Here is a 56,694-nt window from a genome sequence, read left to right on the forward strand (position 1 = left end):
AAAATGCCTTCCGAACTGTCCGACGGCGTCGACGGCGTCTTGTGACGCCAAAACTCGCCCGTCACCTCGTTAAACAACAACAGGTCGGTGAAAGTCCCGCCTACATCCACTCCAAGACGATATGTCATGGTTTCGTCCTTATGCCTTCGTGTTCGGAAATGGGCCGGCGCGACTGACAACGGCAGGCAACGGCCCATCCATCTCACCCGCCAGCCAGTGCGCAGCCTCGATCGTGCGCTCGAGATCGTATCCGGTCGCGATACCGGAGCGACCGAGCATGTAGAGGAGGTCTTCTGTCGCGATGTTGCCGGTGGCGCTGGGCGCGAAGGGACATCCCCCGATTCCGCCGAGTGAGGCGTCGAGCGTCGTCGCACCCGCTTCCACCGCGGCCCACGCGTTGGCGATGCCGGTGTTGCGCGTGTTGTGGAGATGGACACGAACCGGCAGCGGCGTGACGGCCGCGCAAACCGCTGCGACCAGCGCGTGAACCTGCGCGGGCACGGCCACGCCGATGGTGTCGGCTAGCGCGATCTCGATCGGATCGGCCGCCGCGATCCGCGTGGCGATCGCCACCACGTGCTCGGGATCGACCTCCCCTTCGAAGGGACAGCCGAACGCGGCGCCGATCGTGACCTGTGCGGCCCGCCCCGCCGCGCGTGCGAAGCGGACGACGTCGGCCGCCATCTCGGCGGACTCGAGCGAAGTCTGCCCTTGGTTGCGCCCGGCGAAGCTATCGGTCGCGACGCAGACCGCACCGATTTCCTTCACCGAAGTGGCGAGCGCACGCAGCGCTCCCTTCTTATTCATGACGAGGCCAATCGTCGTGACTTCATCGGGGACCTGCAGCCCTTCGATCACCGCCTCGGCATCCGCCATTTGAGGCACCCGGTCGGCGCGCACGAAGCTCGCGACCTCGATGCGTCGCGCACCAGCCGCAATCATGCGCTGAATCAGCTCGATCTTCTGCGCTGTGGTGAAGGGCTGCTTCTCGTTCTGCAGTCCGTCACGCGGCGCAACCTCGACGATCTCGACGCTTCCAACCGTCACGTTCGTGGGCCCAGAGTGGAAAGGAACTCGACCACCTCCGTCTCGTTCACCACGTCGGCATACTTCGCCTCCATGTCGAACAGGTTCGCGCGGTGGGGCCCGGGATGGCGGTCGCCGCAGGCGTCGGCGATCACGGCGGTACGGAAACCATGCGACATCGCATCCACGCACGTCGCCCGCACACAGCCGCTGGTGGAAACGCCCGTCAGCAGCACGCTGTCGATGCCCAGCGCCGTGAGCGTAGAGGCAAGCGACGTGCCGAAGAAGGCGCTGGGATACTGCTTCGAGATGACCAGTTCCTCGGAACGCGGTTCCAGCCCCTTTGCCCAGTCGCCCATCGGTTCGCCCTGGAGGAAGTAGCGCAGCGGCTTCGATTTCTCGAAGAACCGCCCGCCGTCGATGGCCGAAGGATGGTAGACGACATTGGTGAGGATGACCGGAACACCGGCGGCACTCGCCGCCTCCCGCACGCGAAGCGCCGATTCCAGCGAAGCACTGGAGCCCATGTAAAGATCGCACTCAGGATCGTAATATGCACGGACGAGATCGATCAGGATCAACGCCGGGCGAGCGCCGAAGCCGACCCGCCGGCCGAAGGCACGCTTGTAGTTCTCGGTGAGATCGTCACTCATGCGTCGGCTCCGTACAACCAGGGTTGAACTTGGCGCTGCTGCGCCTCGAAGACCGCGATGCGCGCGCCTTCGTGTTCCATGATCAGGTCGATGTCGTCCCAGCCCTTGAGCAGCCGTTCGCGGTGGCTCGGGGCGATGTCGAACGGTATGCTTTCCCCGTCGGCACCGATCGTCTGCGCTTCGAGGTCGATCTCGAGCGGGCTCTCCAGGATGGCAAGCCGTTCGACGACTGCGCGCGGCTGCACGATCGCGAGCACGCCATTTCGCAGGCAGTTGGCGGCAAAGATCTCTCCGAAGCTCTCCGCGATCACACACCGGATACCGAATCCCGTAAGCGCCCACACCGCCTGCTCGCGGCTCGACCCGCTGCCGAAATCGGCGCCCGCCAGCATGATCTGCGCGCCCGCGTGGCGCGGATCGTCAAATGGATTGCCGTCGATTGCGCCTCCATCGGGATCGATCCGCCGATCGTGAAAGAAATAGCGACCCATGTCGCCACGCTGCATCAGCAGCAGGAATCGGGCTGGAAAGATGACGTCGGTGTCTACGCGATCTTCGAGGAACGGCAGGGCATGCGAGCGCAAGCGGCAGAAGGGGGTCACGACGCCATCTCCCGCACGTCGACGAGATGGCCGGCGATTGCGGCCGCAGCGGCCATCGCAGGGCTCATCAGATGCGTTCGGCCACCTCGTCCCTGCCGGCCTTCGAAGTTGCGGTTGGAGGTTGAGGCACAGCGCTCGCCTGCTTCGAGCCGATCCGCGTTCATCGCGACGCACATCGAACATCCCGAATGGCGCCATTCGAAGCCGGCATCGAGGAAGATGCGGTCCAGCCCCTCCGCTTCGGCCTGGCGTTTGACCCCGGTAGACCCGGGCACGACGATGGCACGGACGCGAGAAGAGACCCGACGTCCTTGTGCGACGTCCGCCGCCGCGCGCAAGTCCTCGATCCGACCGTTGGTGCACGAGCCGATGAAGGCGCGGTCGATCACGATGTCCTGCAGCGCCATGCCAGCGGCAAGACCCATGTAGTCGAGGGCGCGCCGCCGCCGCTCCGCTTCGCCCCGGTCCGGCGCGTCGTCCGGATGAGGCACGCGCCCTTCGATCGACAGCGCGTCCTGGGGACTCGTGCCCCATGTCACCTGCGGCGCGAGGCCTTCGACATCCAGCTCGATCGTGCGGTCGTATGATGCGTCGCCGTCGCTCGGCAGCGTGCGCCAGTAATCGAGCGCATGCTCCCACATCTTGCCGCGAGGCGCATGGGGTCGTCCTTCCAGCCATGCGAACGTCGTCTCGTCCGGCGCGATCATTCCGACGCGGGCGCCGGCTTCGATCGACATGTTGCAAAGCGTCATACGCGCAGCCATCGTCATCGCGTCGACCGCCCTGCCCCGATATTCGATAGCATGGCCCGTCGCGAAGCCTGTGCCATGACGACCGATCAGTGCGAGCGCATAATCTTTCGCCCCGACCCATTGGCCGGGGCGTCCTTCCAGCCGGACTTCCAGCGTCTTCGCGCGCTGCTGGACCAGGCACTGCGTCGCGACCACCGTTGCGCAATCGCTCGCGCCGATGCCGAACGCCAGCGCACCGAACGCGCCGTGAGTCGAGGTATGGCTATCTCCGCAGGCAAGCGTGATCCCGGGCAATGTGAAGCCCCGTTCGGGCCCGATAACATGGACGATGCCCTGCCGCGCGTCGTCCAGATCGATGTGAGCGATGCCGAAATCCCGGGCATTGACTTTCAGTGCCTCGACCTGTGCCGCGGCGAGGCCGTCGGCGATGGGCGCGGAACGATCGGTGGTGGGCACGCCATGGTCGGGAACGGCCAGATGCGTTTCCGTACGACGGGCGACGCGCCCTGCTTCGCGGAGCCCGACGAACGACTGGTGCGTGCTGGTTTCCTGCAGGAGATGCCGGTCGACGTAAAGCAGCGCCGAACCGTCGCCGTAATCGCGAACGACGTGGGTGTCCCACAGCTTCCGATAGAGGGTTCGCCCGCTCATCGTGCACCGCCGACGTCGATGATGAAGCGCCCGATGTCCTTTGCCCCCTCGCCCGCCAACTGGGCGAAGGCATCTGCGACCCGTTCGAGGGGGAACCGGCCGCTGATCGTCGATCGCAGGCTAAGCTTGCCGCTGGCGATCAGGTCCAGCGCCTGGGCCTGATGATGGCCGGCACGCACCCCGACAATCCGCAACTCGCGATCGACGACGTCCCAGCTCGTCAGCGGCAGTTGTCCCCCGCCGGTCAACGCGACGATGCCGCCGGGCGCCGCGATCGCGAACGCCTGCGCGATGCCCCAGTCGGAGGCAGTCGTCTCGATGATTGCCGGGAATCCGCCCGGGCGGCTGGCATGGGCGCGCTCGGTCAAGTCCTCGCCGTGCTGTGCGATGGAAAGAACCGCGGCACCCAATCCTTCCGCGAGCTCGCACCGCCGTCCGGTTCCGCCCAGCGCGGTGACGGCCAGGCCGAGCGCTGTCGCAGTGGCGATCGCGCCCAAGCCCATCGCGCCTACGCCGATCACCGCCACGGTATCGCCCTCGCGCAATCCCATCTGCTCGTAGGCGTTGAGCGCATCGACGACGCCGGCCAGCATCGCGGCATCGTCGAACGTCACGGCGTCGGGCAGCACCGCGAGCTTTCGCGCGGACACGAGCGTGTATTCCTCGCAGCACGTCTGACGGACCAGCTTCGCGAAGTTCGGATCGAGGCACAGATTGGTGCGCCCCTGGCTACAGTTCGCACAGTCACCGCAATGGTCGAGCGCCAACGCAGCCACCCGGTCGCCGGGCTGATACCCCTCGACGCCCGGCCCACATTCCTCGACCACGCCGGAGAAGTCGGCGCCGATCCCCACCGGATAGGCCGAGACGTAGCGGCCGTGCCGGTTAAGGTACGTGCCGACGTCAGTCCCGTAGGGCGCATAGCTCATGACGCGCACGAGCACCTCTCCCCGTGCCGGTCGCGGCACGGGGGCATCGACGACCCGCAGGTCACCGGGGCCGAAGAGGCGCGCGGCGCGCATCAGGCGACAGGCTCCGGCGCGAAGAGCCAGAGAATGAAGCGGCAGCCGTTCTCGCTCGAGAGCGCGCCGAAAACCTCCGTTCCCGCCGGTCCCGCGCTATAATCGCCGACTTCGAACTCGGCCTTCTCGCCCTTCAGATTGCCTTCGAGCACACAAGCTTCCCAGGCCGCCAGACGAACCGAGCCCCAGGTGGTCCAGCCCGCAGGGATCTCCACCATGACCGTCCGCGCCCCCGTGCGTTCATCCGCCGAGAGCGGTCGGATACGCCATTCGGCCGGGAACGCGGCATCGCTGCGCCATTCGACGTCCTCGACCTTGAGGCTGTAGAGATGGCCGCGGCCGTCGTCGTAACTGGGGAGCGGGTACTCGTCGGGCTCCGCGGGATCGTGAACGAGCAAGAGGGCGAGCGGCCCGTCGCTGCGGATCAGCGCCGTGGCGCCTTCCTCGGCCCGTTCGTCATGGCCATGTACGATGTGCGCGGGACGGAAGAAATAGTCCCCCGCGCGCCAGTAGTGCGTGCCTCCGACCGTCACCGAGCCGGAGAGCATGAAAACTTCCTCGAAGGCGTGGTGATAGTGGGCGACCCCGCCCCCGTGCCAGCCGACGGGAATGTTCACCAGTGCGGTGACATACCCGGTCTCTTCGTCATACCCGAGGCGCTTGCGGGTGATACCGTGGGTACCGAGGGGCTCCCAGTCGATTTCCGAGGGACGAATGCGCGTGAGCGGTTCGGCGATCATCTGCGGCGCGGGCATCGTCAGAACTCGCTCATCAGACGGCCGAAGCCGTGCACGCGCTCGGTGATCCCGTTGGCGCGGAGCGCATGCCAGTAGGTGGCCGTGTTGATCGCGATCACGGGCTTGCCGAGCCAGAGTTCGGCGGCGGCGGCCGCGCGCATGGCCGAGATATTCGTGCCGCACTGGATGATCGCGTCGACGTCGTCGCCATCGAGCGCCTTGAACGTGTCGATGATCCGCCGCTCCGTGACCTCCGCGATCGAAGTCCACGATGGGCACTGCAGCGGAATGTCGCGCACGGTCTCGTATCCATGGTCGGACAGGAAGTTGCGGACTTCGGCATTGGCGGTCGGGTAATAGGGGGAGAAAAAGGCGACCTTCTTGATCCCGCCATAGGCAGCGAGCGCAGCCGCCGTCGCTTCGGAACCGGTAGACACGCCGAGACCCGAGACCTGCTCCACATTCTCGCGCCACTTCACCGCGCCCTCAGCGCCGCCGAAGAAGGTCACCGCCGACATGCCCATGACGAGGTAGTTCGGCTTGCAGGTGAGCACGCCCTTCACCGCCTCGATCGTATTGTCGCTGATCTCCCAGGCGCCCGCCATGAAAGTCTCGTTCGAAACGGCCTTCGTGTCGTTGACCACGATGCGGCTGTAATGGTTGGTCACCCCGTGAACGCGCAGATCGTCGAAATCGGGCTGCACCACCGTGTTGGTGGAAGGTCCAAGCACGCCGAACTTCATCCGGTAGCCGAGCTGATCGGCATTACGGGGGGTGGCACCGCCAGGTTCCGTCATTGGACTTTCTCCGCATCTTCGAGGCTTTCGAACATGGCCTGGCGCAGAAGGTACTGACGCCGCCGTACGGGGTCGGCATGGATGGCGGCCATGCGATCCAGGCGGCTCCGATGGGATTCACCGGGGCCCTGCTCGATGAACGCCTTGTTCGCGATCGTCTGTGCCTGGATGAATTCGCGGGTGGCATGGCGCCGCTGGCGATCGAACAGATCGATCAACGAGGCATCGCCGCCCTTGCGCAGGATCTTCCAGAGCTTGTCGGCGAGGTTCCACGCATCGTGAATGCCGCTGTTCATCCCGAACCCGCCCAGCGGGTTGTTGAGGTGCGCCGCGTCGCCGATCAGCATGACGCGGCCGCGCGCGAAGCTTTCCGCCACACGCTGGTGCACGCGGTAGATCGTCCGGTGCGACGTCTCGACGTGATGACCGGGAACGATGCGCTCGAACACCTCGGCTGCGCGGGTATCGGACGTGAGGAGCTCATCGCTGTCGTCGACGTCGGCGGGGACGAGGATTCGCCAGAGCGCCGGGACGCGCAGCAGAACCAGCCACTCGTCCGGGTCGGAGATGTAGTTGACATGCGCCAGATCGGTGATGACCGTCTCGATGGGAAACGATGTCGACAGGCTCAGAAACTTCTCGTCGTAGGTAAATCCGTCGAACCCGACCCCGATCTGTTTGCGAACCGTCGAGTGCGCGCCGTCGGCCCCGATCAGGAACTTGGTCCGCAATTGGCGGCGCTCGCCGCCGGTTTCCACGGTCACGGTCACGCCATCGGCATCCTGCTCTACGGCGACCACGCGCGTGTTGAACTGGACGTCGGCATTGGGCATGTCCGGCAACCGCTCGGTGAGCAGCGTGGACATATGGTGCTGTTCGCACTGAAGACGGAAGGGGAAGCGGGTGCGATCGGCGAGTTCGACCAGATCGAACTCCAGATACTCTCCGGTGCGCCGGTCGCGCATCTGGTAGACGGATGCCTTCAGACCCCGTTCGATAAGCGGCTGGGCCGCGTCGATCTCATCCAGCATTTCGAGCGTGGCGGCGTGGAACGTCGAAGCGCGCAGGTCGTGGGCGCAAGTCGCCTCGGCCTCGCAGACGATCACGTCGATTCCCATCGCCGCCAACCGCGCGGCGCCCACCGAACCGACCGGCCCTGCCCCGGCGACAATTACTTCCGTCTCTTGCACTAACCACCCTCTTGCGATGCGACGAGTTCGCCAGTGGCATGCGGTCGTTGTTCGCTGGGTGCTACTGCGCGGTGGTCACTTGTTCGCCTGTCGAATATAGCGGTTGTGCACCTACGCGGCACCCGCAGGTTCCGGTAGGAGCGGTATTGGAGGACCGATGGATCAGGATAGGAGTATCCGGTCGATCTCGCGCGCACTGGCAATTCTGCGTGCGATCAACCGCACGGGGTCGCTGACCCTGACCGAGATCGCCCGCGCCGTAGACGTGCCCTACCCGACCGCGCTGCGTATCGTGCGCGCCCTGGTCGACGAAGGGGTCGTGGAGCGTGAGCCGGACCGGAAGCGGTACCGGCCGACCGCGCTCGTGCAGGGCCTCTCCTACGGCTTTCAGAATCACGACCAGCTCGTCGTTACCGCGCGGCCTCATATCGTCGCGCTCACTCAGGAGCTCTACTGGCCGATCAGCATCGTCACGCGCGTAGGCAATGCCATGGTGGTGCGCGATTCCACGAGCACCCAGACTCCGCTGACGTTCAACCATTACTACCCAGGCTGGCAGGTGCCGCTGACCGTATCCGCATCAGGCCGCGTGTTTCTCGCCCATTCGGCGCCCGAAGTCCGCCGCGAGCTGATCGCCTATTACCAGGCCGACGGGACCAGCGCGGACATGGTGACGCTGAAGGCATTCGAAGAGCACGGTGAGGCCGAACGGATCGTGGCGCAAGGTTACGCCGCCGTGGCGCGTACGGGCTATTCGGCCAATCCCGGCAAGACCTCGTCCATCGCGGTTCCGCTCTTCATCGGCGATGAACTGTCGGGCACGTTGACGCTGGTCTTCTTCGCAGCTGCGATGGCGCTCGACGAAGCGATCGAGCGTTTCGTGCCGCCATTGCAGGAGACCGCCAGACGGATTGGCGAGGATATGCTGAAAACGCAGGAACGCTGATCAGGCGGTGGCCTCGGGGGCAGGTACGATCGCAAGTCGCCGGAACAGCAAGGTCGCGATGATCGAAACGACCAGCAGGCCGCAGCACAGGATGAACGCGTTCTGGTAGCTGCCGAAGCGATCGGCGGCCGATGCAGCAATCCACACACCGCTGCCGGACGAGATCGCTTCGAATACGATAAAGCCGCCCGCGATGCGACCAAGGTTAGGGCCTGCGAATACGTCCGAAATCACGACCTGTGTCAGGACGTAGCAGCCCGCCCACCCGAGGCCGAGCAACGCAAGACCGAGGAAGGCGACAGACGGCATGGCAAGGCTGAGGATGGCCGCGCCCGCCAGCAGAATGCATTGCTGGCTCGTCCACACCTGATGCACGCCCCAACGCTCTGCGGCCATGCCAACGAGGACCTTGCCGAACAATCCCACGATGAAGACGGTGCTGACGCCGGTCGCCGTCAGATGCGCCGACATGCCGATGTCCTGCAGGTAGAGGAAGAGGTTGAGCAGGAAGGCCGTCGACGAGAAAAACGTGGCGAATATCGTCACGAGCAGCAGCCCTATTACCAACGGCGAGCGGCGGTAGTGCGTCTTCGCCGGCGCCGGCGTCGCTGACGGAGGGCTCAGGGTTTCTCCCACGCGAAGGCGCGGCAGGAGCAGGGCGACGATAGGCAAAAGGACGATCGGCAGGATCGCCAGCCCGGCCAACACGTCACGCCAGTGATAATGGTCCAGCGCCAGAACGATCAGATTCGGGAAGATCGCCGATCCGATGCTCGTGCCCGACAGCGCGACCGATATCGCAAGCGCCCGCCGCTCCTCGAAGCATTGGCGTACCATCAACACGACGATCACCACGTGCGCGCTCGCGTAGCACATGCCCAGCAGCGCATAGAGAACATAGATCTGCCCGAGCGATTGTGCATGCCCGTAAATGGCCAGCGCCGCAGCCAGCAGGAAGAGCCCGGCCAGCACGATCGTCCTCGGCGCGATACGGACCGTCAGGAAGCCTATGCCGAGCCCCGAAAGGCCGGAGGCCATCAGAAAGATGCTCTCCCGCAGCTTGAGATCGGCACGGGAGACGTTCAGACTTTCCAGCAACGTCCGGTCGAGCGCAGGAAGGCCGGACGTGATGATGCCGTGACAGATCGTCATCACCAGCAGCAATGCGAACACGACTACCCAGCCGCTGCGCTTGCGCTCCGTCGTCACTGCCAAACTCGCCAAATGCCTGCACCTTCTTTGCAGCGGATACGGGAGAGATGAGCGCAATGGCGGCGACGCGCCATTGCCTCCTCACCCATGTTCGCCTGCCGAACATTTCTGCCCGAGTCGATTGTCGATAGCTCGGTCCGCCATAGAACGGCGGCCGTCGCCACGAGCGTGACGGGCCCGCCCATGCCGTCACGCCGGATCGGGACGCAGGAGCTTACTTAATGGCAAATCGCACGCTGCGCAGCCGGCTTGACGCAGGCGACTTCATCGTCGCGCCCGGCATTCAGGACATGATCACCGCGGTCATCGCCAACGACGTCGGCTTCGATGCCGTATACGGTTCTGGATACTGGCTCACGGCGTCCGCCCACGGCCTGCCCGATGCCGGGATAGCCTCGGTGACGCAGATGGTCGACCGGATGGCGACGCTGGTGGAGATCTCGCAGGCGCCGGTGATTGCCGATGCCGACACCGGCTACGGCGGCCTTCTGAACGTGCATCATACGGTTCGCGGGTATGAGAAGGCCGGGGTCGCGGCACTCCAGCTCGAGGACCAGGAGTTTCCCAAGAAGTGCGGCCACACGCCGGGCAAGCGGATCGTATCGACCGAAGACATGGTCGAACGCATCAAGGTCGCGTGTGACGCGCGCGGTAGCGACGAGCTCATCATCATCGCCCGCACCGACGCCCGCCAGATCGAAGGCATGGACGGCGTGATGCGCCGGCTGGAAGCCTATGCGGTGGCAGGGGCGGACGTGCTGTTTCCCGAAGCGCTGGTTTCGGAAGATGAAATGGCAGCGGTGTGCAAGGCGTTCGACCAGCCGCTGCTCGCCAACATGGCTTCCGGGGGGGTCACGCCGATCCTTCCAGTAGACAGGCTGAAGGCGCTCGGCTTCTCGATCGCGATCTTCCCCGCGCTCGCCAGCCTGGCTTCGGCCGCCGCGGCGCATGCGGCGCTGACGGCGCTTCGGGACAAGGGCACCGGCACCGATCCCGCCGTTCCGCTCTACGACTTTCGCCGTTTCTGCGAGCAGATCGGCTTCAAGGAAGTGTGGGATTTCGAGAAGCGCTGGGCGCGCGATTGACGCCGGCGGCAGGTTCAACGGACACGATCAGGAGAAACACATGGCCATTTGGCTGAAGCGCGGAGCGCCCCAGCAACAGCGGGCGGACATTCAGAAGAGCGTGGCGGAAACGGTCGATCGTATCCTCACCGACATCGCCGAGCGCGGCGATGCCGCGGTGCGCGAGCTGTCCCAGAGGTTCGACAACTGGAACCCCGAATCGCTGGCCCTGAGCGACCGCGAGAAGCAGGACTGCCTAGACCAGCTTTCGAGCCAGGACCTCAAGGACATCGAGTTCGCGCAGACCCAGGTCCGCAACTTCGCCCAGATCCAGCGCGACAGCATGCAGGACGTCGAGGTCGAGACGCTGCCCGGCGTGGTGCTGGGGCATAAACACATTCCGGTGAACGCGGCGGGCTGTTACGTCCCTGGCGGCAAGTACCCGCTGCTTGCCTCCGCGCACATGTCGGTCATCACCGCCAAAGTCGCGGGCGTCCCGCGTGTGATCTCCTGCGCCCCGCCCTTCCAGGGCAAGCCCGCTCCCGCGATCGTCGCAGCCCAGGTGCTTGCCGGCGCCGATGAGATCTACGTGCTCGGCGGTGTGCAGGCGATCGGAGCGATGGCGATCGGCACCGAGACGATCAAGCCGGTCGACATGCTCGTCGGCCCGGGCAACGCCTTCGTCGCGGAAGCGAAGCGGAAGCTGTTCGGCCGTGTCGGCATCGACCTCTTCGCAGGCCCGACCGAGACTCTGGTCATTGCGGACGAAATCGGCGCCGACGGCGAACTCTGCGCAACCGACCTGCTCGGCCAGGCTGAACATGGCCCCGACAGCCCAGCGGTTCTACTGACCACCTCGGAAAAGCTCGCCCGAGAAACAATGGCGGAAGTCGAGCGGCTGCTGCAGATCCTCCCGACCGCCGATCATGCCCGCAAGGCGTGGGAAACATACGGCGAGGTGATCGTCGCCGAGAGCGATGAGGAAATGGTCGCGATCGCAGACGAGATTGCCTCCGAACATGTTCAAGTGATGACGGCGGCCCCGGATTACTTCCTGAAGAACATGACGAATTACGGTGCGCTGTTCCTCGGCGCCCGCACCAACGTCAGCTATGGCGATAAGGTCATCGGTACCAATCACACCCTGCCTACTGGCAAAGCAGCGCGTTATACGGGCGGTCTGTGGGTCGGCAAGTTCCTCAAGACCTGCACCTATCAACGCGTCACAACCGATCAGGCGTCGGCGATGATTGGTGAGTATTGCAGTCGCCTGTGCGCACTCGAGGGATTCGCGGGGCATGGCGAGCAAGCCAACATTCGCGTTCGCCGTTACGGCGGGCGCGAGGTGCCCTACGCCGGACGTGTCGAGCCGCTTCTGGTGTGATCGGGGCGGCGGATCGGTCCCGCGTCCACCAGGCGCGGGACCTCTTCGGCATAAAGCACGTGGAGGATTGCGCCGACAAGCAGCGCGTGGGCGGTCTTCTCCCAGTGGCTGCGCGTTCGAGAGCGCCTTCGGGATCGACGAGGATATCGGCAATGTTCTGGACGTCGCGCGCTTCGCTCGCGCATAGCGTCAACCACCGGCTAGAGTACTCCGCAGTCGCCCCGCCCGGCCAGCGGAGAGCGTCCCAGGCCGCCCGTCAAGGCAAAAGCCGGTCCTCAAGCGCGCGCCGCGCGACATAGAGCGGATCGTCCCCTCCCGGAACATCGGGTTGAACCCCCGAACCTTCCCAGTTCACGCCCGTCGTCAGGTTGACGGGCCGCGCGTCGGGTATCGAGATGGCGTAGCTCTCGCCGAGCTCGACCGGCTCACCGACCAGATTGGCGACCCCGCCGCTGCGGGAACCCACAATCAGGGCGCGCCCGAGCGCCTGAAGCGAGTAAGCGACGAACTCGGAAGCCGAGCCGGATCTCCTGTCGATGAGAATGGCAACGGGCCGCGCAGTCCCGCCAAGGTGGAGCTCGATCGCCGGCAGACTTTCGCTTGACGTTCCGCGGCGCCGCTCGATCGTCTGCACCGCCTCTACTGCCGGCGCCAGGGCGCGGACCAGATGCTGCGCGGTGCGGGCGTCGCCCCCGCCGTTCCCTCTCAGATCGATGATCAGGCCTCTCGTGTCCGAGAGCAGCCCGGCAGCGGCCTCCAGTTTCGGCTTGGCGAGGTCCCAGGGATAGAAACTCGAGATGCGCAGATATCCAACATTCCCTTCAAGCACGCTCGCCTCGCGAACGCCGGCGTTGACGTTCCGACTTTCCGAACGCCAGGCCATCAGCCAGTCTTGTGCTCCAGCGTCGCTATCCGGCCGTTCGAACATGAAGTGCGGATCGTAGCTGTCGAGGATTACGTTGGTTTCCGCGACGAAGGCAGCCTCGTCCAGACATGCGCGCTGCCGAGCTTCTGCAGCCTCCTCCCGCAGGCGGCGCGCGATCCTGCTCGCCGCGCCCTCGTCGAAGTACTGCGTTTCGATAGCGCTGGCTGCAGCCTCCAACGCGCTTGCCTGCTGGGGGCAGGCACCTGCGGCCGCGAGCGCCAAAATGGGAACAAGCATCCAACCGTCCTTGTGTTACATAAGCGCTTATATATAAGCACGCATATGCAGAGACATCAAGCTACCTTGGGCACACTGCTGCGCCGCCTCATCGATGCGCTCGATGGTGCGGTGGAGAACGCCTATCGTGAGGCCGGCCTGGATTTCCGACCGCGCTACACGCCCGTTATCAGGCTGCTCCTGGACGCGGGCCCGATGCCGATCAGGGACATCGCCCGGCAGGCCGGCGTCAGCCATTCGGCCTTGAGCCAGACGGTGTCGCAGCTCCAGCGGGAAGGCTGGGTTGAGCTAAGACCGGGCCATGACCGCCGAGAGCGCGTGGTCCATCCATCCGACAAAACCCACAAGCTGGAACCCGCTCTCCGGAAGCGGTGGGCGATTACCGCAGCAGCGGCAGCATCGCTCGACGCCGAGTTGCCATGCGCTCTAGAGCCTCTCTTGCGGCAGGCGCTCGAAGCGTTGGAGGCGAGGCCATTCACACAGCGGCTCGCAGACGCGGCATTGGACACCACAGGAGATGCATCGAGAGGAAGTTGAACCGCTGGTTTGACTTAAAATCAGAATAGCGTCCCAGCGTCACCCAGGCCATCGTCCTGCCATCTGAGAATGACTTCGCCCTGTCCGCTGCTTGCTCCTTAACCGCTTCGCCGATGGCCTTTGAAGCTCCGATAGCCTACGATGCCGGGAAAGCTCTTCACGCTGCAGCCAAGACAAAAGGCGAGCATGGATTTGGTGCCCAGTGGGCCGGACAAGGTGCGCCGTTAGCTCGCGCCATGCCGGCTGCTCGATTGGTCCAGACGTTGCAAGACGAGCTCGAGCGTTGTCGAGCCGACGGGCGGCTCTCGGCGACCAATCAGCGGGCTGCTTCCGGTCGACGCTAGATCGTGCCCGGCATCAGTCTCCGCCGACATCGCCGACGCGTGGCTGATCCTCAAAGCCGGCGTTGATTCACCAAGCTGGCGCGCGAACGTCGGCTTGCCTGGCCATCAACAGCGGCTAAGCGGTGGGTATGACTGCCTCCGATCTTGAACAGCTGCTTATCACACGCCTTATCCGGGAGAGAGGCGGGACCTCGCAGGCATGGCGTCGGGCGCTTGGTAAGGCGATCGTGCGCGACACGACGACGCATCCCCATTGCAATTGGGATTTCAGACTGAGTGGCACCATTTCGCAGCGCGCCGCGATCGAGCGGCTGCTCGACGACGTGCGGCTTGAGCATTCGATCGTAGCGGACGGCTGAGCGTCGTGAGGCCTGCGGCCGCCGCCGACAAAACGGTCGTTGCCGGCCCCAGATCGAGCCGTCGAAACTTGCCCTACCTTCATAAGCTACCAAAAGGCTGACAGTGAGCCGGTCAGGGTGTTGAATTAATTAGCATGCGCTTTGTCGCACAATGATGGGACCGTTCGCTCATTCCGCATCCGCCGATAGCGGCCTTCCTGTCTCTCAATGCCGTGTGCGGCACCCCGACGCGAGCACAAAGCGGCGACGAGGCGGATCGCTCCGGCAACTCGTCGAGATCGCGCAGGATTCGCGTCCGGTCGATGCCCCTTTGACTCCGGGAACACTTTCAGAAGCCTTGTCATGCCGATCCCGCGACCCGCATATGGCGTTCGCCACCGCCCTCTTTCTTGCTGAGAAGCAGCCTGATTGGATGCGCAGATACGAGGGGAAGGAAGCCGAAGGGATGACAATCTCTGAAACGCTTTTCGTCGGCTGCAATTATACGCCGGTTTCGCGTGAGAAATTTCGCCAAGGGAACCGCAGACCGAGCAGACATCGGGCCAGGATGGAAGGTAGCGTCGCAAGAAGACCCGCGGACGCGCCGGCGAACGGTTGACACCATGCAGATGCCTGCCCGACAAACATCAATGAAGGGAGTGAACGAATGGCATCGATCATCATGGCCCTCATCATGGGGCTTCTAGGCGGACCAGCCGTCGCGATGGCATTTCGTATGCCGAATCCGCAGGCAGGACACCAGAAGCGCAAGGAGGCATTCCTCGCCGGCAAGGGCAGCGATCCCGATGCCGCACCTTTCGGTCCGCACAAGTCGTTCAAACATAATGCGATCGTCTTCGGCCTGATATTCGCGGCGATTGGATTCTTCATCGGAATGCTGGGTTGAGCGTCAGCGCCTGGCGCTGCGCATGCCGGTCCGCGACACTCTGATCCTCGCCGTCTTCCCCCACTCGCCTGTCAAGGAGGCCAATTTGCCGAAACTATTACTGACTGGTCCGCTTCTCCTATCCGCAGTGCTGCTGGCCGGATGCGGGAACGAACAGGGCGAAGGGCCGATGAAGCCCGGCATTTACGCCTATGAAGCCGCGGACGGTTCCAGCCATCGCATGATTTTCAGCGAGGACGGCACCTATTCGGATATGCAGGACAACGTGCCGAAGCCCGTCGAGCAGGGGCAATGGCTGCGGCGTGACGGGCAGCTCTGCATGAAATCGGGCAATAGCGGGGCGGAACTGTGTCTCGACGAGAAGGCAGAGGCGAATGGAGGCTTTTCCCTGTCCAAGGGCGGCACCACCACTCAGTTCACGCTCGAGGCCGGCGTGCAGTGATATGAGCCTGGTCGATCATGAATTCGCCGGCGATCGACCATGAGGGCCCGTCGCATTCCATCTGTGCAGCGCTGCGCAGTCGCCGCCGCCTTTGCCTGCGCAATCCTGTTCCCTCCGGCGGCTTCCGTGGCCGGTGACACGGACGAGATAACGATTGAGGAAGCATCGGGTCGTGAACTGATCGCTCTGCTGAACGGCAATACGCTTATTGTGAGCGCGCCCGGCGAGACGGGCGGGGCCTACGGCTATCTGCACCTGAAAGAAGATGGAACAGCGATCTTTCGCGAAATGCTGCCGGACGCCAGCCCCGGGCGCATCAGATGGTCTGTCGACGAACGCCAGAGGCTATGCATCACCGAAACCCTCGATCCCGGCGCGCGCAAGGACTGCGGCCTTTTCCGAATGAAGGGGGATGACCTCTATATATACGGCGATAATGGAAAGGTCGAACATGCGAAGGCTCGGTTGGTGCGCGGAGAGCCACGCGAATGAATGCCGCCACGACATTCCACATTCTGTGCCTGGTCGCTCTTGCGGCGACAGCGCCGGCACTGGCCAATCCGGATAGCGGGCCACTGTTGTGCGCAGGACCGGAATTGATCCAGCACGCCAATATCGCGGGGGACGAACCACCCTTGCCCGGCACCTACCGATGCAGCGAAGAAGGTATCGCGATCACGCTCCGCCTCGATGCGGACGGACGCTTTGAACAACACATGCGCGCGAACGAACGGCTTTTCGAACGCGAAGATGGAACCAGGACGACCGAAACCAGCCTGTCAGGCCGGTGGCGCGTCGAGAACGGAACCGTGCATCTGTTCGAACAGCCAGCCAGAGCCCCCCGTATCAATCTGATCGAGGCGCGGCGCGATCCCTCGGTGGGACTGCGTGTGGATATCCGCACGCCGGAGGGAGACGCAGCGCGTGGCCTCTTCATCGGGGAAGGTGAACACATCAATGTCCGAAGCTCGCTGGACGACGGCCTCCTGCTGATACCCAAAGGGATCGTCTGGAACCCGGGCAAGCGCTGGATCGTCCGCATGGGAGACGAACTGCGCCTCGCTGCTTTCGACGCAGTCGCGGGTGGCCCTAACAGTTTCCAGTACGTCTACGAACCGAGCGAAATCGAACCGTTCCATCAGCAGGGATTGGTCGCGGGGGAACATGGAGAGATCATCGTGGTCCCACTCGGCATAAGCGGAGCGGTCCTGCAACGGATCGGCAGTCCCAAATGAATGCCGAGCGCGCAAAACAGCTAGACGTCACGCCCTTCGGAGACGAGCTGGCACATGCTGCCGCGCGGTTTCTGAAAGAGAACCAATGGTTCGACGGCTTGGGGGCGATTGTTCGGGCCCATCGGGATTATACCGGGCACGGTCTTTTCCACGATCATGCAACGGGCGAATTCTTCCTTGCCCGCTCGCTCGACAGCCTGCCGAGAGAATCTCTTTTTTCCTTTCCCGATGGGCCCGGTTTTACGCAGTGGCTAGCCACGCAGACTGATCTGGCGCTTTCCGGCCGTATCCCAACGGGCATGCCGCAATTCGACCGGGATCCGGACAATCAGCGGATCACGCGGCAACTGATCCTCGATCACCTCGCCCGCGAGGATACCGCGTGACGAGGATGGCCCGCCTATCGAATGTGCGCACAGGCTGAAGATGGGTCGCCGCCCCCGCCACCTTCTGTTCGCCATCCTCGCGCTGACCGCACTTCCGGCATCGGCACAGTCAGTCTTCCCGCACGAACCGCCGAAGCCGGGGCAAACGCTGCTGGAATGGAGCGATCCCCCTCTCCTGAAGCATGACATTCCGCCAGAGCAGCGTAGCGACGTCACCAGTTGTGCCGAAACGCATGAAACCCGGCTGGAAGAGGTCGCGTTGACCTGCTGGCCCGTGTTGCAAGCATATCAGTTGTTCCTGCGAATGGATTTCGCGGCCGGGGAGCCATCCGGCGATCCGCAGGCCAACCGCCGCCTTGCCCTCGGCTACGCCGATCAACTGATCGACCTGATCGGTGAGCCCGAATGGCCCCTGCAGACGCATATTCTGATGAAGGTCTATCACCGGCAGGCGGCCCTGCTGGGGGAAGAGCAGCGGTGGGAAGCCGCACTCGCCGCCAATGCGAAAGAGATCGCTGTCATCGATGCGCTGGGCGGATACGACCGCGATTTCCGGATGGCCTTTGCTCTTGCGAAACGGACCGACCTTCTGCTGGGCGCGGGACAGCGCAACGAGGCGCGGGCCGTGCTGGAGCAGGCACGCCCGCTGCTGACCCGCCCGGATGGCGAGCGCAACGGATGGGCGTTTTCCAACCATAGCGAAGCCGTTGTGAAGGATGCGATCCGCCAGGGCGATCTAGCCTATGCCGAGAGCACGCTGGATCGCTATCTCGATTACGTGCGCGGCGCGCCGGAGGGGATGCAGTTCGGTTCGCTCGATGCGCTGGACCTCAAGCTGTATCTCGTCGCCGGCCGCAGGGACGTGACGGCAGCGCTCGACCTGCTGGACCAGCGCTCAGCGATATTGGGCGACCACGATCCGTGCTTTTACGGAAATGTCCTGTTTCCCTATGTCCTGGCGCCCATCCGCGATGTGCTGCGGATCGCGGCGCGGATCGAGCACCTGCAATGCCCACCCAGGGTGATGGCGAAACTGGCGCGAACTCCGGAGACGGGAATCCTCTCGAACGACGGCAAGGTCATCCTGCCGAGAATCCCTGACAGCGGTCTCGATTGGGATTGAGAGGCAGGACGGCAGCTGACAGCAGTTGTTGTTGCAAGGCAAGTAGCGCCCCGATACGCCCGGCCCGTGAAAAAATCCCTTCTCCTCGCACCTTTGGCGCTCTCGCTCCTGCTTCCCGTCAGCGCCCACGGCCAGTCGAAAGAGCCCACATTGACGGGGCGCGAGGCCATAGAGCGCATCATCGGCAATACGATCGTTCTCGCTCCGACGAAGCCCTTGCCGACACTCGCCGTCAGGTCCTTTATATATTTCAGCCCGGATGGACGCGCTGCCATGCAAATAGCAGCGAGCGAGCGGGCGGACGAAGAGGAAAAAAACGGAAACAAGAACAGGAACCTGGTCGATCGACGATGGGGAGTATTCGCCGAGTAGCCCGCGACAAGAGGCGACGCATGGTACCGTCGTTGGCGGGGCGCGGTCGGGCAGACTCTCTAGCTTGGAACCTAAAGCGCTGACCGTCCGCGGCGCTCGCGATCAGAGGCGCCCGTCGGCAAAGTGGCCATTCGTATTCCATCGCACGCGGCGAGGCGTTTTGATCTTTGGCCGCGTTTGCACATAAATGCCCTGATGACCGCCCATTTCATCGACCGCGTGGCCAGACTGGATGATCTGGACGCTTTGCATCGCGTGATGATCCGATCGATCACGCATCTGCAGACCGAATTCCTTACCGCAGAACAGGTGGCTGCCAGTCACAAGGTGATGGGGCTCGATAGCCTGCTCATACGCGATGGCACATATTTCGTGGTCGAATCTGGCGATCGCATCGCCGGATGCGGCGGCTGGAGTTTTCGTGAGACACTCTATGGAGGCGATGAGAGTATCATCGCGCGCGAGCCATCAATCGTGGATCCAGAAAACGGTGCTGCGAAGATACGTGCGATGTACACGGATCCCGACTTCAAGCGGTGCGGCATCGGCAAACGTATCATCCAGCTGTGCGAACAGGCGGCGCGTTCGGCCGGTTACCGCCGGGCCGAGTTGATGGCGACCGCCGCCGGCGTGCCGCTGTATGAGAGCTGCGGCTACTCGCCCAAGTCGACGCTTCAGTTCGCCGAGATCGATGGTGTGCAAGTGCCTCTGCTGCAAATGGAAAAGATGCTCTGATGCACTGAACGGATGATGTTCGCCGGCAAAGCCGTTGCTTCTCGAAAAACAGGCGAAGGGAGCGCTCGAGCTAGGCTGATATGGTGCGCAGCCGGCCTTCGTAGTCCCGCTTGCCGATCGGCACACCGCGCGAGCGCAGGATGTCATAGGCGGTGACCGCGTGGAAGTGGAAGTTGGGGAGAGAGAACGAGAGGATGAAGTTCTCCGCCGCAAAAGCTAGTCGACGCGGCCCGATCTGCATGTCCAGCGTCTTGCCCGCGCACGCGTCAATCTCCTCCCGTGTGAAGGCCATTAACTGTCGTTCTCCCTCAACGATCATTGCCTGCAATCGTGCGAACGGCACTTCCCCTCCCAGTTCCGGCGGGGTGAACGCGCCCGTGAGCAGTGTCTCCACACCCCATGCCGAGTGGTGCCACGCAGCCTCGATCTGGAAATGGAACGGCGCCATGTCCGGATAGAGACGCTCAGTGACAAAATCGTCGGGATTGCGGCCGGTTTCGGCACAATACTCGGCCGCCATTCCGAGAAAGCCGCCGATGGCCCGCACGGTCTGGAGAAAGGTCGGTACGCTCAGATCATAAAGCGATACGGTCATAGGAATCCTCAAGGTCAACCAGCTCGCACCTCACCTTTTCAGGATGCGGCGGAACGGCGGAAAGGACAATCGGTTGGGACGGGCCCCTCATTGCCAGAATGGGAACAGGTCCACCGGCATAGCGTCCACTCCCGCCTCTGATTAGCCGTCGAAGCGGTCATTCATTCAGGCACGCGCGGAGGTTGGCAGCCGGGCGGTGAGGAGATTGTCCGCATCCAAGCCCATGGGAGGCGGACCCAGCCAAGTGGCTCGATGCGGAACTCGCGTGGCCCTGTCTGCATTGCCCCTAGAGTCGCCATGCACGATGGAAAGTGATCGGGGCCGATCGCGCTTGTCGTCGTAAGCGAAGTCATCGGGCGGAGCAGGAGCATATCAATGCAGACCGGGGAAGGCGTGGGAGCACACCGGCTAATTAATCCGCTTTACGCGATACTGCTCGCGTCGCCGATACCGCTTTTCCTGGGAGCGGTGCTCTGCAACTGGGCATACGCGACCACCTATGAGATCCAGTGGACGAATTTCGCCTCGTGGCTTGTGGCAGGAGGCTTGGTGTTCGTCGGCGCGGCCCTCGTCTGGACCGGCGTGGGGCTTTTTTCCCATCGCGGGCGGCGAGGATGGATTTCTCTGGGCTTGGTACTGGCTGCATTTGTCTTCGGGTTCATAACCGCGCTGTTCCTCGCCAGGGATGCCTGGGCGGCCATGCCGGGCAGCCTGATCCTCTCCATCATCACCTTGATCCTCGTCGTGGCGGCGAATTGGGCCGCCTATTCAGGTAGCGGATCGGAGCGCCGCGCATGAGGACCCTGCCGATCTCCGCGGCGCTCGCTGCGGCCTTGCTCCTTTCCGCATGCGGCGGCGGCGAGACGGACCCTGTCGAGTACGGCGCCGCGCCGCAACTTCCGGAGCCGCATCGTGGGCTGCTTCCGGCGATGAACATCGCCGATCCCGTGAACTGGGGCGAAGAGCGGCCGGTCGTGCCGGAAGGATATTCGGTCACAGCAATCGCGTCCGATTTGAAGATACCGCGCCAGACGCTGGTTCTGCCCAACGGCGACATTCTGATTGCCGAAGGCAAAGGCGGCGGCGCGCCGATCCTCACACCCAAGGATCTGATCGCCGGCTACATCAAGAAACAGGGCACCAGCGCGGTGAAAGGCGGCGACCGCCTGACGCTTCTGCGCGATGCAGACGGCGATGGTGTATACGAAGGTCGCGCGATCTTCGCCGAGAACTTGAACGCGCCATATGGCCTCGCGCTCATCGGAAATCGCCTGTTCGTCGCCAACCAGGATGCGCTGGTCCGCTTCGATTACACGCCCGGTCAAGTCCGCGCGAGTGGTCCTCCGGTGGAGGTGACGAAGCTGCCCTCGGAAATCAATCATCACTGGACCAAGGCACTAACGGCCGGTCCAGAGGGGCGCTACCTGTACGTCGGGATCGGGTCGAACAGCAATGTCGGCGAACGGGGCATGAGCGTGGAGGAAGACCGCGCGGTCATCTGGCAGGTCGATGCCGAGACGGGTCTGCACCGTGTCTTCGCCTCCGGCCTGCGCAATCCAACGGCGCTGGCGATCGGGCCGAGCCTCGGCCAGCTTTGGGCGGTAGTCAACGAGCGGGACGAACTGGGCCCGGACCTCGTGCCGGATTATCTCACCTCAGTGCGCCAAGGGGCGTTCTACGGCTGGCCCTATTCCTACTGGGGCGAGAACGTCGATCCGCGCGTCCGTCCCGAGAAGCCGGAGAAGGTCGCCTCTGCCGTGCGCCCCGATTACAGCCTCGGCTCCCACACTGCGCCGCTCGGTCTCGCCTTCTCGAGCCCCGCGATGGGCCCGCGCTTTGCCGACGGCGTCTTCGTGGGCATGCATGGTAGCTGGAACCGCGCCAATCCGTCGGGCTACAAGGTGGTCTTCATCCCATTCCGCGGTGGCCGTCCAGCCGGACAGCCGGTCGATTTCGTCACCAACTTCATGGGTGAAGACGGCAAGACGCGGGGTCGACCCGTTGGGGTGAGTGTCGACCCTCGCGGCGCGCTGATCGTCGCAGATGACCTCTCCAATACGATTTGGCGGATTGCCCCGCTGGTACAGCAGGGTTCGAACCAGGCGCCTCCGGGAAATGGCGACGGAGCTAGGAGCCAATCTTCGTAAGTACGTTCTTGCGAGCCGAGGCGCGAGGTCACTTCTGGGCACCTTCGGCCCAAACGTTTCCAGGCGGCGAGAGCGGGAAGTTGGCATTCAATCCAAGGACTGGCCGGTCAGGTGCCACCGACATAGCTGACATTCGCTAGCTCGAGTTAATCTACTGCAACCTGCCCTACATTCGTGCTCCAGCAGAGGAATTCGGGCTGTGAGTTGACCGACCGCTTCGAGAGGCTCACTCAGAAGAGCGGACGTGTTTGAGAAGCGCATTGGGCTTCAGACCGGTTGCCGAGGTGGGGCACTAACGTGCTATGCGCCATTCATGAGCACCCTCCCCGCAAGTAGACTGCATATGCCCCGGATCTTTGCCCGCTTCTGGGCCGTCATCCTCGTCGCGATCCTGGGCGCGCTGATCGGGACACCCGCTGCGGCGCAGTCTGCGCCCGACATCCTGTTCGTCAACGTGAACGTTGTACCGATGGACCAGGAACGAGTGCTTCGCGGTCACTCGGTCCTGGTCCGGAACGGTCGGATCGCTGCACTTGCGCCGCGCCTGACAGCACCGAAAAACGCTCAGGTCATTGATGGCGGCGGCACTGCCTATCTGCTTCCCGGGCTCGCCGATATGCACGTGCATGTTCGCGATCACGAAATGCTGGCGACGTTGCTTGCTAGCGGAGTCACCACGGTCCTCGATATGGGTGAGGCGCCCAATGCGATTGTGGGCCGCACGCGGGCCGCGGTGGAACGGGGTACTCTTCCCGGTCCACGCGTATTCGCAGCCTTGGCCGTTGATGGCTCTGAACGCTATGGCCATTTGGTCGTGCCGTCGCCGGAAGCGGCGCGTTGGGTGGTCCAGCTCGCCAAGGCGAACGGCTATGACTTTATCAAGGTCTACAGTGGGCTTTCGGCCGAGACATTTGCCGCACTCGCTGACGAAGCCACGTCGTCAGGCCTGTCTATCGTTGGTCACAACGTCGAAAGCACGGGTCTCGAACGGCAGATCGCCCACGGCCAAGGCATGGTCGCTCATCTTGAGGAGTTTCTTTACGGCTTCTTCCGTCTGCCGGAAGACGGCGATCCGCAGGCAGCGCCCGACGATTCTGAAATCTCTCGCGCCGTCGCTTTCCTGAAGCGAAGCGGAACTACGGTCACTGCCGATCTTGCCACCTATCAGGCGATCGCGGCGCAATGGGGTAAGCCAGAACAGGTCCAGGATTATCTGCGACTGCCGGCGGCACGTTATCTGTCTCCGGGTGATCGTATCGACTGGCGACGCAGCGGCTATCAACGACGCACGGGCAGCCTCGATCGCAGAGCTGCATTTCTGGGCCGCTTCGTACATGCGCTCGCCGCTTCGGGCGTGCCGCTGATTGCAGGTACGGACGCACCGACGATCGCTGGGCTTATAGCTGGTGACGCTCTGCACCGGAATCTCGCTGCGCTCGAAGCGGCGGGAATAAGCCGCTACGAGGTGCTTGCGACAGCAACGCGCCAGCCCGGCCTGTTCATCAAACGTACCCGCCCGCAAAGCGAACCGTTCGGGATGATTGCGGAAGGGAGCCGCGCAGATCTGCTCCTGGTTTCGGCAAATCCTCTCGACGACTTATCGGTGCTGCAGCGACCGCTCGGCGTCATGACAGCCGGGCGCTGGCATGATGCTCCCGCGTTGGCAGGGCTGCGCGATGGAGTCGTCCAGACTTACGCAACCGCGCGATGACAGCGCCATATCTTTCGCCGGCATAGCCGTTGTTTAACGGCCGGGAATGGCTCATCGAAAGGGGCTGTGCTTCTCAGATAGGCGCGGCAGGCGGAGGTGAGTGGGGAAGCGACTGTCCGATCTGCTGTATCGAAGGTCGGGAAACAGTCGATCGGCCGCGAGCCAGTTCCCATTCGGCGCGCGCGCCCCATGCTTCGCGCCGTCACGACGCCTCGTTGAACAACGCTGGCTCTGGCAGGGGCTCGCACGCCGACGCATTAAGTTCATTAAGGTGCGCGTTATCGACGGGCAGTCCGGAAAGCTGCCCGAGCTTTAGATTCTGCGAGCAACGAAAGGGCGTCGTTGGCGATTGCGTTGACAAATTGCTCGGTGAGATCGTCGGCGCAATACTGCTTCGCGGCTTTTGTCGCGAGTATGGAAGCTCTGTCGCAGGATTGCACCGACGTTCTTTCGATGCGGGCGAGCAGCAACTCGCGCGCAGCGGGTGTCGCTAGCTCATCCTCCCGAAAGGAGAAGTCGACCCGCTCGCGTGCATTGGCGGCGGAGGACGCGGACACGGCCAACAGTCCGGCGACGAGGAGAACCTTGGAACTTGGCATTATGAGCTTCCTTTCATGCTGCGCTGCAGTGTAAAAGGAGGCTTGCGGCGTTCCATCGCAAAGGGGGCAATGGGCCTTGCGATTCCGGTAAGCACGGAAAGAGGACTGTTATTCCACAATTACTTGCGGGCGATGACAGATGTCCGCTTGAATGATACGCGCTCAACGCAAAATTGTGCAATGCAGCGTGCTTCGCACATAGCGGATCAGCAACCGAGGAACTTGTCATTCGCCGCCTACCCCCGACCGGCTCTCTGGAAGCGTTTATCGCGGCCGCACGCGCTGGGTCTCTTCGAAAAGCGTCGGAGGACCTCAATCTATCGGTATCTGCCCTGAGCCGCCGCGTTCAGAAGCTCGAACTGCACGCGGGGCGCGCGCTCTTCAGCCGTGGGGGCAACGAATACCGCCTGAACGACGAGGGCCGCCGATTGTTCGCTGAGATCGAACAGTCCTTCGATGAGATCGTGTCTGCCTTCGAGCGGCGCGGCACGCCGGGAAAGAAGGGACTGGTCGTTGGCGTTCCGACCTCGTTCGCCACGGCTTGGCTGATCCCTCGCCTCGATCGCTTTCGCAAGAGCAACCCCGACATCGATCTTCGATTGGACACATCCGGCTCTCCGATTGAGAAGCTGGGCGAAAGTCTCGATATGATCATCTTCTTCGCTGAAGACGGCGCGGAGCGTGTCGAGTTCGAGAAGCTGCGTCCCCAGGGAGCCTTCCTTGTCGCGCGGGAGGGAGTCGTGGATCCCCTGGATGGCGTGAAGGCGGCCTTGCGCAAGACGCCGCTGCTCGTGCATCGCCATTTGCCGCACATCCTCCAAACCTGGGCAGCCGACCTGAAGCTACCGAAGGATGCCGATCTGACGATCGACTCGTTCGACGACGGTCCGCTGCTGATTGCGGCTGCGCAGAGCGGACTGGGAATGGCGCTCGTGCTTGAGGATATGGTCAACTTCTACGGAAATGCCGTGGGTCTGGTTCGGCCATTCGGCGAATATGTCCGCACGCCGTTCAGCTACGCGATTGCAGCGAAACCCGCATCGGGCAGCGTCCACGCGATCGACCGGTTCTACGGCTGGATCATCGAGGAGACACGCAAGGAAAGCGAGGCACGGCTCCCCACAAAAAAGCTGGAGACGTCGTAACGCCTCCAGCCAAAGTCATAGGAGAGGTGCCTGAAGGAACGACCTTCCGACCGGCCCGGCTTCGAGCATCTGACGCCGCATTGCCATCGCAGAGTCGGAAGGAGCGCGTTGCGATAAATGCAACGCTGTTGGGAGTCGCTCCTAGTCCGATTCCCCTGCTCGCGCTTCGGAGTTCCAGCTATGGGTATGCTGCTCAGTGCCAATTCCTTGCTATACAACTTCGCCGACATTGCGGACGTTCAGCGGTTCAAATGGTTTCCGTAAAGTTGCCGTCCATTCTTGCGCGCGGATCTTTATACACCCACGTCGCTAGGCAAATTGTAAGAATCTTTGGGGAAGCCGTCCCGACCGATCCCGCCAAGCTGACCACCGCCCGGCCTTGGCATCAGCAGGATTGATCATCCAAGCCAATCTCGATTCGGTTAGGCGGCCTCAGCTGGCAACTCGTCCATCATGCGGCCCGCTTCCGGACCACGCTCTCGCGCAGGAGATAGATCCGGCCGCAGTCGATCTTCAACGGTATGGTGGGAACGCAGCCCTCGTCACCGCCGAGGGCCTTGCCGCTCTTCAACGAAATACGCCAGTTGTGCAGCGGGCAGGTGACGCTGTCGCCATGAACGATGCCCTGGCTGAGCGGGCCTTGCCTGTGCGGGCACTTGTTGACCAGCGCGTAGAACTCGCCGCGCATGGTATGGAACACGGCAATCTCTTCGCCGCCGATCACTGGCAGCGTGGCCGCCATGCCCGGTTCGATCTGCGTGATCGGGCCGAGGTCGAGCCATGTCGCCTCCATTATGCGTACTCCATGCCGGCGGGGATGACGGTGGCGAGATGGCTGTGCAGATCGCGCCGTTCGCCGGCGGCGCGTTTGGCCCAAGGATCGTCCTGCATGAACTGTTGCGAATGGCGGAACCGGTCAGCCAGTTGTCGCACGGCGTCCGGGTCGTCGAACATCTGCGCCCTGATCCAGTCGAGCCCCTTGCGCTCGAGCCACGGTGCGGTCCGCTCGAGGTAGTGCGCATCCTCGCGGTAGAGCTGGATGAAGGCGGCGCAGGTTTCCAGCGCCTCCTCCTCGGTGGCGACCTTGCACAGCAGATCGGTGGCGCGCACCTTTATCCCGCCGTTGCCGCCGATGTGCAACTCATAGCCGCTGTCGACGCAGACCACGCCGAAATCCTTGATCGTCGCCTCGGCGCAGTTCCGCGGGCAGCCGCTGACCGCCATCTTGAATTTGTGCGGCATCCAGCTGCCCCAGCTCATCTGCTCGAGTTTGACTCCGAGGCCGGTCGAATCCTGCGTCCCGAAGCGGCACCATTCGCTACCGACGCAGGTCTTCACTGTGCGCAGGCTCTTGCCGTAGGCATGGCCGGAGACCATTCCTGCGGCATTCAGGTCGGCCCAGACCGCGGGTAGGTCTTCCTTCCTGACCCCGAAGATATCGAGCCGCTGACCGCCGGTGACCTTGACCATCCGTGCGCCGAACTTCTCGACCACGTCGGCGATCGCGCGCAACTCCTGCGGCGTGGTGATCCCGCCCCACATGCGGGGGACGACCGAATAAGTGCCGTCCTTCTGGATGTTGGCGTGGAGCCGTTCGTTGACGAAACGGCTCTTCTGGTCGTCCTCGTACTCGCCCGGCCAGGCACAGAGCAGGTAATAGTTGAGCGCCGGGCGGCAGGAGGCGCAGCCGTCGGGTGTGGTCCAGTGCAGCTCCTGCATCACCTGCGGGATCGCCTTGAGTTCCTTCTCGAGGATCAACCGGCGGACGTCGTCGTGACCGAAGCTGGTGCATTTGCACATCGTTTTGGGGCCGGCCTGAACCTGGTCGCCGAGTGTAAGCGCCAGCAGGCTGTCGACCAGCCCAGTGCACGAGCCGCAGCTGGCCGACGCCTTACAGGTGGAGCGCACCGCATCGAGGCTGGCGGCGCCCCCGAGAATGCACTGGACGACCTTGCCTTTTGTCACGCCGTTGCAGCCGCAGATTTCAGCGTCGTCCGAAAGGGCAGCAACGGCGGCATCAGGGTCCGCGAGCGCACCCCCGCGGAGCGCGAATGCCTGGCCGAAGATCAGCCCCTCGCGCAGCTCCGACACGTCCTCCTGCCTCTTCAGCAGGTCGAAGTACCAGTTGCCGTCGGCGGTGTCGCCGTAGAGCACCGCGCCGACAATGCGGTTCTCCTCGAGAACCAAGCGCTTGTACACGCCGCGCGCGGCGTCGCGCATGACGATATCCTCGCCCTCATCGCTGCCCGAGAAGTCGCCGGCGGAGAACACGTCGATGCCCGACACCTTGAGCTTGGTCGAAGTGACCGATCCCCCATACCCACTGGGCCGTTCCGTCACGTGATCGGCCAGTGCGCGGCACATCTCCCACAGCGGAGCAACGAGGCCGTAGCACTGCCCGCGGTGCTGGACGCATTCGCCGACGGCGAGCACGTCGGGGTCGGAAGTGACCATGTGGTCGTCGACCAGGATACCGCGCTCGCATTCGAGGCCGCTGGTCTTGGCCAGCATCGTCGCCGGACGGATGCCCACCGCCATGATCACCATGTCGGCCGGAATCTCGCGCCCGTCCTTCAGCCGCACGCCGGCGACATGGCCGTCCCTCCCGACGATCTCCTCTGTGTCCGCGCCGGTCAGGATCGTCTGCCCGCGCCGCTCCAGCTCCTGCTTCAGCAGCCAGCCGGCCGCCTCGTCGAGCTGGCGTTCCATCAGCGTCGGCATCAGGTGGACGACCGTCACGTTCATTCCGCGCAGCGAAAGGCCGTGCGCCGCTTCCAGCCCGAGCAGCCCGCCGCCGATTACCACTGCGTTGCCGCCCTGCTCGGCGGCGGCGAGCATCTTGTCGACGTCGTCGAGGTCGCGGAACGTGACCACGCCCGGCAGGTCGCGGCCGGGGACCGGGATGATGAACGGATCGGACCCAGTCGCGATCAGCAGCTTGTCGTAGGGCTCGACCCGGCCGGAGCGGCTGACCACCGTCTTACGCTCGCGGTCGATGTGGTCGACCGGATCGCCGGAGACCAGCTCGATATCGTTCTCGGCGTACCACTCGGCGGCGTTGAGCACGATCTCGTCGAAGGTCTTCTCGCCTGCGAGGACCGGGGAGAGCATGATGCGGTTGTAGTTCACCCGCGCCTCGGCGCCGAAGATCACCACGTCGAACCGCTCGCGGTCGCGTTCGAGGATTTCTTCGACGGCCCGGCACCCGGCCATGCCGTTGCCGATCACGACCAGCTTCTCCCGCGCCGGTCTGGCAGAATTGAAAGTCGTAGGGGCGTTCATCCGTATTGTTTCCTTTCCGCCATGCGCCTGTGCGGCAATGCAGGAGGGAGCGGCCTCACGCGGCGCGGGCGAGAACCACCGGGGCCGTCGCCCGGCTGGGGCTCGTGCGGATGTGCGTGGCGTAGAGGGTCAGGCCGGTGAAGGTCAGCCCGCCAACGAGGTTGCCCAGCACGGTCGGGATCTCGTTCCACCAGAGGTAATCGAGCACCGAGAACTCGCCGCCCATCATCAGCGCGACCGGGAAGAGGAACATGTTCACGATCGAATGTTCGAACACCATGTAGAAGAACAGCATGACCGGCATCCACATGGCGATCGCCTTGCCGCTGACGTTGGTCGAGACCATCGCACCGACCACGCCGGACGAGACCATCCAGTTGCACAGCATTCCGCGCACGAAGATCGTCATCCATCCGGCCGCGCCGTACTGGGCATAGCCGAGTGTGCGGTCGACGCCGATCCCGGCCAGCTTTTCGCCGACCGCGCTCGGCTCGGTCTGAAAGCCGTAGGTGAAATAGATGGCCATCAGCACCGCGGTCGTAAGAGCACCCGCGAAGTTGCCGGTAAAGACCAGCCCCCAGTTGCGCAGCACCCCGCGCCAGGTGCAGCCCGGCCGCTTGTCGAACACGGCCAGCGGCGCGAGGACGAAGACACCGGTGAGGAGATCGAAACCAAACAGGTAGAGAATGATGAAGCCTACCGGGAACAGAACGGCACCCAGCAGCGGCTCACCGGTCTGGACTGTGACGGAGATCGCGAACGCAGCGCCCAGCGCGAGGGTGGCCCCCGCCATGAAGGCGCGGATTAGTGTATCCTTGGTAGACATGAAGATCTTGGATTCGCCGGCGTCGACCATCTTGGAGACGAATTCACTCGGTGCGAGATACGACATTGCAAAACTCCCGGTTAGAAGCTGATTTCGGCCTGGAGCCAGAATTTCTCGGTATCGACGGCGAACTCGTCCGCCTGATAGTTCGCGTACTTCGCCAGCAGCCCGACCCGGCCGAGCTGGAAGCCGGCCGAGGCATCCCACTCGCTTCCGTAATCGAGCCCGGCGAAGTCGCTTTCGAACTTGTGGTAAGTGAGGCCCGCCTTCAGACCGGGCAGGAACGGTACGCCGAACGCGCGGCCGACCGTGAATGAATAGTCGCGCAGGCCGTTCGGCGGAGTGGTCGTGAACATGTCTGCCCAGCCGTTAAACGCGTGGAGCGTCGCGAGCGGAGTCTGGAAGGCGGCCACACCGCCGTCGCTGCCGAGTTCCTCGTAACTGGCGGCGAGATTGAAGCCGAATACGCCGACGCCGAGCTGTGCGGTGACGTAGTCCGCGTCGTAGGAAACCGGATTGGCGCCATAGTCGCTCTGGCGGGCGTAGCTGGCAGAGGCATTCAGCTTGACGGGATCCAGGGGGACGTCGGCACTAGCGAAAATCCCGTAGGTCTGGCTCGAGAAAGCGATCCGCGTGTCGTAGTCGATCAGATAGGCGAACGCCTTGCTCTCAACGACGGAGAGATCGATCCCGCCATTGAGCAGGACGAGATCGCCGTCGAAGTGTTCGTTCGGGCTGTCGCCGCCGAACACCGTTCGCTGCGAGATCGAGTAGGTCGCGTCGAGGGCGAAAGGGCCGATCTTCGCCTGGCCGCGCACGGCATCGAAGGTCTGCTCGTTCTGGCGCCAGCCGACGTTGCCGACGAAGCGTGCATTGTCGAGAATGATCCGCTGGCGTCCGATGATAACGCCGGTACCGTCCTGCATATATGACACCTGCAGTCGGTTAAGTTCGACGTTCTCGGGATCGGCAACGACCGGGAAGGACTCCAGACCGTTGCCGGGCAGCGTGTCGTTGTAATCGCCGGTCAGCGCCAGCGTGCCCTCGGCTTCGGCGAGGAACGAGAACCCGTCAATGGCAAGTTCGGCGCCGGCGCGGCCGCGCAGGGTGAGCGCTTCGGCGTCTTCGGGCATCCCCGCCTGATCGACGCTTTCATGGCGCAGGCGTGCGACAAGGATCGGATCGAGCGTTGCGCCGCCGCCGACCTCGACCGGATCGCCGGCCGCGGCCGTTGCTACTTGCGGCCAAGCCGTGCCCGCGAGCGCAACCAGCGCCCCGATCCGCACCCGCCGCGGACCGTGTTTCGTCTGAAAACCTGCGCCGTGATCGCCCACTCGAAACCTCGCCGGACCAGCGCACAACGCAAAAAAAAAGCCGCCACGACATGGCTTCCGGGAGGAAGCCAGATCGGGCGGCGACGTTGCCACGCAATGTAAGAACCGAACGGAAGTGTTGCTCGCTCCCGGCATTGGGGCGGCGTCCGTTCTGCAGGGAATGTTATCGAATCAGCGGGCGTTCGCAAGTATTTTTTGCGATGCAGCAAAAACTCGACTGTTAAGGAAGCCGGGCGAGGTACTCTTCCATCTTTTCCGGATCGAAGCTGGCACCGTCAAAAAAATTGTTTGGGGACAATGTGATAACGCCCTGCTGTGTGCCCACCGAGGTGAGCTGCGCGACACTTCCTTCCACCTTTGAACTGGCGCCCGGTAGGGGATCGCCGGTGTCGTACATTGCACTGCGATAGACATCCGGCCGAAAGACCGCCGCGGCCGCTGCGGCCTCCTCGGTGGAGAAAGGGGAGCGATCCCAGCGGATCATCTGGGCGTACAGCCACAGCGCCTGGCTGACCCAGGGGAAGTTGGCCGCCTCGCTGTACTGGAACATGAAATCCGGAAAGTGCACGGCCTCTGCTCCGGATTGCAGAACCAGGCGATCCGATATCGCGCGACGGATGAGCGCCGGATCGCCGCCGACATACTCGGGCCGTGCAAGGATCCTCGCATTCGCATCCCAGTTCTCCGGATCGACGAAGTGGCGGCCGGCCCTGCGCATGGCGCGGATCAGCGCCTCGAACGCAGGCCGCCGGCCATCCAGTACCGGCCGTCGCACCGCGAGGACCTTTTCCACGCCCCTTCGCCAGATCTGGGCGGTGGCAAGCACGATCCGGGCGACGTCGCGCTCGACCGCGAGGCTGTTCCACGGTTCACCGACACAAGCGCCGTCGATCTCCCCACTGGCGTAGGCGTCCGCAACGAAGGGAGGGGCAACGGTCACGATCTCGACGTCCTCGTCGGGCCTGATTCCGCAAGCTGCGAGCCAGTAACGCAGCATGTAATTGTGACTGGAATAGCGGTGGACCACACCGAAGCGGAGTTTCGCCCCAGCGCGTTTGCGCTCCGCCGCCTCGCTTGCCAGCGCGGCACCGAGCCGGCGGGGATCCTCGAACGTGCCCGACCGCGCGATCCTGCCGGCCAGCGCGGTGGACATCGTGACCCCATTGCCGTTTAGCCCGAGCACGAACGGCACGGCCAGCGGCTGCGCAGGGCGTCCACGGCCGAGGGTAGCGGCAATCGCCAGTGGCGCGATCAGATGCGCGGTGTCGGTGTGGCCGTAGAGCAGCCGATCGAGCACGGTTGCCCAACTCACATCGCGCTGGAAACTCAGTGCGAGCCCTTCCTCTTCGGCGAAACCATGCTCGTGCGCGAGGATCGGCAGGCAGGCGTCCGCCAGCGGGAGGAAACCGATGGTCAGTTGCTCGGTCACGTTCCGTCTCCCAGAAGATCGTGCGCCGTCACGACCGCTTCCGCTATCTCGGCGATCCGCCGGTTCGAACTCATCGCCTTGCGTCGCAGCTCCGCGTATGCCTCGGGCTCGCTGAGCTTCTTGCTATCCATCAGGATGCGTTTGGCGCGATCGATGGTTTCGCGTTCCGCAAGCTTGCCCTCGGCCGCCGCCAGATCGGCCTGAAGCCTGGCGAAGGCATTGAAGCGCTTGATGGCCAGGTCGAGCAGCGGCCTGATCCGATGGGCGGAAAGGCCGTCGACCACATAGGCGGAAACGCCGGCATCGATCGATGCGGCGATCGCTTCATCGTCCGACTCGTCGACGAACATTGCGATGGGCCGGGCGAGCACGCGGCTGACGGCAAAGTATTCCTCCAGCACGTCGCGCGACGGGTTGCCGAGATCGATCAGCACGACATCGGGCGCGAACGCTTCGAGCCGTGAGATGAGACCCTGCCGCTCAGTCAGGATGAATATCTCGCTATCGGGTAGCTGCGCCAGCCCTTCTTCGATGATCGACGCCCTCGTGGTGCTTTCGTCGATGATCGCGATCCGCATGGCGGCTTATTGCGGTGCGGGATGCAGCGAATGCAAGCTTGCTGTTACTCCAGGGCTAGTTCGCGCCCGTAGATTTCGATCGGTTTGCGTTCGGCTGCATGGAACCCGCAAGCCGCCCGCGGCCTTTTGCGGGCGGCCTTGAGGACGATGGTAGCGAAGATGAGAGGAGCAAGTAGGCCAAGCGTATCGCCGCGTTCAACCATCCCCCCAGCCCCACCATCCGACAAATGCGAACAGGATCGCCAAGACGGCAAGCTGAGCAAGGATGAGTTGCTTCACTGCGGCATCTCCGCGATCTTTGTCAGCCGTTCATCACGCGGCTCTTCATGGCGGGAGATTGCCTCGGTGCGACAGGGTCCGCAATGGAGTCGTGTGCGGACTGGCCTCTTCCCAATAAACGACACGCCGCCCAACATTGGGCACAGCGAACCGTCAGTCGACCGGAGCCGCCAACAAAGCTGTCCTACACCGGTGAGATGGGATTGCCTAAAAGCGGACGGTGGTTCAGCCTCGATGGAATGGACGATAGCGAACATCGCGGTGGGCTGCCGATCCGGCTATTTCAGGATCAACCGGCGTTCGAGGATTGGTTGTTGGCCGAGCCGCGGACGAGCAAGGGGCTGTGGCTCAGATTCGCGAAGAAGGCATCAACCCTCGCCACCATTTCAAAGGCCGAGGCCATCGATTCCGCGCTGTGCCACGGCTGGATCGATGGGCAGCTGGACAAATATGACGACATAAGCTGGATTGTCCGCTTCACGCCGCGCAGGCCAGCGAGCAAGTGGTCGGCGGTGAACCGCGGTCGCGCGCTGGAACTAATCGATGCGGGCCGCATGAGGGCAGCGGGACTGGCCGAAGTCGAAGCTGCAAAAGCGGATGGACGCTGGGCAGCGGCCTACGCGCCAGCGAGCCAAGCCGAAGTACCGGCCGATCTACAGGCGGCCCTCGATCGCTGTCCTGCTGCCGCGCAGTTCTTTGCAACCCTCACAGGCGCGAACCGGTACGCGATCCTGTACCGGATTGCTGCGGTGAAGAAGGCAGAAACGCGCGCGCGCCGCATCGCGGAGTTTGTGTCTATGCTGGAGCGTGGTGAGACAGTTCATCACCCGTAGTCGGCCTAGGGGATCGTAGCGGTTCGCGCCGACATAGCTGACGTTCCCAAGGCAAAAGTCAGCCGTCGTGAGCTGCCCTACGTTCAGGCACTGACTGGCGACGGTAATTGGGTCGAGGGCGGCCGCTCCGCTCCTGCATCAAATGCGCAAGCGGACGTCAGGCGGACCTCACTTCTGCGCGGCGAGGCACTCGCGAACGCGCGCGAGAGCACTACCCACCGGATCCGGCTCCTCCAGCAACGCGAAGGTCCCACTGACAACGTAGCTGCAGTGACCGTGCACCGTCGCAATCAGCGAGCGTGCAAAGCGATCCGCCCCTGGCATCGTCGGATCAGTCAGGACAGCACGCACTTCGTCCTCAACGATCGCGGTGAGCGCGGCGCGCTGACTATAGTCCGTCTCGCTCAGCTCGTCCGCGTCGACCAGGCGATGATCATAAATGGCCGACCAGAGATTCGGGTGCGCTAGCGCAAAGTCGAAATAGCCTTCGACAAGGCTCTTTATCCGGTCGTCGCCTCCCGCAGCCAGCCTCTCGCGCAGAAAATCTGCCCAGAGCAAGAAGGTATGCGAGTTGATTGCCGCGACAAGGCGATCGAGTGACCCGAAGACATTATAGATCGTGCCGACCGTATAGCCGGCGCGCTTGGCCACCTCGCGGCCGGAGAATTTGCCGAGGCCCTGCTCGGCCAGCAGCTTGTGTCCCTCCGCTATCAGCAAGGCGCGCAGCTGCTCGCGCGTATGATCGGATCGACGTCCCATGGGCGCCGCATAGCACAAAAATGAACGGTGTCTAATTTTCTAATTGAGCAATGTTCAGTTTTACGATACCCGTCGCTGACTGGTGATGAATTTGGGGCGTTAGCGATGGAAACCCTGCTGATATTCGTGCTTGCTGGCGGGCTCGCCTGGATATGGCAGCGGATGGAGGCGTTGGAGCGCAGGGTCGCCGAACTGGAGGACAGCACCAGCTTTCCCGAACAGGTCTGGACCGCCCAAGAGGTCAATCTACCGCCTCCTGAAGCCCCCACCCCGGCCCAGCCCGAGCACGGGTTCGAGCCTGACGTCGAGACCTCGCTTCCCCCGGATACACCACCTATCGCCGAAAGCCTGCCCCGCATCACAGAGGATGAGCTCGTAAGTGAGCCCTCGTTCCTCGAGCGCGGTTATCGCTTCCGGCCCAGCTTCGACTTCGAGGAGATCTTTGGCCGTCTGCTTCCGATCTGGGGCGGAGGCATCGCCTTGGCGGTTGCTGGCTTCTTCCTGGTTCGTTGGTCGATCGAGAAGGGGATGCTGACACAGTCCGTTCGTGTCGCGATGGGTTTCGGTTTCGGCACCCTGCTCCTAGCAGCAGCCGAACTGGCGTTCCGCTTCGAGCACCGAGTCAGCGACGCGCGCGTTCGGCAAGCGCTCGCCGGCGCCGGTCTCGCGACCCTGTACGCAAGCTTCTACCTCGCCGGCACCCACTATGGCTTGATAGGTCCAGCCTTCTCGTTTGCCGGACTGGCCGGTGTGACCGCGCTCGCGATCGGCCTCTCGTTCCGCTTCGGCCTGCCCAGTGCCGTTCTGGGGCTGATCGGCGGGTTTGCCGCTCCTGCGCTTGCGGGGAGTCCCGAACCCAACCTGCCCTTACTGGCAGCTTACCTCGCGCTCGTCACTGCCGGTTTGACGGTCACTGGGCAGAGACAGCGATATTCGTGGCTTGGGCTGGCTGCACTCGCCGGAGGCCTTGGCTGGGGTGCTTTGATGCTCGTGGCCGGACCCGCGGACGACGCGGCCGTTCTTGCGATTGGCGGCTATCTCGTGCTGATCGGCGCGCTGCTGCCATCCCTCCTGGGTAGCGGGCCGCTGGGAACCATAGGGCGCCTCGCGGCAGGTGGCCTCGCGGGCCTGCAGATCGCAGCCTTGGTCGATCGATCAGGCTACAGCCTACTCGCCTGGGGTTGCTATCTGCTCCTCGGCGCGGCGATTGCGATCCTGGGGACCCGGTTCGCTCGTATGCGAGAAGCCGGAGCCGTGGCAGCCGCCCTGTCGGTATGTCTGCTGGCTGCTTGGCCCGAAGCGCCGCGCGCCTGGTTTGCCGGAATTGCTGCTGCCAACGCGCTGGTGTTCGGCGCGACGCCACTCTTGCATGTCTGGAGACGGGAGGGCCGCGATATCGATTGGGCGCAGCTCGCCGCCTATCCGGTCGCTCTTATGGCCGCGAGCTGCCTTCAACTGGACCTCTCGCTTCTTGGCAGCAAGGCCATGCCGGCGGCGCTGAGCGCGTCTGGCCTCGCGGTGTTGCCGGCGGTCGCTGCCTGGATAGGCAGGCCCTCGCGCGAGGCTGAGTTCCACCCGGGCCCATTTGCGGCCGTGGCATCGGCTGCCGTCTTGGCAACACTTTCCGGTTTGCTCGCCGTGCCCGAATGGAGCGCACCTCTCGTGACCGCGGTGATAGCCGTGCCGATCTTCATCCTGATGCGCGAGCGGCCTGGCCATCTGCCCAAGGCACTGCAGTGGGGCGTCGCCCTTACAGGTCTCATTCTGCTGCTTGCCACAAGCCGCGGGCAAGAGATCGACCTGCTATTCGGCGAAGGCGGTGGTGCGCCCCATGGGCTCGAGGCGTTGCGTTGGCTCGCAGCGGCGGTGCCGTTCGGTCTGCTACTCCCCAGCGTGGCTGCCGGTCGGAGCCGATATCTCGGCGAGGCGCTCGCGGCTCTGCTGGGCTATGGCGCGGTCTCAATGCTAGTGCCGGGACTTTGGTTGCCCATCGCCATTACAGCGGCGTTTCTGGGTCTGGCCTGGCGCAGTCCGGACAGTTCCGGTGCCCTCGCCACCCTACTGATGCTTGGGGCTTTGTGGGCGATCGCGCCACTGGCGCATTGGTCGTTCGCAGGCATCCAGGCTCTGGTAGGCGAACCCGTCCTGCTGACGGACCTGCCCTCACTGGCTGACACGTTCCTCCAGATCGCGCCGCTCGCGCTGAGCGTAGGCGGTGCCGTGCTTCTGACACGCGGGGTCCTCCAACGGTATCGTCACATTGGCCTTGCGGCAGCGGCATCGCTTGCGGTGATCGTGCTCCACATTGCCTACAAGCAGGTTTTCGCGATTGTCGACATCGCCCGCTTCGTCGAGGCTGGTTTGGCCGAGCGGACGGTATGGCAAGCCCTGCTTGCGACGGCCGCGCTCGGCGCCGCGCAATTGCCCGGCAGGCTTCTCGCCTCCAAAACGGCAAGAGGAGCGCTTGTGCTGGCGGCGCTGAGCCACTTCGTTGTATTCAGCCTTGTACTTCATAACCCGCTTTGGGCGCAGCAAGCCGTCGGCGGCTGGCCGATCGCGAACCTCCTCTTGCTCTCTTACGGCATTGCCATCGGTATGCTCGTCTGGTTGCGCGCCCGGTACTTCGATGATGATGGGCAGGCCCGCTCGGCCTGCGACGCTGCCATCATGGTATTGATAGCACTCCTGGCGCTTTCCGAGCTGCGCCAGCTTTTCGCAGGGAGCATTCTTGTCGGACCTGTCGAACCACAGGAGGATCTGCTGCGCTCCATTCTCGCGATTGCCGTCGCGCTCGGATTTCTGGGCTGGGGCGCGCGATCCAGGCAGCGGAGCTGGCGTATCGGTTCGCTCGTCCTGATGCTGCTCGCCGTGTTCAAGGTCTTCATCTTTGACGCGGCCGGCCTCGATGGACTGGCGCGGATAGCCTCGTTCCTCGCCCTCGGCGTATGCCTGATCGGAATCGGCTGGTTCTATTCCAGGCAGCTTGTCGTCAGTCGCGGCGATGGCGGCGTTCAGGCGGATAGTGGCGAGTAGTCACCCGTTGTAATCGGCCCTATATTTCATGCCACTCGAGCCGACCTTACGATGCGGCCTATCGAGTTGGCCGCGCAGATGCCGCTCGGCGTATACCGCTTGCTGCCGGTCATTCAGGAACATAGACGAGATTCCCGTCGGGCAGCCGATACGTCGTCCCTGCCTTCACACCGCCTCCTTCGCCGAGCCTGTCCGTCGACGTGTAGCGCTCCAGCTTTTCTCCATCCTTTATCGTGATGGTCATGTCCTCGGTCCCGGGGTTCTCCACCACCATGACGTTCTCAGACTGGAACGGATTGAGCGGATTGCGAACGATCAGGACCATCAGCACCGCGGTGATCACGAGGAAGAGGTCGACCAGATTGACGACCGAGAGGATCGGATCGTCCGCCTCGTCATCTTCGAGGAAACGCATCACGCCGCCTCCGGCATGGTCTCAAGCGCGCGCAGTTCCTCCAGCAGCCAGCGGCGGCGGATGGTATAGATGAAGAACGAGATCGAGGCCGCGACCAACGCCAGGATAACGGAGGAGAAGGCGACGACCAGGTTCCTGCCGACGTCCGCAGCGTCGTTGGTGCCCAGCGCCAGCAAGGCAGGCCCCATCGGGATCATCGTTGCCACCAGACCGAGCATGGGTGCGCTGCGTGAGACGATCCGCAGCCACTCCAGCCGCCGCATGACGACCAGTTCAAGGCCCTCGGCGGTGCATCCCGTGCGCCGGCTGTGCTCCGCGAGGGGCTGACGGGCACGCCCGGCCGCCCTGGCGGCGGCTTCGGCGGCGAAGCGTCCAAGGCTGATCAGCGCGTAGGCGAGCGACGTCAGGATAAGCACGATGACGGGCACGAGGAACAGGCGGGAGGCATCGTAAAGGGCGGCTTCAAGCGCGAGCATCGGCAGTTTTCCACGTTCTGGAGGAGCGGCGGCTGCGTGCTTCAAGCAGCACGCCGATAAGGAACAACAGCACCAGCAAGATCGCGGCGGGCAGCTGCCCGCGAAGCGTCGTTGGCTCCGGCGGCTCCGGCGTCACCTGCCGCTCGAGGATACGGCCCATTATGGAGGGTGCTGGCTGTGCGGCCGGCGCAGGAACGGCGCGCGCGCGGGACGCTGCAGGTTGCGCGCCCATTACAGAACCCAGGCCGAAACCGCTGCGCTCGGCAGCATCGCTGGCGAGGTCGTCAGCAGCCGCGATAAGTCCTTGCAGTTCGCGCACGCGCTCGGCCAACGATTGGCGGGTTGCATCGTCGGCCTCCCAGTATCCGCGCGCTATCGCTTCCTGCATGCGCTCGACCATCTGCAGTTGCGCATCGGGGTGCACCTGCTCGAAAAAGCGATCGAGGCCGAGCTGGCGGGCATCGCGCACGTAAGTATCGTGCACCGCCTGCCATTGATCGGCACGCACGCTGCCGGGATCGGCGACCTGCCAGCCCCAGAGATTGTTGACGATGCCGAGCATCGTGTTGGCCCCGGCATAGCCTTCCTTCCGCATTTCCCCGATCCAGTGCGGATTGAGATAACGCACGCGGAGTTCGTCGGAGAGGAAGGAAGCGGCCGTGGCCATGCGCGCTTCTCCGGCACGCATGTCGGTGACGTAGAGATCGGGCGAACGGCCGGTCAGATGCCGGACCGCGAGCGACAGTCCGCCCAGGTGCTCGAACGGGTGATCGGTCGACAGCAGGCCGTGCAGATTGGAGGAGCGGCTCATTACTGCCGCATCCACATCGCGCAGCTGCTCGGCGAAGAGATTGGTGCCTTCGAGCTTCAGACCCCAGGCCCGCGCGCCATAGGCATATTGCATCCGCTCGAGGAAGGGATCGGCGAGTTCGCTCTCCTCCCCCCAGCTTTGGGCCTCGCCGCTACTGCCGCGGCCGATATCGTCGGGCAGGCCGGTGCCGTATTCGCCGGGAGCATTCGTGAAGATGCGCAGGCGGGAGAGCTCGCGCGCACGCTCCGGCTCGACGCCGCGCTCGATCAGAGCGCGCTCCAGTTGCCGTGCACCGGCCGCAGGTCCGCTGTCCTCGTCGAGGGCCGCGAGGCGGTCGATCCCGTCCGCAAGCAGACGCATGAAGGCGTCGAACTGGTCGCGATAGACGCTGGTCGGCTGCATCACGACGTCGATGCGCGGACGGCCGAGCTCCTCCAGGGGCACGATGTCCAGCCGCTCGACCCTGCCGCCACGACCCCAGACGGGGCGGAGCCCGAGCGCGTGAAGGATCTGCCCCTCGCCGATCCCAAGGGTGCGGATCGTCTCCCCGGAGAAGACCGAGAAAGCGATCTTCTCCGGCATCTCGCCGTGCTTGTGCTTGTGAGCCTCGATCATCCGCTCGAGCGCCTTGCCGCCTTCCTCGTAGGCAGCAGGCGCCGGCACTTTCTCCGCCTCGAAGGCGTAGAGATTACGGCCGCTGCGGATTTGCGGATTGCGGACGGGATCCCCGCCGGCGCCGGCGCGAACGAAACCTCCGGCAAGCCCGCCCAGCAGGGCTTCGGTTTCGCCGGGCTCCGCCAGGTTGCGATCATAGGACTCCGCGAGCTCGATCTGCTCGCGCAAAGCCGGGTCCTCGATCGCAGCGACATGCTCTCCCTCGCGCAGATAGCGTGCCAGCATGCGATAGGGCCCGCTCTCCTTGAGGTCGTCGAAATCTTCCGCGAACGCTTCCTGCGGATCGAGGCCGAGCGTGGCGAGATAGTCCGGACCCAATTGCTGCATCACCGTTGTCAGCCGCCGATCGGGCGCCGCGGAAGTGCCGAAGACGTGGAGCCCAAGCGGAATCGAGGCCCGGGCAAGCTGATGCAGGTGATCGTGCAACGCGGTATAGTAGCCAGGGAAATCGCGGGAGATCGCCTCGTCGCTCCAGCCCATGTCAGCGTCGAGCCGCGCGCTGCGAGCCTGTGTCACGATCGCTTCGGCCACACGGCCGCGCACCGGTCCTTGCTCAAGCTGTGCATATTGATGGATCAGCGCATGGATATCGCGCAGTTCGTCGTAGAGGCCGGAAGGGGCGAAAGCGGGTGTCTGGTGGCTGATCGTCACTGCCCGGCCGCGGCGCCGCGCCTGAAGCGCCTCGGCGACATTGTCCTGGATGTAGGGATAGAACACCGGCACATTGCCCACCAGCAGGAAGGGGTAGTCACCGGCCCACAGTCCGCGATCCTTGCCCGGCGTCCATTCCTGCGTGCCGTGCGTGCCCATATGGATGATCGCATCGGCCCGATGCTCCTCTCGCACCCAGAGATAGGTCGCAAGATAGCGGTGATCGGGCGGCGTGGCCTTGTCGTGATAGGCCGTGCCGGGATCCCGGCCGCGCGGCGGCTGCGGCAGGATGGTCAGCTTGCCAAGCGCCAAGCGCGGAATGACGAAATCGCCTCCAACGATGGCTGGGCTGTCTCCCGGCGCCCCCCATGTGGCCACGACCTCCTCGCGGCGTGAGGCAGGCAACGTATCGAGCCACGCCTTGTAGGTGGCGAGCGGCAGGCGTGCCGCAAGATTGCGGTCCAGCAGGCCCTCCAGCGTTTCCGGGCGATAGAGCCCGCCCAGCATGGCCTGGCCCGATGCGATGAGCGCTGTGCCTTCCTCCGGCGCGACATCGTAGCCGGCGGCCGCGAGATCGCGCGTAAGCTTTTCGAGGCTCAGCGGCAGGTTGAGATTGGACGCGGCAAGGTTCTTCTCGCCTTGCGGATAGTTCCAGAAGAACAGCGCCAGGTGTTTGGAAGCGGCGGGCATCGTGCGCAGTGCAACAAGGCGCGCGAGCTTGGCTGCCAGAAGCTCGACCTGCTCGGGAATGGGTATGGGGACGCCGTCCTCCACCGCGCTGAGCACGATGGGATCGGCAACGCCCCATGCTTCCGGGACCGTCAACATGACCGCAGTGGAAGATCCGCCAACGCCCGATATGCCTTTGCGCCACTCCGCCACCGTAGCCGACCTTTCATTCAGGCCCTGAAGGACGGGAATGTTCAGCGCCTCGAACTCGGCCGTTCGCGCGTCGCCGTCCTGCATATGGGTGAGGTTGACGAGCGCCTGCGCCTCAAGCGGGCGGATCATGCTCGTGATGCCCTGCGGATCACGCTCGTCGTACCAGAAGAAGATCGGCGTCAGACCATGCGCAGCGGCGCCTTTTGCAAGGGCCTCGATGACTTCGGTCTGCATGTCGCGGATCGCGCCGCCGGAAATGGCGACGGCGACCACCGGCCGCGCCGCCCATCCCTGCTGCTCCATCCAGCGCTCGACCTCCCCGGAGGCGGAGAAAAGTTGCGGCGCCTGCGGGTGGTAATAGCCGGTATCGGGCATTGACCGGGGCGGCGGCAGCTCATCGAGGCTTTTCCCGGCCAGAGCGAGCGGTACTGCGGCGACGAAGGTCTTGAGATTGGCCGCCCCGCCGCCGGCATAATAACCGATCAAAGACCGCGCTGCAGCGGCAGACAAGTTGCCGAAACCCGGCGGTCCGCCGCCGACGCTCAGCCACGGGACCGAAAGCGCGTCCAGAGGCCCTAACGCTTGCTTCGCCGCCGCCATGTCACCGGGGCGCGGGCCATCGAGCACGAGAAGATCGGCGCCGACGGCGAGATCTCCATCACTTTGTCCGCCCTCCCCGATCTGGACCCACTCGAGGCGATAGCCCGCTTCCTGCGCCCAGGCCTGCATCGGCTTGAACTTCGCGGGCAAAACGAAGGGCGTCGTCACGATACGGACGACCGGCCGGGCCGTTTGCTCCTGCGCCGCAAGCGACGACGGGAGCAGCAGCAAGCAAAGGACCAGAAGCAGCCGCAGCATCGGTCAGAGCGACATGCCCAGTCCGACGAAGAACACCCGGCCAGGCTCGGCCACGCTGTAAAGCGCGGACTCTTCGGCCAGCCGCTTTTCGAAGATGTTGTCTACGCCCGCCTTGAGCGTCAGCTTGTCGTCGAGATCGTGGCTGACGTCGATCGACCACAGATCGTAGCCGTCGAGCCGCAACGGCTCCGTGCTGGCATAGACCGTCTGCTTGCCGATATAGCGACCGCGCAGGTTGAACAGCGTAGCATCGGTGGCCTGCCACCCCAGCTGCAGCTTGGCGCTGTGGTTGGGGCGTTCGGCCAGTTCCTGATCGGCGGAGAGGTCGCGCGGATCGACATAAGTGTAGCTGGCCGACAGGGTCAGCGCGTCGACCGGCGAGACCTCGCCGCCGACTTCGAGCCCGCGAATACGAGCACTGTCGACGTTCAGATAGGTGCGCCGCTCCTGCCCGCGGACGCCGCAGCTCTCGACACATTCGGTCTGCACCAGATTGGAAAGATCGTTCTGGAACAGCGTGACGCCCAAGTTCCAGTTCGCGCTGTAATAGGCCGTTCCGAGCTCGTAGCTCGTGCTCGTCTCCGGCTCGAGATCGGGATTGCCAGTGATGATGAAGCGCCCGCCGGCGGCAACCGTGATGTAGCCCGGCGAAAGCTGCTTCAGCGTCGCCGCCTTGAACGCTTCGCCCATGCCGCCGCGGATGACGAGGCCATCCACCGGCTCGACCACGAGATAGGCGCGCGGGCTGGTTTTCCAGCCGTAGGCAGGATGATGATCGAAGCGGCTGCCAAGGGTGAGCGTGGCGTCCGGCGTGAGCTCCCACTCGTCCTGGATGAAGACGGCGTCGTGGTTGACGCTGTCCTCGCCCTCTGCGTTGATCGTGAGATCGCGGAGCTTTTCGTTGCGGTGTTCGGCGCCGATCGTCAGCCGGTTGCCGGCAAAGGGCATCACGGCGAGCCTTCCATCCACCACGATGTCTGTCGCCTTAGTGGGAGCGGTCGGCTCCTGCTCCTGGTCGCGCTCGTTCACGCGCTCGAGTACGGAACGGTATGCGCCCAGCTGAAGCTCGCCCCAATTCCAGGTACCGGTATAGGTGCCCGAGAGGCGCGATCGGGTGATGTGGTCCTGATACGCGTAATAGACAGGGTTCGATCCGGTCGTGACGGTATCGCGGGTCCGATCGTCGTCGCTGGCCATATAGCCGAGCTCGATCCGCTGACCCTCGGCCGGCTTCCACCAGCCGATCACGCTGCCACTTAGTGCCGCGCGTCCCTCGAGCTCGCTCTGCAGCGGGTCCTCTTCGCTCTGTGTGCGGCCGCGCCGGCGATACTCGCCCCAGGCGACCAGACCGAACTGCTCGTTGAGCGGCCCGCCCACCAGAGCGGCAACCTGGCTGGAATCGCCACCTTCACCGTCGCGGAAGCCCTGCAAGGCGAGCGCACTGACTTCGAGCCGGTCGTCGGGACGGCGGGTGATGACATTGATGACGCCCGCCAGCGCCTCCGAGCCGTAGAGGGCCGAGAGCGGGCCGCGTACCACTTCCACCCGGTCGATCGCAATGCCCGGCACCCAGCCAAGATTGAAATCGACATGGGCCATGTTGGCGCTGGCATCATTGATCCGCCTGCCGTCCACCAGCGTCAGCACGTGCTCTTCCGACATGCCGCGGATCGAAATGCCCCGGCGCGACATGCCCACCGAATTGATCAGAACGCCTGGCTCGTTTTCCACCGCTTCGGCGAGATCCTGCACTGGTCGCCGGCGCAGATCACTGCCCGCGATAACCGAAATGGTGGCAGGCGCCGTCCGTATCTCCTGAGAGGTCTGAGAGGCCGTCACCACGATCGAGGATCCGTCGAGACTCTGCTGGCGCTCCTCGCGCTGCTGTGCGCTGCTATCCTGCTCCTCTGCGTGGCCGACCTGCGAAACGGCGAGCGCCGTAAACGCCAAAAATCTCAACTTTCCCATGAGTCCCTTCGATCCGCTGGGATCATCCGATGGCTTCCGGGACGAACGACCCTGCCGATTTTCCATGATGCCGTGCCGATCCCACAGCACGATTCGCTACACGTTATAACGTGTCATTTCCATCTAGCAACAATGGCTGCACGCGGCTCGATGTTGGAGAATGGGCCCAAAGTGGTTAACCCATGTGAAGGGCTGCGCTGTGGTGGGCGTGCAGGAGCGGGGGGAGGTCGTCATGCACTTGCTGGCAAAGCTGGTGCATCTGCTGAGGTTAAGAGGGTCGGAATCTTTAATGGCTACAGAGTGCATCGCATATCGTGACAGTCGAGGGGAGCTTCACGCCACCGCTGAACGAGCGACCCTTGCCGATCTGGCATCCGTTCTGGGACGTGTCGGAGAAGATGGAGGGATGACGAACGGTGTCGCCAAACTGATCTTCGACCGGCGAGACGATATCGAACGCGTGTTCGCCGAGCACGATGCGATATTGGTCAATGCGTCCGCGGGAGAAAGGAATCCTGACGTGACGGCGGAAATCGACAATGACAAAGTCGTCGAGATTTCCGCATGACGCAAGGCCGGGATGATCGCACGAATGCAACGCTCGCGGGCTTTGCGCTCCGGTGTCCGGCGCGCTTCATGATCAACCGAGGACAAAACAGGCAATTCCGCCGCCATCTCGGCTTTAGGACATGAGCCAAAAGCCGCTCTTGAAGCGAGAGGCGACACACGAACGCCGCCTTACGAGGCGCCCGGCAGAGTACCAGAGGCGGGGATGTAGCCGCCTATGCTACCGCCCTTGGCTATCGAGGCGCACGACGGCGGTGACCGCGCGCTCATGGCCGAACGGATTGCTGAGGTAGCAAATCCAGGCGGGCCAGACGGTCTTCGAAAGAGCCCTGCCCAATGTTGCTTGCGAGTGCCAACGCCGCCTAAAGGTGGCAGCCATGCCAGCGCTCAAAAGCGAACTGCGCCTGACAGGGCTTACCAAGCGTTTCGGCAAATTGCGCGCGATCGATGGCCTCGATCTCGCTATCCCACGAGGTAGCTTCGTCGCTCTGGTGGGCGCATCAGGCTCGGGCAAGTCGACCTTGCTCAAGACGATTAACCGGCTGGTCGAACCCGACGAGGGCACGATTCTGTTCGAAGGCGAGGATGTGCGCGCGATTCGCGCGCCCGCGCTGCGGCGGCGGATCGGCTATGTCTTCCAGTCGATCGGCCTGTTCCCGCATATGACGGTGGCACAGAACGTCGGCATCGGGCCGCGTCTTGCGGGTCACCCGATCGGTAGGGAGCGCGTCGCCGAGCTGCTCGAACTGGTCGAACTCGAACCCGATCATGCCGCGCGCATGCCCAATGAGCTTTCAGGCGGGCAGCGCCAGCGGGTCGGCGTGGCGCGTGCGCTGGCGGGCAACCCGCAGCTTCTGCTGATGGACGAGCCATTCGGCGCGCTCGACCCGGTCACGCGCGATGCGCTCGGCAAGCGCGTGCGCGAACTGCACGAACGCCTTGGCCTGACGACGCTGATGGTGACCCACGACATGGCCGAAGCGCTGCTGCTGGCAGAGCGGGTGCTGGTGATGGCGAAAGGGCGAATCGTCGCCGACGAGACTCCGCGTGCACTGCTCGCCGGGGCGGGGAGCGAGGAGGCACAGGCGCTCGTCGCCGTGCCGCGCGATCAGGCCGATGCCATCGCGGAACTGGAAGAATGAGCCCGATCCTCGCCATCCTGTTCGGCCTCGGCGACAAACTCGCCGCGCACGTGCTGCTCTCTGCCGCGGCGATCGGCCTCGGCATCGCAGTCGCCCTGCCCCTTGCCGTCTGGGCGAGCCGTTCGCCATCGGTCGCGCGCATTGCGCTCGGCTTCGCCAGCCTCGTCCAGACCATCCCGGCGCTGGCGTTGCTTGCGCTGTTTTTTCCGATCCTGCTTTCGCTGCGCGCGGTGTTCGGCGAGGGACTGCCGACACTTGGCTTCCTCCCAGCGCTCCTCGCACTCGCGCTCTATGCGCTGCTGCCGATCCTTCGGAACGCGGTGACCGCGCGCGAGCATATGGCGCCCGGCGTGCTCGAGGCGGCGGACGGCGTCGGCATGACCTCCTGGCAGAAGCTGCGGCTGGTCGAGGCGCCGCTCGCTGCGCCTTATGTCATGGCGGGGGTGCGAACCGCATCGGTATGGACGATTGGCGCCGCGACGCTTTCCACCACCATCGGTCAGGCGAGCCTGGGCGACCCGATCTTCGCCGGACTGCAGACGCAGAACTGGGCGCTCGTACTCGCAGGATGCATCGCCAGCGCCGCACTCGCACTCATGGCCGATCTGCTACTGGGCACAATCGAGCGCGGGTTCGCGGCGAGGCGCAAGCGGCTCGTATGGGGAGCCGGGACGCTCGCCCTGCTCGGCATCGCCGCAGCGGCCTACGCGCAGCTCGATCTCGACAAGCGCGGCGACACCGTCGTGATCGGAGCCAAGAGCTTCTCGGAACAATACATTCTCGCCCGGCTGATCGGGCAGCGGCTACGGGATGCCGGCTATGCGGTCGAGTACCGCGATGGGCTCGGCTCCGCGGTGGTGCACGATGCAATTGCTACCGGCGCGATCGATATCTCGGTCGATTACACCGGCACGCTCTGGAGCAATGAGATGAAGCGCGACGGGAACCCGGGGCGCGAGGCGATCTACCAGGCCATCGTCGCGTGGGAGAGAGAAACGAACGGCATTCGCGTGCTCGGCCGGCTAGGGTTCGAGAATGCCTATGCGCTGGCGATACGCGAGAACCGGGCACGTGAACTCGGCGTCCGATCGCTGGCTGATCTGGCGCCGGTTGCATCCCGCCTCACCGTGGGCGGCGATCCGGAGTTCTTCCGCCGTCCCGAATGGTTTGCGGTCCGCGAGAGATACGGTCTCAGCTTCGGCCGTCAGCGCACCTTCACTCCGACGTTCATGTATAACGCGCTGCGATCCGGCGAGGCCGACGTCATCGGCGCCTATACATCCGACGGCCGGATCGCCGCCGACCGGCTGGTCGTGCTTGAAGATCCGAAAGGCGCCTTTCCGGCGTACGACGCTCTCCTCCTGATCGCGCCCGACCGCGCCGAAGACCGGAAGCTCGCCGCGGCGCTCGAACCACTGGTCGGAGTGATCCACGTGGAGGCGATGCGCGATGCCAACCTCTCGGTCGACCGCGCCAAAAACAAGCTCACCCCCGCCGAAGCCGCCCGAGAGCTGGCAGAGCGATTGCAATTGCCGTCCTAGTCCAAGCCTTCGGCGATGACCTTGGTCGCGCTTCCCGTGGCCGGTTTAGATGCGAAGCCGTCCGGACGGAACGATCATAGCAGTCTTCCGGACCGCCTTCTGACGGCAGAAACTCAGCGGGATACGTGCCGTCTGCATCGCCCCGTTGACAGCTACCCCCAACATAGCGGTCGTCTAGCTGCCAAGTTTGCCCAACCGAAACCGACGGTATGTTCACGCAGACGTATTGAGGCGCCTGCGGACGGATCGCAGTTGCTTGCAAGTCAGGCGGCGGCCTAATAGCGCTTGGCAGATGAAAAGGCCTGTTCTCCTCGCAGTTCTTGCGGCCCTGCTTCCCGCCAGCACCTATGGCCAGTCAGAGACACCCATCCTCACGGGGCGTGCGGCTATCGAGCGCATCAGCGGCAATACCATCGTTCTTGCTCCGGCGATGCCTATGCCGACCCTCGCCGTCAGGGCCTTCATATATTTCAGCCCGGATGGGCGCGCGATCATGCAAATGTCGACGGGCGAGCGGGCGAGCGACGAGAGGATAGCAGAAACAAGAACGGGAAGCTGGTCGATCGACGATCAGGATCGGCTGTGCGTGGTCGAAGAAGGCAAGGCCCTGAGGGAGGAGGATTGCATCGGCGTGAGGATCGCGGGCGATACCGTTCATTCCGAGCCGGAAAGCGTTTTTCGAGATACGATCGCCACCCTGCTGGAGGGTAATCCGCGAGGACTTTGAAGCTTCTCGCCGCTTCAATGAAACGATTTTTCGTAGACTGGCGTTAGCACCCCATCGTCTACTCACGACGGCGGCTGTTTTGCGGCCCAGATCGCGCTGCCGTCCTCTTTGCAGTCGCCCGTCTGGTGCTAAACCGCGCTAACTGAGTGTCCGCAATTGCGTCGTGTGCGGACTGGCTCTCCCCAAATGAACGATCTGCGGAGCCGACATTGCACGCGGCGGACCATCAGTTGGCCGGAGCCGCCGATATAGCCGCCGTTCGGAGGTCAAATTAGCTTCCGGAGACCGGCCGTTCGTTTATCACTAGCCTGGGCTTACGAAATGGCGCGATATTGGGCGAAGGCAGGTCGTTCCTTTGGACCGGAGCGCGCTGGGATTCGCAGATGATTCCGGCTTGGGGCGTACCCACCACGCTGCTACGGCGCGCGCATGCTGGCCATCAATGACATTACCGTACGGCTTGGCGGCCGCACCATCCTCGACCGCGCTAGCGCCGCGATTCCACCGGGTGGAAAAGTTGGCCTGATCGGCCGCAACGGCGCGGGCAAGTCGACCTTGATGAAGGTGATTGTCGGTCAGCTCGATCCCGACGAGGGCGGAACCGAGATGCCGCGCCGTACCCGGCTTGGCTATATCGCACAGGATGCCCCAAGCGGTTCGACCACGCCCGTAGAGGCGGTGCTGGCGGCCGATGTCGAGCGCGCCCAGTTGCTGAAAGAATCGGAGACCTGCGTCGACCCGGACCGGCTTGGCGACATTCACGACCGGCTGCTCGCGGTCGATGCCTATAGCGCGCCGTCGCGCGCTGTCCGCATCCTGACCGGCCTGGGTTTCGATGAAGCGATGCAGGACCAGCCGCTCGACAGCTTTTCCGGCGGCTGGCGCATGCGCGTAGCGCTTGCCGCACTGCTGTTTTCCGCGCCCGACGTGCTGCTGCTCGACGAACCGTCAAACCACCTCGATCTCGAAGCGACCTTGTGGCTCGAGAGCTTCCTCAAGTCCTACCCCGCGACGATAGTCGTGATCAGCCACGAACGCGACCTGCTCAACAATGTCGTGGACCATATTCTCCACCTCCAGGGCGGCAAGCTGACACTCTATCCAGGCAGCTATGACAGCTTCGAGCGCCAGCGGGCGGAACGCGCAGCGCAACTTTCCGGGGCCAAGGCTTCCCAAGATGCGCAACGCGCCCGGTTGCAGGATTATGTCGCGCGCAACAGCGCCCGAGCGTCGACCGCCAAGCAGGCGCAGTCACGCGCCAAGATGCTGGCAAAGATGCAGCCAATCGTCGCGCTGATCGATGATCCCTCGCTGAGCTTCAACTTTCCCAATCCGAGCGAACTGCGGCCGCCGCTGATTTCGCTGGATCTTGCCGCGGTGGGCTATGCAACTGACGCGCCGGTGCTGCGGCGGCTCAATTTGCGCGTCGATCCGGACGACCGAATTGCTCTGCTCGGCCGTAACGGCAACGGCAAGACCACTCTCGCTCGCCTGCTCGCTGCGCAGCTTCCCACGATGGAAGGCGCCATGAATGCGTCTGCCAGGATGAAGGTTGGCTACTTCACCCAATATCAGGTGGAGGAACTGGCCACGGATGCCACTCCGCTGGAGCATATGAGCCGCGTGATGGAAGGTAAGCCGCCCCGCGAGGTTCGCGAACAATTGGGACGCTTCGGCTTTTCCGGCGATCGCGCGACCACCGACGTCGGGCGGCTGTCCGGCGGCGAGCTGGCGCTGGCCCTGATCACCCGCGATGCACCGCACCTGCTGATCCTCGACGAGCCGACCAACCACCTCGATGTCGATGCGCGCGAGGCGCTGATCCAGGCGCTCAATGACTACTCGGGAGCCGTGATCCTGATCAGCCACGATCGCCACATAGTGGAACTGACTGCCGACCGATTGGTGCTCGTCGATGACGGCACGGCCAAGGACTATTCCGGGAGCATGGAGGACTATATCGACTTCGTGTTGGGCCGGAATCAGCCCAGGAAAGGCCCGAACGTCAAACCCCCGAAGACGAGCCGCAGAGGGTCGAACAAGGCGCGCAAAGAGGCGCGCACCATCAAGGCGGAGGTCACGGCGGTCGAAAAATCCATCGCCAGGCTCGAGACCCAATGTTCCGAAATCGACCGGGCGATAAGCGAACCCGTCCAATCTCTACCGCATCTGGCCGGCAAGACCGTCGCCGACTTGCTGGTGGAAAGGGCGCAAATAGCAAGTGCGCTCGAAAAGCTTGAAGCGGAATGGTTGGCTCTGGGCGAGCGGCTAGAGCGCGCGGGGTAATGGTGGAGCAGCCGCGGTACAACAGGCTTTCAGTTGGTGCCTACTCCGCCCAAATTCCTATCGCTCGCGGCATAAATTACTCCATCCAGCGCGCCTCTAGGACCGGCGCTGCGGGTGAGCAATTGGGCCCCTGAAACAAGTTGAGGTGACGATCTTTCAGTGAAGTGAACTTCGTTTCCACTTCACTGGTTGCGCACGGCCTCGCTCGCCTGGCGGATTGCCTTGAATTCGGAGCCGTCCTTCCAGCCAGGCCAGCGCTCCGAGTTCGCGAGTTCGGTACCGATGTCGCGAAACAGCGCGATGTCCTGCACCGCGCCCGTGAGATCCCAGTCTTCGTTCCAGGCGTCACACGCCGCATGATAACAGCGCCCTGTGTAGTCATCGACCCAGGCCTGCCCCGCTTGCTTGCCTCCCTCGACGAGGTCGGAGGCACCGGCAATGCCCATCAGCAGCAACACAGGCACGCCGCGCTTGGCGAAGCTGAAATGATCGGCGCGATAGAACAGGCCCCGCTCAGGCAGACTTTCCTCGCTAACCGTACGCCCCTGTGCCTTGGCAAGGCGCGCGAGGTCGTCTTCGAGCGCCCCCTGGCCCTTGCCGACGAGGATCACGTCCTTCGCCCGCCCGGCAGTCTGCAGGATGTCGATCCCGAGATTCGCAACAGTCGTATCGAGCGGATAGACCGGGTTGGCAGCGTAGTATTCGGAGCCCAGAAGCCCGCGTTCTTCTGCCGTCCAGAAGGCGAAGACCACGCTGCGCTCCGGCGACCGCGCGGCTTTGAAGGCGCGCGCGATCTCGAACAGCCCAGCGACGCCAAGTGCATCATCGTTTGCGCCCGCGCGGTAGATTCGCCCTTGCGCGTCGGGCTCGCCCTTGCCGTAAGCGTCCCAGTGCGCGCCGTAAATCACGGTCTCACGGGGCCGCTGCGTTCCGGTGATTTTGGCCAAGACGTTCTGGCTCTGCACCACCTCGTGCTCGACTGGGAATGCGGCGGTGAAGGTGGTTTTCAGATCGACCGGCTGGAAGTCCTTGCGCCGCGCCGCCGTGCTCAACTTTGCGATGTCGAGCCCGGCCTTGGCGAACAGAGAGTTCGCCGTCTCGCCAGAGATCCAGCCCTGCAATGCGAGGCTGGTCACATCCTCGGGCTTGCGCACGACATCGTAGTTCTCGCCGCCGGGGCTCTCGACCACGTTCCAGCCGTATCCCGCGCCTGCCGTCTCGTGCACGATCAGGGCCCCCACCGCGCCGCGCCGCGCGGCTTCCTCGAACTTGTAGGTCCAACGACCGTAGTAAGTCATCGCCCGCCCGCCGAAGGCACCGGCCACCGGCTCCCCCTCCACGGCGTGGAAATCGGGGTCGTTGATCAGGAATACGGCGACCTTGCCCGTGAGGTCCACATCCTTGAAGTCGTCCCACCCGCGCTCGGGCGCGCTCACACCGTAACCGACGAATACGAGGGGCGCGTTTTCGATACGCGCCGTGTCGTTCGGCTGCAGCGTCGAGAGATAGATATCGCTGGGAAAGCCGAGCGCCTGCGTCTCGCCGCCGTGCTCGAACGCCAGCGCGCTTGCCTCGCCCAGTTCCGTATGAAGCAGCGGTACGCGCTGGGTCCAAGTGCCGTTCTCGCCGCCCGGCTCGAGGCCGAGCGCTTGCAGCCGGCCGATCAGATAACCGATCGTCCGCTCTTCGCCGACCGTCCCCGGAGCGCGTCCTTCGAACTGGTCCGACGACAGTGTGCGGACCGTCTGCTCGAGTTTGTCGGCATCGATTCCGGTGGAATCGTCCGCCCCCTTCGCCGCACCCGGCGAGGCAAGACAAAGGGCCACAGCGGCGGCAGCAAGGCACGATTGCATAATAATCCCCCGGCTTGGGTGCGGCCTCTGCCTAGCCGCCAGGGTGGCGCTTGTGAACCGGGCCCGGAGGCTGATCGATCGACGCCGAGTGGTTCGCGGAGGCATGCGATGGCCGATGCGTGCTTCCGCGAACAAAGCCGTCGTTCCCACGTCGAATCTTACCCACCGTAACCAGCCATATGTTCATGCACCACGCGGATTTTCGCGTCGCAGAATTGGGAAATGGCGCTGGGTGACGTGGCGGACGGCGATTGGATGGAAACGATGGCTGGTTACCCAGTCAGCAATGCTAATTCCTGATGAGGAGCCCAGCGGGTGTTGGGGCATAGCGGCGCCTCGTAGGGGCAGTGGTGGCGCTGGCGTTTCTCGTGCCCCTGTTCGGAATCAGCCTTGCCCTGGTGGTTCTGGCCGAGCGCCTCATGTTGCGTCGCGCGGCTTCAACGAGGCGCTTCGCAAGCCTTCGCGGCTGAAGATCGAAGGACGCATATAAAGAAATCCTTATATCGAGACTTGACCCGATCGAGTGAAGCGCCGATTGTCTCCCCGTCGAGGTTCTCCGGCCGGTTCGCCGCGCCGGAGCTAAGACGGGAAGCCGGTGCGCCCCGCAGGGCAAGGCCGGCGCTGCCCCCGCAACTGTAAGCGGCGAGCGGCGGTCCATTCACGTCACTGGGGGCTCGCCTCCGGGAAGGCGGACCGCTCCGTGTTGACCCGCGAGTCAGGAGACCTGCCTCCGACGCGATAACGTCCACCGGCGGGGTGCCCGGTCTGGTCGCTTGCATGGCGCGCGTCCGGGTTTCCCGCCGCGCGTCCGGCGCGCGCGCCCGATCGGTCATCCCGTCTTCATCGGGGTAAATGAAGATGACCGTTTCCGTAGCTACCTTGGGGTTCCCCCGCATCGGCCCGCGCCGCGAACTGAAGTTCACGCTCGAGAAATTCTGGGCCGGCAAGATCACCCAAACCGAACTGGAAGACGCCGCCGCCGGCCTCAGGACTGCGGCGTGGGCGCGGCAGAAGGCGCTCGGCGCCGACTGGCTGCCATCGAACGATTTCTCGCTCTACGATCACGTGCTCGACACCAGCATGATGCTCGGCGCGATCCCCGCGAGATACGATGTCGAGAGCGCCGAAGACGCCGGGCTCGAAACCTATTTCGCGATGGCGCGCGGCACGACTGGCGGCTCGCGCTGCCGGCACGCGCATGGCAGCGTCACCGCCGGCGAGATGACCAAGTGGTTCGACACCAACTACCACTTCATCGTCCCCGAGATCGAACCGGGTGCCAGGCTGCAACTCGGCAGGCCCAAGCCGCTCGAGGAATATCGCGAGGCCAGGGCCCAGGGGTTCGAGACGCGCCCGGTGCTGCTCGGGCCGATCACCTGGCTGAGCCTCGCCAAGGGGCACGGCGTCGATCCGTTCGACCTGCTCGACGAGGTGCTGGGGCACTATGTGACCCTGCTCGGCCTGCTCGAGCACGCCGGCGCCGAATGGGTCCAGATCGACGAGCCGATCCTCGTCACCGACCTGACCGAGCAGCAGCGCCGCGCGCTCACCCGCGCCTATGCCAAGCTCGGTCGCGCTGGACCGAAAGTGATGCTCACGACCTATTTCGGCGGGCTTGGGGAGAACCTGTCGCTCGCGGCCTCGCTGCCGGCCGCGGGGCTGCACATCGATCTCTTGCGCGCGCCCGAGCAACTCGATGCCGTGCTCAAGGCGGTGCCCAAGGACCGCCTGCTCTCGCTCGGCGTGGTCGACGGGCGCAATATCTGGCGCGCCGACCTTGCCTCGCTGCTCGACCGGCTGGACTCGCTGGCGGCGCAGCGCGACCTCGTCCTCGCACCATCGTGCTCGCTGCTGCATGTGCCGGTCGATCTCGAACTGGAAGGCAAGCTCGACGACGAGCTCAAACAGTGGCTCGCCTTCGCGGTGCAGAAGATCGAGGAGCTCGACCTGCTGCGCCGCGCGCTCAACGAAGGACGCGACAGCGTGGCGGATGGACTCGCGGTTGCCGCATGCGCCAGCGAAGCGCGCAAGACCGCCGCGCGCATCCACGACCGCGCAGTCGGCGAACGGATCGCTGCGCTCACGCCCGGCATGCGCGAACGCTCCGCCGGGCACGCCGAACGGATCAGCGCGCAGGCCGAAGTTCTCGATCTTCCAGCTTTCCCGACCACTACGATCGGCTCGTTCCCGCAGACCACCGCCGTTCGCAAGGCGCGCGCCGAGCACAACCGCGGTGTGCTCGACACGGCGAGCTACGGCGCGTTCCTGCGCGAGGAAACCGAGCGCGCGATCCGCTGGCAGGAGGAGGTCGGGCTCGACATGCTCGTCCACGGCGAATTCGAGCGCAACGACATGGTCCAGTATTTCGGCGAGAAGCTGTCTGGGTTCGCCTTCACGGTGAACGGCTGGGTCCAGAGCTACGGCTCGCGCTGCGTGCGCCCGCCGATCCTCTACGGCGACGTGTCGCGGCCCGAGCCGATGACGGTCGACTGGTGGCGCTATGCGCAGGGGCTCACGGAAAAGCCGGTCAAGGGCATGCTCACCGGCCCGGTCACGATCCTCAACTGGAGCTTTGTGCGCGACGACCAGCCGCGCGAGGCGAGCTGCCGTCAGATCGCGCTGGCGATCCGCGACGAGGTGCTCGATCTGGAGGCCGCAGGCTGCAAGGCGATCCAGATCGACGAAGCTGCGCTGCGCGAAGGCCTCCCGCTACGCCAGCGCGATTGGCAACACTATCTCGACTGGGCAGTCGACTGCTTCCGGCTCGCCGCCGCCGGGGTCGGCAATGCGACGCAGATCCACACGCATATGTGTTATTCGGAGTTCAACGACATCCTGCCCTCGATTGGCGCAATGGATACCGACGTGATCTCGATCGAGACCGCGCGGTCGCAGATGGAATTGCTCGAGGCCTTCGCCGCCTACCGCTATCCGAGCGCCATCGGACCGGGGGTCTACGACATCCACTCCGCACGCGTTCCGGGCGAGAACGAGATGGTCGAGTTGATGCGGCAGGCGCAGAAGCACCTGCGGCCCGAGCAGCTGTGGGTCAATCCAGACTGTGGACTCAAGACGCGTGGTTGGGACGAGGTCCGCCCGGCAATCGCCGCGATGGTGTTAGCGGCGCGAACGCTGCGCGCTGAAACACAAGTGGAGGCCTGATCCGATGAACGAGACAGAGGGCGCGCGGCTGATCGACATCGTATTCCCCGGCGATACCAACCACCACGGGACGCTGTTCGGCGGGGTCGCGCTGGCGCATATGGACAAGGTGGCGTTCCTCGCCGCCTCGCGTCACGGCCGCGCGCCCTTCGTCACCGCCTCGTCGGAGAAGATCGACTTCGCCGCCCCCGCGCGCGAGGGCGACATGGTGGAAGTGACCGGCCGCGTGGTGCGCGTCGGCACCAGTTCGCTCGACGTCGAGGTCGAACTGGTGGCCGAAGTGCCGGTATCGGGCGAGCGTCGGCTGTGCACTCGCGGCCGCTTCACGCTCGTCGCAAGGAAGGGGCTCGGCACGCGCCTGCCGCTTCCCCCTATGGCCGCACCCACGAATCCGGGCGACGTGCTGCGACTCGCGGAGATGGTCTTCCCCGGCCAGACCAATCACTATGGCACGCTCCACGGCGGAGACGCGCTGCGCATGATGGGCAAGGCGGCCTTCATCGCCGCCACGCG

51 protein-coding genes, 2 pseudogenes and 1 riboswitch (1 of these 54 only partly in view) are annotated in these 56,694 nt (G+C 64.1%); of the genes and pseudogenes, 28 read left to right on the forward strand and 25 right to left on the reverse strand.

Annotated elements, in window-relative coordinates; translation table 11 throughout:
* The 9 genes from JNO53_RS15480 to JNO53_RS13540 form a co-directional block, all read right to left on the reverse strand.
* A partial coding sequence (locus JNO53_RS15480) for a hydantoinase/oxoprolinase N-terminal domain-containing protein (protein ID WP_203110947.1) occupies positions 1-128 on the reverse strand: 128 nt, incomplete at its 3' end.
* Between the two features lie 10 nt (positions 129-138).
* Positions 139-1,047 carry a hydroxymethylglutaryl-CoA lyase gene (locus tag JNO53_RS13505; protein ID WP_203112404.1) on the reverse strand — a complete coding sequence of 303 codons (909 nt, stop codon included), beginning with the start codon at positions 1,045-1,047 and terminating at the stop codon, positions 139-141.
* On the reverse strand, positions 1,044-1,679 hold the full coding sequence (locus tag JNO53_RS13510; protein WP_203112406.1) for an isochorismatase family protein: 636 nt from the start codon (positions 1,677-1,679) through the stop codon (positions 1,044-1,046). Before JNO53_RS13510 ends, JNO53_RS13505 begins: the two co-directional genes overlap by 4 nt.
* Entirely contained in the window at positions 1,676-2,281 is a 606-nt protein-coding gene (leuD, locus tag JNO53_RS13515; protein ID WP_203112409.1) for a 3-isopropylmalate dehydratase small subunit, read from the reverse strand. Before leuD ends, JNO53_RS13510 begins: the two co-directional genes overlap by 4 nt.
* On the reverse strand, positions 2,278-3,684 hold the full coding sequence (gene leuC / locus JNO53_RS13520; protein WP_203112412.1) for a 3-isopropylmalate dehydratase large subunit: 1,407 nt from the start codon (positions 3,682-3,684) through the stop codon (positions 2,278-2,280). The genes leuD and leuC overlap by 4 nt, the downstream gene beginning before the upstream one ends.
* Positions 3,681-4,706, reverse strand: coding sequence for a zinc-dependent alcohol dehydrogenase (locus JNO53_RS13525; protein WP_203112415.1), 1,026 nt, complete (start codon positions 4,704-4,706; stop codon positions 3,681-3,683). Before JNO53_RS13525 ends, leuC begins: the two co-directional genes overlap by 4 nt.
* Complete coding sequence (locus JNO53_RS13530) at positions 4,706-5,461, reverse strand: cupin domain-containing protein (RefSeq protein ID WP_203112418.1); 756 nt, start codon at positions 5,459-5,461, stop codon at positions 4,706-4,708. Before JNO53_RS13530 ends, JNO53_RS13525 begins: the two co-directional genes overlap by 1 nt.
* Positions 5,462-5,463: 2 nt before the next feature.
* On the reverse strand, positions 5,464-6,240 hold the full coding sequence (locus JNO53_RS13535; protein ID WP_203112420.1) for a maleate cis-trans isomerase family protein: 777 nt from the start codon (positions 6,238-6,240) through the stop codon (positions 5,464-5,466).
* Entirely contained in the window at positions 6,237-7,430 is a 1,194-nt protein-coding gene (locus JNO53_RS13540) for an FAD-dependent monooxygenase (protein WP_203112424.1), read from the reverse strand. The genes JNO53_RS13535 and JNO53_RS13540 overlap by 4 nt, the downstream gene beginning before the upstream one ends.
* Before the next feature lie 157 nt (positions 7,431-7,587).
* Between JNO53_RS13540 and JNO53_RS13545 the strand changes: the two genes are divergently transcribed.
* On the forward strand, positions 7,588-8,376 hold the full coding sequence (locus JNO53_RS13545) for a helix-turn-helix domain-containing protein (RefSeq protein WP_203112427.1): 789 nt from the start codon (positions 7,588-7,590) through the stop codon (positions 8,374-8,376).
* Here the strand turns inward: JNO53_RS13545 and JNO53_RS13550 are convergent, their stop codons facing one another.
* On the reverse strand, positions 8,377-9,585 hold the full coding sequence (locus JNO53_RS13550) for an MFS transporter (RefSeq protein ID WP_338015365.1): 1,209 nt from the start codon (positions 9,583-9,585) through the stop codon (positions 8,377-8,379).
* Positions 9,586-9,809: 224 nt separating this feature from the next.
* On the opposite strand from JNO53_RS13550, the gene JNO53_RS13555 reads away from it, so the two are divergent.
* Entirely contained in the window at positions 9,810-10,673 is an 864-nt protein-coding gene (locus JNO53_RS13555; protein WP_203112432.1) for an isocitrate lyase/PEP mutase family protein, read from the forward strand.
* 40 nt (positions 10,674-10,713) lie between these two features.
* Positions 10,714-12,036: a histidinol dehydrogenase gene (gene hisD / locus JNO53_RS13560; RefSeq protein WP_203112434.1), complete on the forward strand. Its 1,323-nt coding sequence runs from the start codon at positions 10,714-10,716 to the stop codon at positions 12,034-12,036.
* Positions 12,037-12,292: 256 nt separating this feature from the next.
* On the opposite strand, the gene JNO53_RS13565 is transcribed toward hisD, so the two are convergent.
* Positions 12,293-13,198 carry a S41 family peptidase gene (locus JNO53_RS13565; protein ID WP_203112435.1) on the reverse strand — a complete coding sequence of 302 codons (906 nt, stop codon included), beginning with the start codon at positions 13,196-13,198 and terminating at the stop codon, positions 12,293-12,295.
* A 66-nt stretch (positions 13,199-13,264) separates the two neighbouring features.
* On the opposite strand from JNO53_RS13565, the gene JNO53_RS13570 reads away from it, so the two are divergent.
* From JNO53_RS13570 to JNO53_RS13615, 11 genes and pseudogenes are all read left to right on the forward strand, one after another.
* The gene (locus tag JNO53_RS13570; RefSeq protein ID WP_238401924.1) at positions 13,265-13,735 is read left to right on the forward strand and encodes a MarR family winged helix-turn-helix transcriptional regulator; all 471 of its coding nucleotides are present in this window, start codon (positions 13,265-13,267) and stop codon (positions 13,733-13,735) included.
* A gap of 128 nt (positions 13,736-13,863) precedes the next feature.
* Positions 13,864-14,079, forward strand: a pseudogene (locus JNO53_RS15400) (hypothetical protein); the annotation flags it as partial.
* A 128-nt stretch (positions 14,080-14,207) separates the two neighbouring features.
* Positions 14,208-14,438 (forward strand): hypothetical protein, encoded by a 231-nt coding sequence (locus tag JNO53_RS13575; protein WP_203112439.1) that lies wholly within the window; start codon positions 14,208-14,210, stop codon positions 14,436-14,438.
* Positions 14,439-15,084: 646 nt separating this feature from the next.
* Positions 15,085-15,324: a hypothetical protein gene (locus JNO53_RS13580; protein WP_203112442.1), complete on the forward strand. Its 240-nt coding sequence runs from the start codon at positions 15,085-15,087 to the stop codon at positions 15,322-15,324.
* A 22-nt stretch (positions 15,325-15,346) separates the two neighbouring features.
* Positions 15,347-15,766 (forward strand): hypothetical protein, encoded by a 420-nt coding sequence (locus JNO53_RS13585; protein WP_203112445.1) that lies wholly within the window; start codon positions 15,347-15,349, stop codon positions 15,764-15,766.
* Between the two features lie 126 nt (positions 15,767-15,892).
* Positions 15,893-16,258, forward strand: a complete 366-nt coding sequence (locus JNO53_RS13590; RefSeq protein ID WP_203112448.1) for a hypothetical protein — start codon at positions 15,893-15,895, stop codon at positions 16,256-16,258.
* A complete protein-coding gene (locus tag JNO53_RS13595; protein WP_203112452.1) occupies positions 16,255-17,001 on the forward strand; it encodes a hypothetical protein in 747 nt (248 codons plus the stop codon). The genes JNO53_RS13590 and JNO53_RS13595 overlap by 4 nt, the downstream gene beginning before the upstream one ends.
* Positions 16,998-17,387 carry a hypothetical protein gene (locus tag JNO53_RS13600; protein ID WP_203112455.1) on the forward strand — a complete coding sequence of 130 codons (390 nt, stop codon included), beginning with the start codon at positions 16,998-17,000 and terminating at the stop codon, positions 17,385-17,387. The genes JNO53_RS13595 and JNO53_RS13600 overlap by 4 nt, the downstream gene beginning before the upstream one ends.
* A 40-nt stretch (positions 17,388-17,427) precedes the next feature.
* On the forward strand, positions 17,428-18,510 hold the full coding sequence (locus JNO53_RS13605) for a hypothetical protein (RefSeq protein ID WP_203112458.1): 1,083 nt from the start codon (positions 17,428-17,430) through the stop codon (positions 18,508-18,510).
* A 66-nt stretch (positions 18,511-18,576) separates the two neighbouring features.
* Positions 18,577-18,882, forward strand: a complete 306-nt coding sequence (locus JNO53_RS13610) for a hypothetical protein (protein WP_203112461.1) — start codon at positions 18,577-18,579, stop codon at positions 18,880-18,882.
* Between the two features lie 195 nt (positions 18,883-19,077).
* Complete coding sequence (locus JNO53_RS13615; RefSeq protein ID WP_203112464.1) at positions 19,078-19,617, forward strand: GNAT family N-acetyltransferase; 540 nt, start codon at positions 19,078-19,080, stop codon at positions 19,615-19,617.
* Positions 19,618-19,687: 70 nt separating this feature from the next.
* On the opposite strand, the gene JNO53_RS13620 is transcribed toward JNO53_RS13615, so the two are convergent.
* Positions 19,688-20,212, reverse strand: coding sequence for a DUF1993 domain-containing protein (locus tag JNO53_RS13620; protein WP_203112467.1), 525 nt, complete (start codon positions 20,210-20,212; stop codon positions 19,688-19,690).
* 375 nt (positions 20,213-20,587) lie between these two features.
* On the opposite strand from JNO53_RS13620, the gene JNO53_RS13625 reads away from it, so the two are divergent.
* The 3 genes from JNO53_RS13625 (at position 20,588) to JNO53_RS13635 (ending at position 24,070) form a co-directional block, all read left to right on the forward strand.
* Positions 20,588-21,010 (forward strand): hypothetical protein, encoded by a 423-nt coding sequence (locus tag JNO53_RS13625; protein WP_238401925.1) that lies wholly within the window; start codon positions 20,588-20,590, stop codon positions 21,008-21,010.
* Entirely contained in the window at positions 21,007-22,359 is a 1,353-nt protein-coding gene (locus JNO53_RS13630) for a PQQ-dependent sugar dehydrogenase (protein ID WP_203112470.1), read from the forward strand. Before JNO53_RS13625 ends, JNO53_RS13630 begins: the two co-directional genes overlap by 4 nt.
* 343 nt (positions 22,360-22,702) lie before the next feature.
* Positions 22,703-24,070, forward strand: coding sequence for an amidohydrolase family protein (locus JNO53_RS13635; protein WP_203112482.1), 1,368 nt, complete (start codon positions 22,703-22,705; stop codon positions 24,068-24,070).
* A gap of 278 nt (positions 24,071-24,348) precedes the next feature.
* Here JNO53_RS13635 and JNO53_RS13640 read toward each other — a convergent pair whose 3' ends face one another.
* A complete protein-coding gene (locus JNO53_RS13640) occupies positions 24,349-24,669 on the reverse strand; it encodes a UrcA family protein (protein WP_203112485.1) in 321 nt (106 codons plus the stop codon).
* Between the two features lie 173 nt (positions 24,670-24,842).
* Between JNO53_RS13640 and JNO53_RS15600 the strand changes: the two are divergent.
* Both JNO53_RS15600 and JNO53_RS13645 read left to right on the forward strand, forming a co-directional pair.
* Positions 24,843-25,082: pseudogene (locus tag JNO53_RS15600) on the forward strand (helix-turn-helix domain-containing protein); the annotation flags it as partial.
* A 15-nt stretch (positions 25,083-25,097) separates the two neighbouring features.
* Entirely contained in the window at positions 25,098-25,814 is a 717-nt protein-coding gene (locus tag JNO53_RS13645) for a LysR substrate-binding domain-containing protein (RefSeq protein ID WP_238401926.1), read from the forward strand.
* 451 nt (positions 25,815-26,265) lie between these two features.
* Here the strand turns inward: JNO53_RS13645 and nirD are convergent, their stop codons facing one another.
* The 6 genes from nirD to JNO53_RS13675 form a co-directional block, all read right to left on the reverse strand.
* Complete coding sequence (nirD, locus tag JNO53_RS13650) at positions 26,266-26,607, reverse strand: nitrite reductase small subunit NirD (RefSeq protein WP_203112491.1); 342 nt, start codon at positions 26,605-26,607, stop codon at positions 26,266-26,268.
* Entirely contained in the window at positions 26,607-29,096 is a 2,490-nt protein-coding gene (gene nirB / locus JNO53_RS13655) for a nitrite reductase large subunit NirB (RefSeq protein WP_203112494.1), read from the reverse strand. Before nirB ends, nirD begins: the two co-directional genes overlap by 1 nt.
* A 55-nt stretch (positions 29,097-29,151) precedes the next feature.
* On the reverse strand, positions 29,152-29,988 hold the full coding sequence (locus tag JNO53_RS13660) for a formate/nitrite transporter family protein (RefSeq protein ID WP_203112497.1): 837 nt from the start codon (positions 29,986-29,988) through the stop codon (positions 29,152-29,154).
* A 14-nt stretch (positions 29,989-30,002) separates the two neighbouring features.
* Positions 30,003-31,256: an alginate export family protein gene (locus JNO53_RS13665; protein WP_338015364.1), complete on the reverse strand. Its 1,254-nt coding sequence runs from the start codon at positions 31,254-31,256 to the stop codon at positions 30,003-30,005.
* Between the two features lie 220 nt (positions 31,257-31,476).
* Entirely contained in the window at positions 31,477-32,685 is a 1,209-nt protein-coding gene (locus tag JNO53_RS13670) for an ABC transporter substrate-binding protein (RefSeq protein WP_203112503.1), read from the reverse strand.
* A complete protein-coding gene (locus tag JNO53_RS13675) occupies positions 32,682-33,263 on the reverse strand; it encodes an ANTAR domain-containing response regulator (protein ID WP_203112506.1) in 582 nt (193 codons plus the stop codon). The genes JNO53_RS13670 and JNO53_RS13675 overlap by 4 nt, the downstream gene beginning before the upstream one ends.
* A 518-nt stretch (positions 33,264-33,781) precedes the next feature.
* Between JNO53_RS13675 and JNO53_RS15405 the strand changes: the two genes are divergently transcribed.
* Positions 33,782-34,375, forward strand: a complete 594-nt coding sequence (locus JNO53_RS15405) for a YdeI/OmpD-associated family protein (protein ID WP_238401927.1) — start codon at positions 33,782-33,784, stop codon at positions 34,373-34,375.
* Positions 34,376-34,543: 168 nt separating this feature from the next.
* Here JNO53_RS15405 and JNO53_RS13685 read toward each other — a convergent pair whose 3' ends face one another.
* Positions 34,544-35,134 (reverse strand): TetR/AcrR family transcriptional regulator, encoded by a 591-nt coding sequence (locus tag JNO53_RS13685; RefSeq protein WP_203112508.1) that lies wholly within the window; start codon positions 35,132-35,134, stop codon positions 34,544-34,546.
* A 105-nt stretch (positions 35,135-35,239) separates the two neighbouring features.
* Between JNO53_RS13685 and JNO53_RS13690 the strand changes: the two genes are divergently transcribed.
* Positions 35,240-38,167 (forward strand): DUF2339 domain-containing protein, encoded by a 2,928-nt coding sequence (locus JNO53_RS13690; protein WP_203112510.1) that lies wholly within the window; start codon positions 35,240-35,242, stop codon positions 38,165-38,167.
* A gap of 109 nt (positions 38,168-38,276) precedes the next feature.
* On the opposite strand, the gene JNO53_RS13695 is transcribed toward JNO53_RS13690, so the two are convergent.
* From JNO53_RS13695 to JNO53_RS13710, 4 genes are read right to left on the reverse strand one after another with little or no spacing between them, the layout of a single operon-like run.
* Positions 38,277-38,582 (reverse strand): DUF2149 domain-containing protein, encoded by a 306-nt coding sequence (locus JNO53_RS13695; protein ID WP_203112512.1) that lies wholly within the window; start codon positions 38,580-38,582, stop codon positions 38,277-38,279.
* Positions 38,582-39,058, reverse strand: coding sequence for a MotA/TolQ/ExbB proton channel family protein (locus JNO53_RS13700; RefSeq protein ID WP_203112515.1), 477 nt, complete (start codon positions 39,056-39,058; stop codon positions 38,582-38,584). Before JNO53_RS13700 ends, JNO53_RS13695 begins: the two co-directional genes overlap by 1 nt.
* Positions 39,045-42,935 carry a cobaltochelatase subunit CobN gene (gene cobN, locus JNO53_RS13705; protein WP_203112518.1) on the reverse strand — a complete coding sequence of 1,297 codons (3,891 nt, stop codon included), beginning with the start codon at positions 42,933-42,935 and terminating at the stop codon, positions 39,045-39,047. The genes JNO53_RS13700 and cobN overlap by 14 nt, the downstream gene beginning before the upstream one ends.
* 3 nt (positions 42,936-42,938) lie before the next feature.
* Positions 42,939-44,903: a TonB-dependent receptor domain-containing protein gene (locus tag JNO53_RS13710; protein WP_203112521.1), complete on the reverse strand. Its 1,965-nt coding sequence runs from the start codon at positions 44,901-44,903 to the stop codon at positions 42,939-42,941.
* Positions 44,904-45,135: 232 nt separating this feature from the next.
* Here JNO53_RS13710 and JNO53_RS15410 point away from each other — a divergent pair, with 232 nt between their 5' ends.
* From JNO53_RS15410 to JNO53_RS13735, 5 genes are all read left to right on the forward strand, one after another.
* On the forward strand, positions 45,136-45,471 hold the full coding sequence (locus JNO53_RS15410; RefSeq protein WP_238401928.1) for a hypothetical protein: 336 nt from the start codon (positions 45,136-45,138) through the stop codon (positions 45,469-45,471).
* A gap of 376 nt (positions 45,472-45,847) precedes the next feature.
* Entirely contained in the window at positions 45,848-46,612 is a 765-nt protein-coding gene (locus JNO53_RS13720) for an ATP-binding cassette domain-containing protein (RefSeq protein WP_203112534.1), read from the forward strand.
* Positions 46,609-48,153 (forward strand): ABC transporter permease/substrate-binding protein, encoded by a 1,545-nt coding sequence (locus JNO53_RS13725; RefSeq protein WP_203112537.1) that lies wholly within the window; start codon positions 46,609-46,611, stop codon positions 48,151-48,153. Before JNO53_RS13720 ends, JNO53_RS13725 begins: the two co-directional genes overlap by 4 nt.
* Positions 48,154-48,445: 292 nt before the next feature.
* Positions 48,446-48,880 carry a hypothetical protein gene (locus tag JNO53_RS13730; protein WP_203112541.1) on the forward strand — a complete coding sequence of 145 codons (435 nt, stop codon included), beginning with the start codon at positions 48,446-48,448 and terminating at the stop codon, positions 48,878-48,880.
* Between the two features lie 429 nt (positions 48,881-49,309).
* The gene (locus tag JNO53_RS13735) at positions 49,310-51,166 is read left to right on the forward strand and encodes an ABC-F family ATP-binding cassette domain-containing protein (RefSeq protein ID WP_203112551.1); all 1,857 of its coding nucleotides are present in this window, start codon (positions 49,310-49,312) and stop codon (positions 51,164-51,166) included.
* Between the two features lie 182 nt (positions 51,167-51,348).
* Here JNO53_RS13735 and JNO53_RS13740 read toward each other — a convergent pair whose 3' ends face one another.
* A complete protein-coding gene (locus JNO53_RS13740) occupies positions 51,349-53,019 on the reverse strand; it encodes a M28 family metallopeptidase (RefSeq protein ID WP_203112553.1) in 1,671 nt (556 codons plus the stop codon).
* Between the two features lie 532 nt (positions 53,020-53,551).
* Positions 53,552-53,765: riboswitch (cobalamin riboswitch) on the forward strand.
* A gap of 112 nt (positions 53,766-53,877) precedes the next feature.
* Here JNO53_RS13740 and metE point away from each other — a divergent pair.
* Positions 53,878-56,181 carry a 5-methyltetrahydropteroyltriglutamate--homocysteine S-methyltransferase gene (metE, locus tag JNO53_RS13745; RefSeq protein ID WP_203112555.1) on the forward strand — a complete coding sequence of 768 codons (2,304 nt, stop codon included), beginning with the start codon at positions 53,878-53,880 and terminating at the stop codon, positions 56,179-56,181.
* 4 nt (positions 56,182-56,185) lie between these two features.
* On the forward strand, positions 56,186-56,694 hold the 5' portion of the coding sequence (locus JNO53_RS13750) for an acyl-CoA thioesterase (protein ID WP_203112558.1). The gene runs 274 nt beyond the window's last position; 509 of the gene's 783 nt are visible here — the first part of the coding sequence; its start codon is at positions 56,186-56,188; its stop codon lies off the right edge, out of view.

The sequence above is a fragment of the Altererythrobacter sp. C41 genome, from assembly GCF_016803135.1.
Lineage (GTDB): Bacteria > Pseudomonadota > Alphaproteobacteria > Sphingomonadales > Sphingomonadaceae > Pelagerythrobacter.

Excerpts from the sequence above, each read along its gene's own strand:
- JNO53_RS13510 (WP_203112406.1), bottom strand. The coding sequence starts at position 1,679 with ATGAGTGACGATCTCACCGAGAACTACAAGCGTGCCTTCGGCCGGCGG.
- leuC (WP_203112412.1), bottom strand. The coding sequence starts at position 3,684 with ATGAGCGGGCGAACCCTCTATCGGAAGCTGTGGGACACCCACGTCGTT.
- JNO53_RS13525 (WP_203112415.1), bottom strand. The coding sequence starts at position 4,706 with ATGCGCGCCGCGCGCCTCTTCGGCCCCGGTGACCTGCGGGTCGTCGAT.
- JNO53_RS13530 (WP_203112418.1), bottom strand. The coding sequence starts at position 5,461 with ATGCCCGCGCCGCAGATGATCGCCGAACCGCTCACGCGCATTCGTCCC.
- JNO53_RS13535 (WP_203112420.1), bottom strand. The coding sequence starts at position 6,240 with ATGACGGAACCTGGCGGTGCCACCCCCCGTAATGCCGATCAGCTCGGC.
- JNO53_RS13545 (WP_203112427.1), top strand. The coding sequence starts at position 7,588 with ATGGATCAGGATAGGAGTATCCGGTCGATCTCGCGCGCACTGGCAATT.
- JNO53_RS13555 (WP_203112432.1), top strand. The coding sequence starts at position 9,810 with ATGGCAAATCGCACGCTGCGCAGCCGGCTTGACGCAGGCGACTTCATC.
- hisD (WP_203112434.1), top strand. The coding sequence starts at position 10,714 with ATGGCCATTTGGCTGAAGCGCGGAGCGCCCCAGCAACAGCGGGCGGAC.
- JNO53_RS13565 (WP_203112435.1), bottom strand. The coding sequence starts at position 13,198 with ATGCTTGTTCCCATTTTGGCGCTCGCGGCCGCAGGTGCCTGCCCCCAG.
- JNO53_RS13575 (WP_203112439.1), top strand. The coding sequence starts at position 14,208 with ATGACTGCCTCCGATCTTGAACAGCTGCTTATCACACGCCTTATCCGG.
- JNO53_RS13580 (WP_203112442.1), top strand. The coding sequence starts at position 15,085 with ATGGCATCGATCATCATGGCCCTCATCATGGGGCTTCTAGGCGGACCA.
- JNO53_RS13585 (WP_203112445.1), top strand. The coding sequence starts at position 15,347 with ATGCCGGTCCGCGACACTCTGATCCTCGCCGTCTTCCCCCACTCGCCT.
- JNO53_RS13595 (WP_203112452.1), top strand. The coding sequence starts at position 16,255 with ATGAATGCCGCCACGACATTCCACATTCTGTGCCTGGTCGCTCTTGCG.
- JNO53_RS13600 (WP_203112455.1), top strand. The coding sequence starts at position 16,998 with ATGAATGCCGAGCGCGCAAAACAGCTAGACGTCACGCCCTTCGGAGAC.
- JNO53_RS13605 (WP_203112458.1), top strand. The coding sequence starts at position 17,428 with ATGGGTCGCCGCCCCCGCCACCTTCTGTTCGCCATCCTCGCGCTGACC.
- JNO53_RS13615 (WP_203112464.1), top strand. The coding sequence starts at position 19,078 with ATGACCGCCCATTTCATCGACCGCGTGGCCAGACTGGATGATCTGGAC.
- JNO53_RS13620 (WP_203112467.1), bottom strand. The coding sequence starts at position 20,212 with ATGACCGTATCGCTTTATGATCTGAGCGTACCGACCTTTCTCCAGACC.
- JNO53_RS13625 (WP_238401925.1), top strand. The coding sequence starts at position 20,588 with ATGCAGACCGGGGAAGGCGTGGGAGCACACCGGCTAATTAATCCGCTT.
- JNO53_RS13630 (WP_203112470.1), top strand. The coding sequence starts at position 21,007 with ATGAGGACCCTGCCGATCTCCGCGGCGCTCGCTGCGGCCTTGCTCCTT.
- JNO53_RS13635 (WP_203112482.1), top strand. The coding sequence starts at position 22,703 with ATGCCCCGGATCTTTGCCCGCTTCTGGGCCGTCATCCTCGTCGCGATC.
- JNO53_RS13640 (WP_203112485.1), bottom strand. The coding sequence starts at position 24,669 with ATGCCAAGTTCCAAGGTTCTCCTCGTCGCCGGACTGTTGGCCGTGTCC.
- nirD (WP_203112491.1), bottom strand. The coding sequence starts at position 26,607 with ATGGAGGCGACATGGCTCGACCTCGGCCCGATCACGCAGATCGAACCG.
- nirB (WP_203112494.1), bottom strand. The coding sequence starts at position 29,096 with ATGAACGCCCCTACGACTTTCAATTCTGCCAGACCGGCGCGGGAGAAG.
- JNO53_RS13660 (WP_203112497.1), bottom strand. The coding sequence starts at position 29,988 with ATGTCGTATCTCGCACCGAGTGAATTCGTCTCCAAGATGGTCGACGCC.
- JNO53_RS13675 (WP_203112506.1), bottom strand. The coding sequence starts at position 33,263 with ATGCGGATCGCGATCATCGACGAAAGCACCACGAGGGCGTCGATCATC.
- JNO53_RS15405 (WP_238401927.1), top strand. The coding sequence starts at position 33,782 with ATGGACGATAGCGAACATCGCGGTGGGCTGCCGATCCGGCTATTTCAG.
- JNO53_RS13685 (WP_203112508.1), bottom strand. The coding sequence starts at position 35,134 with ATGGGACGTCGATCCGATCATACGCGCGAGCAGCTGCGCGCCTTGCTG.
- JNO53_RS13690 (WP_203112510.1), top strand. The coding sequence starts at position 35,240 with ATGGAAACCCTGCTGATATTCGTGCTTGCTGGCGGGCTCGCCTGGATA.
- JNO53_RS13695 (WP_203112512.1), bottom strand. The coding sequence starts at position 38,582 with ATGCGTTTCCTCGAAGATGACGAGGCGGACGATCCGATCCTCTCGGTC.
- JNO53_RS13700 (WP_203112515.1), bottom strand. The coding sequence starts at position 39,058 with ATGCTCGCGCTTGAAGCCGCCCTTTACGATGCCTCCCGCCTGTTCCTC.
- cobN (WP_203112518.1), bottom strand. The coding sequence starts at position 42,935 with ATGCTGCGGCTGCTTCTGGTCCTTTGCTTGCTGCTGCTCCCGTCGTCG.
- JNO53_RS13710 (WP_203112521.1), bottom strand. The coding sequence starts at position 44,903 with ATGGGAAAGTTGAGATTTTTGGCGTTTACGGCGCTCGCCGTTTCGCAG.
- JNO53_RS15410 (WP_238401928.1), top strand. The coding sequence starts at position 45,136 with ATGCACTTGCTGGCAAAGCTGGTGCATCTGCTGAGGTTAAGAGGGTCG.
- JNO53_RS13720 (WP_203112534.1), top strand. The coding sequence starts at position 45,848 with ATGCCAGCGCTCAAAAGCGAACTGCGCCTGACAGGGCTTACCAAGCGT.
- JNO53_RS13725 (WP_203112537.1), top strand. The coding sequence starts at position 46,609 with ATGAGCCCGATCCTCGCCATCCTGTTCGGCCTCGGCGACAAACTCGCC.
- JNO53_RS13730 (WP_203112541.1), top strand. The coding sequence starts at position 48,446 with ATGAAAAGGCCTGTTCTCCTCGCAGTTCTTGCGGCCCTGCTTCCCGCC.
- JNO53_RS13735 (WP_203112551.1), top strand. The coding sequence starts at position 49,310 with ATGCTGGCCATCAATGACATTACCGTACGGCTTGGCGGCCGCACCATC.
- JNO53_RS13740 (WP_203112553.1), bottom strand. The coding sequence starts at position 53,019 with ATGCAATCGTGCCTTGCTGCCGCCGCTGTGGCCCTTTGTCTTGCCTCG.
- metE (WP_203112555.1), top strand. The coding sequence starts at position 53,878 with ATGACCGTTTCCGTAGCTACCTTGGGGTTCCCCCGCATCGGCCCGCGC.